Origin of the sequence: Microbacterium sp. RG1, from assembly GCF_005347485.1 — a bacterium.
GTDB classification, from domain to species: Bacteria; Actinomycetota; Actinomycetes; order Actinomycetales; family Microbacteriaceae; genus Microbacterium; species Microbacterium binotii_A.
Map to the genome: position 1 here is coordinate 230,269 of NZ_CP034121.1, position 55,658 is coordinate 285,926.

The window sequence follows — 55,658 nt, forward strand, 5'->3', positions numbered from 1 at the left end:
CCTTCGCCGCCATCCGCGAGGCCGCCAAGCGCACGCTCGGCCAGCGCCCCTACGACGTTCAGATCATGGGCGGTGCGGCGCTTCACCTCGGCAACATCGCCGAGATGAAGACCGGTGAGGGAAAGACCCTGACGGCGACCTTCGCGGCCTACCTCAACGCCATCGCGGGTGAGGGCGTCCACGTCATCACGGTCAACGACTTCCTCGCCAGCTATCAGGCCGAGCTGATGGGTCGCGTCTATCGCGCGCTGGGGATGACGACGGGCACGATCGTCTCCGGTCAGACGCCCGAGGTGCGCCGCGAGCAGTACAACGCCGACATCACCTACGGCACGAACAACGAGTTCGGCTTCGACTACCTGCGCGACAACATGGCGTGGCGCAAGGAGGACCTCGTCCAGCGCGGCCACTTCTTCGCGATCGTCGACGAGGTCGACTCGATCCTCATCGACGAGGCCCGCACGCCCCTCATCATCTCCGGGCCCTCCTCGGGTGAGGCCAACAGGTGGTTCGCGGAGTTCGCCAAGATCGCGCGCACGCTCGAAGCAGGTGTCGACTACGAGGTGGACGAGAAGAAGCGCACGATCGGTGTGCTCGAGCCGGGCATCGAGAAGGTCGAGGACTACCTCGGCATCGACAACCTGTACGAATCGGCCAACACGCCCCTCATCTCGTTCCTGAACAACTCGATCAAGGCTCTCGCGCTGTTCAAGCGCGACACCGACTACGTCGTGATGAACGACGAGGTCATGATCGTCGACGAGCACACCGGACGCATCCTCGTGGGGCGTCGCTACAACGAGGGCATCCACCAGGCGATCGAGGCGAAGGAGGGTGTCCCGGTCAAGGCCGAGAACCAGACCCTCGCCACGGTGACCCTGCAGAACTACTTCCGCCTGTACGACAAGCTCTCCGGCATGACAGGCACCGCCGAGACCGAGGCGGCCGAGTTCATGTCGACCTACAAGCTCGGTGTGGTCCCGATCCCCACGAACAAGCCGATGATCCGCAAGGACCAGCCCGATCTCGTCTACAAGAACGAGCAGGCGAAGTTCGCCCAGGTCGTGGAGGACATCGCTGCTCGCCACGAGAAGGGCCAGCCGGTGCTCGTGGGCACGGTGAGCGTCGAGAAGAGCGAGTACCTCTCCCGCCTGCTCGCCAAGAAGGGCGTCAAGCACGAGGTCCTCAACGCGAAGAACCACGCTCGTGAAGCCGAGATCGTCGCCCGAGCCGGACGCCTGGGCGCGGTCACGGTGGCGACCAACATGGCCGGTCGAGGCACCGACGTCATGCTCGGCGGAAACGCGGAGTTCCTCGCGGTGCAGGAGATGAAGAGCAAGGGCCTGGACCCGGTCGAGACTCCGGAAGAGTACGAGGCCGCGTGGGACGAGGTCTATCAGCAGGTGCGCGACACCGTCGCGGAGGAGGCCACGAAGGTGGTCGAGGCCGGCGGCCTGTACGTGCTCGGTACCGAGCGCCACGAATCGCGACGCATCGACAACCAGCTGCGCGGTCGTTCGGGTCGTCAGGGTGACCCGGGCGAGAGCCGCTTCTACCTGTCGTTGACCGATGACCTGATGCGGTTGTTCCAGTCGGGCGCCGCGGAAGCGATCCTCGCGCGCACCAACTTCCCCGATGACGTCGCGATCGAGTCCGGAATGGTCTCGCGTGCGATCAAGAGCGCGCAGGCGCAGGTCGAGGCGCGCAATGCCGAGATGCGCAAGAACGTCCTGAAGTACGACGACGTCCTCAACCGCCAGCGTGAGGCGATCTACACGGACCGCCGTCAGATCCTGCACGGCGACGACATCCAGGAGCGCGTCACGAAGTTCATCGAGGACGCGATCGACGCGATCGTCGACGACCACACCGGCAGCGGGCACACCGAGAGCTGGGACTTCGACGCGCTGTGGACCGAGCTCAAGACGGTCTACCCCGTAGGCGTGACCATCGACGAGGTCGTCGCCGAGGCGGGCGAGAAGGGTCGTGTGACCCCCGGTGGCCTCAAGCGGGAGCTGCGCAGCGACGCATCCATCGCGTATGCCGCCCGCGAGGAGCAGCTGGGCGAGCAGGCGATGCGTGAGCTCGAGCGTCGCGTGGTGCTCCAGGTGCTCGATCGCCGCTGGCGCGACCACCTGTACGAGATGGATTATCTGAAGGACGGCATCGGACTTCGGGCGATGGCCCAGCGCGATCCGCTCATCGAGTACCAGCGAGAGGGGTACGAGATGTTCCAGGCGATGATGGGGCAGATCAAGGAGGAGTCGGTCGGGTTCCTCTTCAACCTCGAAGTAGAGGTGCGCCGCCCGGACGGCGAGCGCACCGAGGTCGAGGCCAAGGGACTCGTCGCCCCCTCGGTCGAAGGCCAGCGGCTCGAGTACAGCGCTCCCACCGAGGACGGCGACGTCGAGGTCCGCAACGATCGCGGTCAGGTGCAGAAGGCGGCCACGGGCCGTGCGCGCCAGGCCGCTGCTCCGGCCGCCGCAGCGCCGCCGGCCACCGAGGCGCCGCGAGGTGCGTTCGGTCAGCGAACCGAGGCGCCCCAGCCCGAGGCGCAGAACCGCGCGCAGCGCAGAGCGAAGAAGAAGTGAGATCGGCGAGCGCCCCGCAGGATGCGGGGCGCTCGCTCGTTCAGGGCGTGCCCCAGTCGAACGACTGCTTGCGTACCTCGAGGTAGACGAACGTCTCCGAGGAGATGACGCCGGGGATCGTGCGGATACGGGCGTTCAGCAGCTCGGCGAGGTCTTGATCGGAGGCGCACACGACCTCGATGAGGATGTCGAAGCTGCCCGCCGTGAGCACGAGGTAGTCGACGGCGGAGATCTGCTCGAGCTCAGCCGCCACGGCACGGCTGTCGCCGCTGACGCGCAGCCCCACGAGTGCCTGGCGGTGGAAGCCGAGTCGCATGGGGTCGGTGACGGCGACCACCTGCATGATCCCCGAGTCCGTCAACCGCTGCACCCGCTGTCGTACGGCCGCCTCGCTGAGTCCGACGGCTTTGCCGATCTCGGCGTAGGAGCGGCGCCCGTTCTCCTGAAGCTGTTCAATGATGCGTTTGGAGGTGTCGTCGAGATGATCGCGTGCGGCCATGGGGAGTCCTTCGGGTAAGGGGTGTTACCCCTTCACCGTATCGGCGGCGATTATGTGAGAACCGCCGAATGACGTGCCGGAACCGCCAGTCGTGCCAGGGGATGCGGATTGGCCCGGCCGTGCCAGGACTATCCTGATCGGATGAGTTCGCTGCGCCCCCTCGACCAGTCCCGGAAGCTGAAGGATGTCCTCTACGAGATCCGCGGCGAGGCCCTGGTGGAGGCCGACCGGCTCGAGGCCGAGGGGCACACGATCCTCAAGCTCAACACCGGCAACCCGGCGGTCTTCGGCTTCGACGCGCCGTTCCAGATCGTGCGCGACATGATCGATGCGATTCCTTCCGCGCACGGCTACAGCGAGAGCAAGGGCATCATGTCCGCGCGCCGCGCCGTCGTGTACCGGTACGAGCAGGAGCCGGGCTTCCCTCCCTTCACGCCCGATGACGTGTACCTCGGCAACGGTGTCTCCGAGCTGATCACGATGACGATGCAGGCGCTGCTGGACGAGGGCGACGAGGTCCTCATCCCCGCGCCGGACTACCCGCTGTGGACGGCGATGACGAGCCTCGGCGGCGGTACGCCCGTGCATTACGTCTGCGATGAGCAGAACGGCTGGCAGCCCGACATCGAAGACATCCGTTCCAAGATCACCGATCGCACCAAGGCGATCGTCGTCATCAACCCGAACAACCCCACCGGTGCCGTCTACACGCGCGAGGTGCTGACCCAGATCGTGGAACTCGCCCGCGAGCACTCGCTCCTCCTGCTGGCCGACGAGATCTACGACCGCATCCTGTTCGACGACGCCCGCCACATCCCGCTCGCGACACTCGCACCCGATCTGCTCTGCCTCACCTTCAACGGGCTGTCCAAGACATACCGCGTCGCCGGGTACCGCAGCGGCTGGATGGTCATCACCGGGCCCCGCCACCACGCGCGGGGCTTCCTGGAGGGCATCAATCTGCTCGCGTCCACGAGGCTGTGTCCGAACGTCCCCGCGCAGCATGCGGTTCAGGCGGCGCTGTCGGGCGTCCAGTCGATCGACGCGTTGATCGCCCCGACCGGGCGTCTGCACGAGCAGCGGGATGCGGCGTGGGAGGGCCTGGAGGCCATTCCGGGTGTGTCCTGCGTCAAGCCCGCCGGCGCCCTGTACGCGTTCCCGCGGTTGGACCCCGAGGTGCACGAGATCCGTGACGATGCGAAGCTCGTGCACGACCTCCTCGTGGCCGAGCACATCCTTCTCGTCCCGGGGACGGGCTTCAACTGGCCGACCCCCGACCACCTGCGGATCGTGACGCTTCCCGAGGCCCGCGTGATCGCGGAGGCCATCGAGCGCCTCGGCAACTTCCTCTCGTCCTACCGCCAGTAGGCGAGGTCGCCCGGCGGCCGCGGGCGATGAGAGCATTCTCACAGGAGGGCGAGCGAGGTGGCCCGCCAGCGGCGGTCCATGCCCTCCAGGCGGATGGCCACGGCGCGGGTGCGCGCGGGGCCGGCGACGACCACGACGGCCTCGACGACGCCGTCGGCGGGCTCCGAGTGGTGCACGCTGAGGATCGAGTGCACGGGGCGCGCGGCGGCGACGCCACGGGCGCTGCGGGCGCGGGTGGCGAGGTTGACGCGTGTCAGGAGCGCGCGGTAGGTGTCTTCGGTCATCCACCGTGCGAGCTGATCGATGTCGCGGACCCCCGCGAGGGCCTCGAGCACGCCGTTGGTGAGGTTGCGCACCAGCGGTACGGGATCGGGCAGCTCGGACGAGGACGTCGGCTGCGGCGCGAAGAAGTCTGCGGACAAGCGCATGAAGCTGCGTTCGGGGCGCGTCGCGCCGGTGGCGATCTGAACCATCTGGGCCTCACATGAACGGGGATCCTGAGCGGGATCAGTAGAGCAGTTCGGCCAGGTCGGAAACGGTTTGTGGAAAACTTCTCATGATTGCGGGGGTATCGGTCTAATCTCGCGGCGTGCGCTGGGAACGCTTCTTCGAGGACCTGCAGGGGCAGTTCGATGCCGAGTGGGAAGCGGAGCGCGCGGTCCTGGACACGGAGGCCGAACGGCTGCGGCTGTCACGCGTGACGCTGCGCGAGCGGCTTCTGGTCCTCGCTCGCACGGATGAGACGCAACGCGCCGACCTCGCCGTCGATCTGGTGGCGGCGGACGCGCTCATCGGCGTCCTGACCGCGGTCGGCGCCGATTGGATGGGGCTCGAGGCGCAGCGTCGCAGTGTGCTCGTCCCGGTCGCGGCGGTTGCTTCGGTGGGCGTGGGGGAAGGTGAACTCCTGCGCGCCGCGCGTCCGCATCCTGCGCCGCGGGTGGGTGTGTCGGAACGTATGGGGATCGGCTTCGTCCTGCGCGACCTCGCGCGTCGACGTGTCCCGGTCACGATGCAGGTGGGAACGCGCGCCGTGTCGGGGACGATCGACCGTGCCGGGGCTGACCACCTCGATCTCGCGCTGCACGACATCGACGAGCCGCGTCGTTCCGCGAGCGTCCGCGGCTACCGTTTGGTCCCGTTCACCGCGCTCTCCTGGGTGCGCTGGGAGGGCGCCGACGTCCTCTGAGGCCTTCAGTCGGGGTTGCGCACCCGGCCATGCCCCCACAGCTCCGGGAAGCTGGCGGCGTTGGACTGCCGCCACAGCGCCATCCGACGGGCGTCCTCGGCTTCATCGTCGAGGTAGTCCGACACGCTGGCCTCTTCGATGCGCCACTGGCGGCTCTCACCGATCCGGATGCCGCGCAGTCGTCCTTCCATGACGAGTGCGATGACCTCGTCGACCGACACCGACAGTGCCTCGGCGACGGACGCCGGGGCGAGGAGGCGGCCCTCGGGCGGGGTCGTGTCGGGCATGCCCTCAATTATGCGGTGCCGTTCCGACACCTCGGCGCGGTGGCGCGCCATGTGGATAAGAGCGCTGTGGATAAGATCCGACGGTTCGACCGGGCCTCGGTCAGCATGTAGGCCATGACAGCTCAGGCCACGCCCCGCCAGCGTCCCCGCGCGTTGTGGGCGGACGCACGTTTCGTGATCGGCGTCGTGCTCGTCCTCGTCTCGATCGCCGGCGTGTGGTTCGTCGTCGCATCGGCGCGGCAGACGGTTCCTGTCTACGCGGCGACGCGGACGCTCGTGCCGGGCGAGAGCATCGCACCGTCGGAGTTGCGCGTCGTCGACGTCGCGCTGGGCTCGCTCGAGGCTGCCTACGCGTCGGGCGACACGCTGCCCCCCGACGCCGTGGCGACGCGCACCATCCCCGCCGGCGAACTCATCCCCGCCGCATCCGTGGGTTCCGCCTCCGAGGTGCGCACCACCACGATCGTCGTTCCCAGCAGCACCGCCATTCCCGCCTCCGTCGAGGTCGGGACGCCGGTGGAGGTGTGGGCCGCGCCGCTCGACGGCGAGGGTGTCCGCCAGGCTCCCCGCATCCTGGTCGCCGATGCGGCGGTCGCCGCCCTTCCGAGCAGCGACTCGGTGATGGCGATCACGGCGCCCTCTGTCGAGCTCATCGTCCCCCGAGAGTCCGTGGCGGATGTGCTCGCGGCGCTGGCAGGTGAGGCGACACTGTCGGTGGTCCCCGCGCAGGGGGTCTCGTGATCTCCCGCGCGATCCTCGTCCTCCCAAAGCCTGTGGCCCTCGCCCTACGGGAGCAACTTCTGCTGGAGGGCGCCGTCGAGGTGGCGATCTATCCTCCGGAGAGATTCACGGCCACTGTGGCGTCCGGTCACGGACCGGATGCGGAACTGGACGCGCTCCTCGCCTCCGCCGACACTCTGGTGCTCGCCGCGCGCGTCGATCAGCTGACGGCCCGCACGGTCGCTCTCGCAGACGCCCGTGGTGTGCGTGTCCTGCCACTCGGCGATGACGCGGCCGCCGCTCGTCTGGCCGCGGCCTTCGGGCTCTCGTCACCCGTATCGGCGACCGGCTCGGCGAGGGATGCGGCGGCCGCTCTCACCGCCGCCTCCGCGTCGCCTGTGACCACCCGACCCGCCGCCGCCGGTCCGCGACTCGTCGTCGTCTGGGGCCCGCACGGCGCCCCCGGGAGATCCACGATCGCCGTGGGACTCGCCGCCGAACTCGCCCGGGGTGGCCGTCACGTCGCGCTCGTCGATGCAGACGCCCACGCGCCCTCGCTCGCCATGGCACTCGGCCTTCCGGACGAGGGGCCCGGATTCGCGGTCGCCTGCCGCCAAGCCGAGTTGGAAGCGCTGGACGACGTCGAGCTCCAGCGCATCTCGGTGGCTCTCGGAGGCGCCGATGTGGACGTGCTCACCGGAATCAACCGCCCGTCGAGGTGGCCGGAGCTCAGCGAGAAGCGCGTGCGCGCAGCACTCGCCGCCTGCGCCGGATGGGCCGAGCACACCGTGGTGGACGTCGCCGCATCCCTGGAGCGGGACGAGGAGATCGTCAGCGACGTGATCGCCGGCCCCCGCCGGAACGCCGCGACACTGGCCGCGCTCGCGGCCGCGGATCACATCGTGGCGGTTCTCGCCGCCGACCCCGTCTCCGTCGCGCGTTTCCTGCGATCGGTGGGGGAGCTGCGAGCGATCGTCGGATCGACGCCGCTGACGGTCGTCGTGAACCGGTTCCGTCGCGGCGGTATTGGCATCGATGCACGCGGACAGCTCCGCCGCACGCTGGAGCGCTACGCGGACATCCGCGAGATGTGGTTCGTTCCTGAGGACCGCAGAGCGGTGGATGCGGCGATGCTGGCCGCGCGGCCCGCCGCCGAGGTGGCAGCCAGATCGGCGATGGTCTCGGCCATCCGACGCATCGTCGGGGAGGCGCTGCTGCCGCCGATGCCGGTCGCGACCACTCGACGCGAACGCCGCGGCGATCGGAGTCCGCACGAGCGACTGGCCGCCTCCGCTTAGGGTGGAGTGGTGTCGACCCTCAGCGATCTCGTCTACGCGCACGGCTTCTCCGATCCCGCCGATGTGGAGTGGCTGCACCGGCTCGCCGGGGACGGACAGCTCCTCGCGGATCTCGCCTTCGCGGACATCGTGCTGTGGGTGCCCACTGAGGACGACTCGTTCATCGCTGTCGCGCACACGCGTCCCTCCGGCGCGGCGACCCTCTTCTACCGCGACATCGTAGGCGACCGTGTCCGCCCGCAGTGGCGCGCCCAGGTGCGCGAGGCCTTCACGACCGGCCGCATCGTGGATTCCGCGTCGCCGGACTGGTTCGAGGAGACCCCGACGCGCGTGCGCGCCGTGCCCGTCGTCCGCGCTCGGGCGGGAGCGGACTCCCACGCCCGCGTCCTCGGCGTCCTGACGCGCCACACGAACCTCGGGGAGGCCCGCACGCCGTCGCGTCAGCAGATCACCTTCAACGACTGCGCCGACGACCTGTTCGGGATGGTCGCGACGGGCGAGTTCCCCGACGTCGCCGCCCCCGCGTCGCCGCGCCGCGGCGCTCCCCGCGCGTCCGACGGCCTCATCCGGATCGACGTGGACGGACTCACCACGTTCGCGAGCCCCAACGCGCTCTCTGCGTTCTACCGGATGGGCTTCGAGGACGAGCTCGAGGGCGAGCCGCTCGTGGAGGTCATCACGCAGATCCTCCCCGAGAAGCGTCAGTTCGACGAGTCGCTGCCTGTCGTCGCGACCGGCCGCGCGCCATGGCGCGTGGACATCGAAGCCAGGGGCGTCACCGTGGCCCTGCGCGCCATCCCGCTGCGCGACCACGGCAATCGCATCGGTGCGATCGTGCTGTGCCGGGACGTCACAGAGCTCCGCCACCGCGATCAGGAGCTGATCACCAAGGACGCGACGATCCGCGAGATCCACCACCGGGTCAAGAACAACCTGCAGACCGTTGCCTCGCTGCTGCGGATCCAGGCGCGCCGCACGCACTCGGATGAGGCCAGGGATGCGCTCACGCACGCCACGCGGCGCGTGTCGGCGATCGCCGTGGTGCACGACACGCTCTCGGAGGGTCTCACGCAGAACGTCGACTTCGATGAGGTCTTCTCGCGGGTGCTGAAGCTCGTGGCCGAGGTGGCGGCCGCACCCACGACGCGGGCGCGGACCCGCAAGACCGGCTCCTTCGGAACGCTGCCGAGCGAGTACGCGACCCCGCTGGCGCTCGCTCTGACCGAGCTCGTGACGAACGCCGTCGAGCACGGTCTCGCCGGGCAGGAGGGCGAGGTGGAGATCGCCGCGGAGCGCTCGGAGGACAACCTGGAGGTCCGGGTCCGCGACACGGGGGTCGGTCTTCCCGAAGGTCAGGTGGGTCGCGGCCTGGGTACGCAGATCGTGCGCACGTTGATCCAGGGCGAGCTGGGCGGCACGATCGACTGGCACACGATCATGGGTCGGGGCACCGAAGTCACGATCGACATCCCACTGCGCTACATCGACCGCGGCGAGGTCTGAGAACGACGCATCCGCCGCGCCTGGCGCCCGTGGGCGCAGGAACGGCGGATGCGGAGTCTGTGGAACGTGCTGTGCTCAGGAGGCGCGACGAGCACGCGCGGCGCGGCGCTTGAGAGCGCGGCGCTCGTCCTCGGAGAGGCCTCCCCAGACGCCCGAGTCCTGGCCGGTCTCGAGGGCGTACTGCAGGCAGATCTCAGTGACGGTGCAACGAGCGCACACGGACTTGGCCTTCTCGATCTGGTCGACCGCCGGACCGGTGTTGCCGACCGGGAAGAACAGCTCCGGGTCTACGGTCAGGCAGGCTGATTTGTCGCGCCAATCCATGTGATGTTGCTCCTCAGGCGTCGGAAAAAGGTCAGAACGGGTGGGTTGTGAAAGAGCCCGGATCGGGGTCCGGTACCCTGTGTGATGTGCGAGCTTCTGCTCGCCCCACGCCGCTGTGGGAGCACACGACGTCGTCAATCGTTCCACAGTGACCAGGGTGAATCAAGGGTTCACCGGTTGTTTTGTGTCTCGTCACCAACTTCATGCGGCCGAATACTGTCCGATCCCACAACCCCGGAGATGTCATGCGCAACGACCTGCTGAGCCTGGTCGCGGGCGGACTCGTCGTTCTGGAGGGCGTCGCACTCGCGGGGCTCGCGATCTGGCAGCTCATCGCGCTGGCGCAAGGTGACACCGCATCCGAGGCGACGGCGATCGCCCTGATCGTGCTGACGCTTCTCGGCGCCGCGCTCGTCGTCGGGTTCGGCATCTCGGCGGCACGGGGCAGGTCGGCCGGACGCTCGGGCGGCATCGTGGTCCAACTGCTGGTGCTCGCCGTCGCGATCGGCGCAGTGACCGGGACGTACGGGCATCCGCTCAACGGTCTTCAACTGGGCGTTCCCGCGTTGATCGTGCTCGTCCTGCTGATCTCGGCGGCGCGCCGGGCGGCTCAGAGCGCCCGGCGCGAGGACTGACCCTCAGCCGTCGACACCGAGGAGCTTGCGAAGCCGAGCGACGTGGCCGGTGGCCTTGACGTTGTAGAGAGCGTGCTCGATGCGGCCGTCAGCGTCGATCACGAACGTCGAACGGAGCACGCCTTCCACGGTCTTTCCGTAGTTCGTCTTCTCACCCCACGCGCCGTAGGCATCGTGCGCCGCGCGGTCGGGGTCGGACAGCAGCGGGAAGGTGAGGCCGTCGCGCTCGCGGAACGTCGCGAGCTTCTCGGACGAGTCCCTTGAGACGCCGAGCACGGTGTACCCGGCGGCCGTGAGCGAGGAGAGGCTGTCGCGGAAGTCGCACGCCTGGGTCGTGCACCCCGGCGTCATCGCCGCGGGGTAGAAGTAGAGGATGACGGGCCGGCCACGGAACTCCTCGAGCGAGACGGGGTTGCCGTCCTGGTCGTGGAGCGTGAAATCGGGTGCGGTGTCGCCGGGCTGCAGCTGAGTCATGATTCCAGCGTAGGCGCTCAGCGGCCCCCGAACGTGGTGAGCAGCCGCTGCAAGGAGTCCAAGCGTGCCGGACCGCTCGGGCCCAGCTTCCCCTCGGCGACCGCCGCGATGATGGCGCAGTCCGGGGCGTCGGGCAGGTGGGTGCAGCCTCGGGGGCAGTCCTCGGCGACAAGGGCCAGGTCGGTGAAGGCGCGCAGGATGTTCGCCGGGTCCACGTGGCCGAGGCCGAAGGAACGCACGCCCGGAGTATCGATGACCCAGCCCGAGCCTCCCTCGCCCCGGTACCGCAGCGACACCGTCGAGCTCGAGGTGTGGCGCCCGCGGCCGGTGACCTCGTTCACGTGGCCGGTCGCACGCCCCGCGCCCGGTACGAGCGCATTCACCAGCGTCGACTTGCCCACGCCGGAATGGCCGACGAACACCGTGGAGTGTCCGATCAGCGCCGCGCCGATGCGCTCGACGGGCATCTCGCCGCGCGCGCTCGTGAAGACCTCGATGTCGATGCCGTCGAAGTGGGACAGGAATGGCGCCGGGTCGGCGAGGTCGGTCTTGGTCACCACGAGAAGCGGCCGGATCCCGGCGTCGAGCGCGGCGATCAGATAGCGATCGACCAGGCGCGCACGAGGCTCGGGGTCGGCGGCGGCCACGACGACGAGCATCTGGTCGGCGTTGGCGACGACGACCCGTTCCACCTGGTCGGTGTCGTCGGCGCTGCGTCGGAGGAGGGTGGTGCGATCCTCGATGCCCACGATGCGCGAGAGCGTCCCCTCGGTGCCGCTCACATCCCCGACCACTCGTGCACGATCGCCCGTCACGATCGGGGTGCGCCGCAGTTCCCGCGCACGAGTCGCCACGATCTCGCGTTCGGTGGGCTCGTCCTCGTCGACGAGCACCTGGTAACGTCCCCGGTCCACGCCGAGGACGCGCGCGATGCGTGCGTCGGCGTGGGCCGGTCTGCGCTTCGTGCGCGGCCTGTTCGCTTTGGGGTTCGGCCGTGCGCGGAAGGCGGATTCGTCGTAGGCGAGGTCGTCCTCGTCGTCGTCCGGGGGCAGCCAGCTCACCCGGCGGACTCCGTGTCCGCGAGCATGCGCAGCCACAGTTCGGGGAACTCCGGCATGGTCTTGGCCGTCGTACCGATGTCGTCGACGACGACTCCCGGAACGGCCAGCCCGATCAATGCGCCGGTGGTGGCCATGCGGTGATCGTGGAACGCGCGCCAGAGCCCTCCGGAGAGGGGCCGGGGCGCGACGCGGATGCCGTCTTCGAGCTCTTCGGCCTCGCCGCCCAGAGCGCGGACGTTGTGCACGAGCGCCGCGAGGCGGTCGGTCTCGTGGCCGCGCAGGTGGCCGATGCCCACGAAGCTGGATGGGGCATCAGCCAGCAAGGCGAGTCCCACCAGCGTGGGTGCGAGCTCTCCTACGGCCGAGAGATCGAGATCGACACCGGTGATGGTGTCACCCCCGGTGACCGTCAGGTCTCCGTGACGGCGGCTGCTTCGTGCCCCGAACGCGGCCAGCAGCTCGGGCAGCTGAGCGCCCGGCTGCGTCGAATGCGCGGGCCAGCCGCCGACGGTGACCTCGCCGCCGGTGATCAGTGCGGCCGCGAGGAACGGGGCTGCGTTGGAGAGGTCCGGCTCGATCGCGATGTCCTTCGCGCGGATCGGTCCGGGCGGGACGATCCACTCGCCTGGAGCCGGGCGCTCCACGTGCACGCCGCGATGTGCGAGGGACTCCACGGTCATGTCGATGTGGGGGATCGAGGGCAGACGCGCCCCCTCATGGCGCAGGTGGAGTCCCACGTCGAAGCGCGCCGCCGACAGCAGCAGGCCGGAGACGAACTGGCTCGACGCGCTCGCGTCGATCGTCACCTCGCCGCCGCGCACATGCCCGCGCCCACGGACGAGGAAGGGGAGGGACCACGTACCGGCGTCGTCGATGTCGACACCGACCTCGCGAAGTGTCCGGATCATCTCGCCCATCGGGCGATGCAACGCGCTCTCGTGGGCCGTGACGGTCACGTCGCCCCGGGCGAAGCCGGCCATCGGCGTCACGAAGCGCATGACGGTGCCGGCCTGCCCGCAGTCCACGACGACGTCGGCGGGGGCGGCGGTCGCGGGCGTGATCCTCAGGTCGTCGCCGAAGGGACCCGACCCCTCGATCCGCTCGATACCCACACCGAGGGCCGTGAGGGCGTCCAACATCCGCGCCGAGTCGTCGGAGTGCAACGGTGCGCGCAGGATGCCGGGGCCGTCCGCCAGTGCTGCGAGAACCAGTTCGCGGTTGGTCAGCGACTTGGAGCCGGGCACGTGGACGACCGCCCGCACCGCCGCGGACGCGCTCGGTGCGGCCCAGCCGGCGAGATCGGGGGAATAGCGCTCGTCGCTCATCGGTTCCACCCTACTGAACCGTTCCGATCGACGGTGAAGGAAGGACGCGTATGAACGCCGTGCTCGAGCGCCCGAAGGTCGCCGGTGGGCAACGCGTAGGATTGCCCACGATGGACGACACCAGCTCTGCCGTGGACACCCGCTCTCAGTTCGAGGAGCAGGCGTTGCCGTTCATGGATCAGCTGTACGCGGCGGCGATGCGCATGACGCGCAACCCATCTGACGCAGCGGATCTCGTGCAGGAGACCTTCGTCAAGGCGTTCTCCTCGTGGGCGACCTTCACGCAGGGCACGAACCTCAAGGCGTGGCTCTACCGCATCCTGACGAACACGTACATCAACGTGTATCGCAAGAAGCAGCGCGAGCCCTATCAGGGCGCCATCGACGACCTCGAGGACTGGCAGCTCGGCGGCGCGGAGTCGACCACCGCCACCAGCACCCGCTCCGCCGAGGCGGAGGCGATCGATCACATGCCCGCGTCGATCGTGAAGGAAGCGCTGCAATCGATCCCCGAGGACTTCCGGCTGGCGGTTTACCTCGCGGACGTCGAAGGCTTCGCCTACCAGGAGATCGCCGACATCATGAAGACCCCCATCGGCACGGTCATGAGCCGCCTGCACCGAGGCCGGCGCATGCTTCGTGACCTGCTCGCCGACTACGCGAAGGAACGGGGCATCGCCCCGTCTGCACCCAGGAGCAAGAAATGACCGACTGCGGCTGCGAGAAGGCCCGGCGCGATCTCGAGGAGTACCTCCGCAACGAGATGTGCCACGTCGAGCACAGCGATATCCGTGAGCACCTCGAGACCTGCGCGGAATGCCGGGACGAGGCGCTCGTCGCCACCACCCTCACCGAGGTCGTGGCGCGCGCGTGCAAGGAGACGGCACCCGACAAGCTCCGCGATCAGGTGCTGGAGCGGCTCCGCGCCGCACAGGCGACTCATCACTGACGCACAGAGTTCCACCCCCGCGCACCATTCCCGGTCGATAGGGTGACGGCGGCACTCTGAGTCCGTGGGAGGTCGCGTGTCACAAGCGGACTCGTCGCGCCCCCGGCGCCACGTGATCACGACGACGCAGCTGCGTCGATACGCCGTGCACCATCCGGTGAGCCTCGTCCTGGCCGCGCTCGTCCTGGCCTCCTCCGTCGCGAGCGGCTCTCTGTGGGGCGCGGACGCGACGGCGTTCGGCAGCGGCGCGGCGGCGCTCGCCGACGGCCGATGGTGGTCGGTCGTCACCGCTCTCGTCGTGCCCGACTCGACGATCGAGGTCTTGCTCAGCGTCCTCCTCGCTCTGACGGCGTTCGCCTATGCGGAGTCCTTGCTGGGCCACCTCCGATCGGCGATCGTCTTCGTGTGCGGCGGCGTCCTGTCGATCCTTCTCGGCACGCTCGCGCACGCCGCGCTGTGGGGTCTCGACGACCTGCGCCCCCTGGAATCCAACGACCCCGTTCTGGATCCCTCGATGGGGGTCTTCGCGGCCGTGCTGGCCGCATCCGCTCTCTCCTCGGCGCTCTGGAGACGTCGGATCAGGCTCGTCGCGCTCGCCACGGCCGTCATGTTCGCCCTCTACGCCGGTGACGCCGACTCCTGGTACCGGCTGATCGCGGCCCTGCTGGGCCTCGCCGCGGGCTCGCTCATGGCCAGGCGGAGGCCTCGTCTGGACTGGCATCGCTCCTCTTCACGCGAGGTGCGCGCGCTGATGGCTGTGCTCGTCGCGATCACGGGTCTCGGTCCGCTCGCTGCGGTGATCGCCGGCGGTGGCCGGGGTCCGTTCTCCCTGGTCGCCTCGTCCTTCCTCGCCTTCGACGAGCACCTCGTCGATCGGTGCGAGGTGAGCTACCGGCCCGTGTGCGACCACGAGTTCGCGCTCGTGCTCACCCGCGGGGTCGGACCCGTGCTGCTGGCCCTCGTGCCGCTGGCGCTGCTGATCGTGGCCGCACTGGGTCTTCGGCGTGGACGCCGCGCCGGCCTCGTGCTGGCCGTCTGCGTCCAGGGTGTGCTGGCGGTGCTCGCCCTCTACGCGCTGCTCAGCGGCGAGCTCGCCATCGAGCCGTGGGCGGACGGATCGGGGCTCGAGTACGTGCTGTGGGCCGTCGCCTCGATCGGTGTGCCCGTCGCGAGCGCCTCGGCGTTGATCGTGGTGCGCCGACGGTTCCCCGTCCGCGCGACCCCCCACGCAGCCCGCACCTTCGCGGCGACGGTCGTGGTCGCCTTCCTCGCCTGTGGCGCTGTCTTCGTGGCGAGCGAGACCCTGCTGCGGCACTCGTTCGATGTGACTCCGACGCTCACGGACATCGTCGTCGAGTCGTGGCGTCGGTTCGTCCCTCCTTCCTTCCTCCAGGGAATCGGCCAGCCGCCGTTCCCGCGTCACGGCGCGGCCCTCTGGATCTACCAGTGGGTCGGCGTCGTGTTCTGGGCGATCGTCGTCGTCGCGCTGGTGCGCCTCTACCGGAGCGTGCGTCGTCCCGAGGATGCGGATGCGCGCCTCTATCGTGATCTGCTGCGTCGCGGCGGCGGGACCCTCTCGTTCCTGGGAACGTGGCGCGGCACCAGCTACTGGTACAGCGCTGACCGCGCCTGTGCCGTCGCATACCGTCTCGTCGGCGACGTCGCTCTCGCCGTCGGAGACCCGCTGGCGCCGATCGGAGAACAGGAGCGGGCCATCAGGGGCTTCGTCGACTTCTGCGCCGAGTCGGGCTGGACGGCGGCGTTCTACAGCATCCACGACGACGCTCTGCCGGTCTTCGACGGCATGGGGTGGAAGTACCTCTCCGTGGGGGAGGAGACGGTGCTGGCCGCCTCCGAGGTGACCCTCGAGGGCAAGCAGTGGCAGAAGGTGCGTCAGCCGGTCACCCGCGCAGAACGCGAGGGCATCACGGCCGTCTGGACACGGTGGGCCGACCTCAACGCTGCCGAGCGATCGCAGATCCGCGAGATCGACGAGCAATGGGTCGCCGACAAGGCGCTGCCCGAGATGGGGTTCACCCTGGGCACGCTGGAGGAGATCATCGACCCGGAAGTGGCGCTGCTGCTCGCGGTCGACGACGCCGGCCGCATCCAGGTCGTCACGAGCTGGATGCCCTCCTGGCGCGATGGCGTGCCGAGCGGATGGACACTCGATTTCATGCGACGTCGCGCCGACGGGCCCAACGGGCTGATGGAGTTCGCGATCGCGCGTGCGGCGCAGCAGGCCGCCGCGGACGGTGTGGCGGAGCTCAGCCTCTCCGGGGCTCCGATGGCGGTCAAACCCGACGTCGAGGCTCCCGGTGACGCGACGATCCTCTCGGGGGTGCTGGGCTGGTTGGCCCAGACGCTCGAGCCCGCGTACGGCTTCGATTCCCTCTTCCGGTTCAAGCGGAAGTTCCATCCCCGGTATCGCACGATCTGGCTCGCGTACGGCGACCCGGTCGATCTGCCGCGGATCGGGACCGCGATCGGTCGGGCTTACCTGCCCGACGCGACCGTGCGTGATGTGCTGGGGCTGCTGCGCACGGCTCGAGGGGGAGACAGATGATCCAGTGGCTGCTCACCCTCGAACTCATCAACAGCCCCGTGCGCTGGGTGATCTGGGCCCTCGTCGTCGTTCTCGCCGCGACGGTGTTCGTCGTCCCCCCTCGACGCATCCGGCGGCTGCTGATCGCCGCGGCCGTGGGTGGGATCGTCGGGTACGGGGGTGCCTTGCTGCTCGAGGCGGCGGACGTCTTCCAGGGTCCGCTGCCGGGGCACGCCGCGCTGTGGATCGCGGTGGGGATCGCGGCGATCGCGGTGGGGGCGGTCGCCCTCGGGCTATATCCATGGTGGCGGCGGGTGCTCGCGGTACTTCTCATCCTCACCGGCGCGCTCGGCATCGGCGCCGGCGTCAACGCCGAGTACGGGTTGACCGGCAATCTGGCGGCGATCCTCGGTATCCAGGCACTCGACAGCGCACCGCTGCCTCAGGCGACGTCTGACCGCAGCGACCCCGCCACGCTCTACCAGACGTGGGATCCGCCGTCGGACATGCCGTCCAAGGGACGGGTGAGCGCTCTGTCGGGTGAGCAGAAGATCCCGGCGACCGGGTTCGTCGCGCGCGACGCCGCGTTGTATCTGCCTCCGGCTGCTCTCGTCGCCGACCCGCCGCGGCTGCCTCTCCTGGTCTTCATGATGGGACAGCCCGGTACCCCTGACCCCACGGTGCTCGCCAAGAGCCTCGATGCGTTCGCCGCAGCCCACGACGGCCTCGCCCCGATCGCGATCGTCGCCGACCAGCTGGGATCCGTCAACGTCGACCCGGCCTGCGCCGATTCGACGAAGTACGGCAAGGTGTCGACCTACCTCAATGTCGACGTTCCGGCCTACGCCCAGAAGCACCTGAACATCATCCAGGACCCGGACTACTGGGTCATCGGCGGATACTCCAACGGCGGTGCCTGCGCGCTGACCTACGGAGCGGAGAACCCACAGACGTGGGGCAACCTCATGGACATCTCGGGCAACGAGTATCCGGGTTCGGAGCACGTCGAGAAGACCGTGGCCGAGGTGTTCGGCGGTGATCGCGCCGCCTTCGACGCCGCGAGTCCCGCATCCCTGCTCGCGGCCCATCCCGGTGCCTACGCGGGCCACGTGGCCGTCTTCACGCATGGGGGGCAGGACACGCAGTTCGGCCCCGGTCAGGTGAAGAACGCGCAGCGCGCGCAGGCGGCCGGTTTCACTGTGCTGACCGAGACCATCCCGGGGGAGGGCCATACGGGTCCCGTCCTCCAGAAAGGGCTGGACTACGCGATCGGCGCGCTGGCACCCCGACTCGGCCTGGCGGCGCCCTCCGCCGGGTGACGCCGGGAACATGTGAAGGCGGGCCCCGGAATCCCGGGGCCCGCCTTCACGGTGTGTGACTCAGAACGTGAGTGCGCGGCGCAGCAGCTCCGCCTGCTCGATCTGATGCATCTTCGCCGAGCCGGCCGCCGGGGAGGCGGATGCGGCCCGGGAGACCACGCGGATCGTGCGGTCGTGCAGATGCTTGACGACCTCGAGGGCGATGAACGGCCACGCGCCCTGGTTCTCGGGCTCTTCCTGGACCCACACGAGTTCCGCGTTCGGGTAGCGGTCGATGACCGCGTTCAGCTCGTCGATCGGCGCGGGGTAGTACTGCTCGAGGCGCACCAGCGCCACGCGGTCATCGGGGTTCTTGTCGAGCTCCGAGCGCAGGTCCCAGTGGATCTTGCCGGCGTGCAACAGCACCCGCGTGACGGCGTTCTTGTCGACGCCGCGCTCGTCGTCCAGCACCGGCTCGAACTTGCCCTGCGTGAACGCCTCGACGGGGCTCACCGCGTCACGAAGACGCAGCATCGCCTTCGGGGTGAACACGACGAGCGGTCGGCGCGGCTGCGCGTAAGCCTGGCGGCGCAGCAGGTGGAAGTAGGAGGCGGGTGTCGACGGGCGCGCGACGGTCATGTTCTCCTGCGCGCACATCTGCAGGAAGCGCTCGATGCGAGCGGAGGAGTGGTCGGGACCGGCGCCCTCGTATCCGTGAGGCAGCAACAGCACGACGCTCGACTGCTGGCCCCACTTCTGGTCGGCCGACGAGAGGTAGGTGTCGATCACAGTCTGTGCGCCGTTGGCGAAGTCGCCGAACTGCGCCTCCCACAGCACAAGCGCGTCCGGGCGCTCGACCGAGTAGCCGTACTCGAACGCGACGGCCGCATACTCACTGAGCAGCGAGTCGTAGACGAAGAAGCGTCCCTGGCCCTCGCTGAGATTCGTCAGCGGCAGCCATTCCTGACCGTTGTTGCGATCGTGGAACACGGCGTGGCGCTGCACGAACGTTCCACGACGGGAGTCCTGGCCCGCCAGGCGCACGGGAGTCCCCTCGACGAGGAGCGAGCCGAACGCGAGCAACTCGCCGAAAGCCCAATCGATGCCGCCCGAGCGGCTCATGGTGTGCCGCTTGTCGAGCAGTTGCTGGAGCTTGGCGTGCACCGTGAAGCCGTCGGGCTTGTTCACGAAGGCGTCGCCGATCAGCTGCACGACGTCGGTCGACACGCCTGTCGTCTCCGGCTCGCCGACGGCCCGCTCGACCTCGACGCTCTCGGCGACGACGGGGTGCGTGCCGGTCTCGGCCTCGTGCGTCTCGGCGAACGCCACCTCGAGGCGATCCTGGAAGTCGCGCTTGGCCTGCTCGTACTCTTCCTCGGTGATGTCGCCGCGACCCACTAGCGACTCCGTGTAGAGGCGGCGCACGGAGCGCTTCGCCTCGACGAGGTTCGTCATGAGCGGCTGCGTCATCGACGGGTCGTCGCCCTCGTTGTGACCGCGGCGGCGGTAGCTGACGAGGTCGATGACGATGTCGCGGTGGAACTCCTGGCGGTACCGGAAGGCGAGTTCGGCCGCGCGCACGACGGCCTCGGGGTCGTCGCCGTTCACGTGGAGGATGGGAGCCTGGATGGTCTTGGCCACATCCGTCGCGTAGACCGAGGTGCGTCCGTCGACGGGCAGCGTCGTGAAGCCGAGCTGGTTGTTGATCACGACGTGCACGGTGCCGCCGGTGCGGTACCCGCGCAGCTGCGACATCTGGAGCGTCTCGACGACGACGCCCTGGCCCGCGAAGGCCGCGTCGCCGTGGACGAGGATGGGAAGCCAGGCGAAGGTGCCGATCGGCTTGCGGTCCTGCTTGGCGCGGACGATGCCCTCGAGCACGCCGTCGACGGTCTCGAGGTGCGAGGGGTTGGCGGCGAGGATCACCGGAAGCTCCGTGCCCGCATCCGACTGGAACGTGCCCTCGGTGCCCAGATGGTACTTCACATCGCCCGAGCCGCGCTTGTTGCCGGGGAGGCTGGTGCCCTCGAACTCGCGGAAGACCTGGCCGTAGGTCTTGCCGGCGACGTTGGTCAGGACGTTCAGGCGGCCGCGGTGCGCCATACCGATGGCGGCGCCGTCGAGACCCGCCGAGGCCGCGCCCTGCAGGATCTCATCGAGCAGGGGGATGACCGATTCGCTGCCCTCCAGGCTGAAGCGCTTCTGGCCGACGTACTTGGTCTGCAGGAACGTCTCGAAGGCCTCTGCCTGGTTGAGCTTGGAAAGGATGCGCAGCTGCTCGTCATGGCCGGGCTTCTGGTACTTCACCTCGACGTTGTCCTGGAACCACTTGCGCTGCACCGGGTCCTGGATGTGCATGTACTCGATGCCGAGGGTGCGGCAGTAGGAGTCACGCAGCACGCCGAGGATGTCGCGGAGCTTCATCTGACGCTTGCCGCCGAAGCCGCCGACGATGAACTCGCGGTCGAGGTCCCAGAAGGTCAGCCCGTGGCTCTCGATCTCGAGGTCGGGGTGCGTGCGCTGCACGTACTCAAGCGGATCGATGTCCGCCATCAGGTGCCCGCGGACGCGGAACGAGTTGATGAGCTCCTGCACGCGCGCACCCTTGTCGATGCGCTCCGCGAGGTCGACGTTGATGTCGCTGCCCCAGCGGATGGGGGCGTAGGGGATCCGCAGCGCCGCGAAGATGCCCTCGTAGAAGTCGCGCTGCCCGATCAGCAGCTCGTGGACCTTCTTCAGGAACTCGCCGGAGCCGGCGCCCTGGATCACGCGGTGGTCGTAGGTGCTCGTGAGCGTGATCGTCTTGCCGATGCCGAGCTCGACGAGCGTCTTCTCGCTCGAGCCCTGGAACTCGGCCGGGTACTCGAGGGCGCCCGCGCCGATGATGCAGCCCTGCCCCTTCATGAGACGGGGTACCGAGTGCACGGTGCCGATGCCGCCCGGATTCGTGAGCGAGAGCGTGGTGCCCTGGAAGTCGGCCGCCGTCAGCTTGTTGGTGCGGGCGCGCTTGACCAGGTCTTCGTAGGAGGCCAGGAACTCGTTGAACGTCAGCGACTCCGCGCGCTTGATGCTCGGCACCATGAGCGCGCGCGTGCCGTCGGGCTTGGGGAGATCGATCGCGATGCCCAGGTTGATGTGCGCGGGAGCGACGACCGAGGGCTTGCCGTCGACCTCGGCGTAGAAGACGTTCTGGCTCGGGAACTCCTTGAGCGCCTGGATGAGCGCCCACCCGATCAGGTGCGTGAAGCTCACCTTGCCGCCACGGGTCCGCGCCATGTGGTTGTTGATGACGATGCGGTTGTCGATCATCAGCTTGGCGGGGACGGTGCGAACGCTCGTCGCGGTGGGCACCGTCAGCGACTCGTCCATGTTGGCGGCGAGGGTCTTCGTCATCCCCTTGAGGGTCGTGACGACGTCCTCCTGCACCTCGCCCGCCGGGTCGGAGGGCTGGGCCTTGGGGGCCTGCGCCGGGATCGGCTGCGGCTTGGCCGGCTTGCCGGTCGTGCGGGCCACGGGCTGCGAGCCGATCACGGGGATCGGCGCGGTCACCGGGTGGGGCTCGGATGCGGCGGGTGCTGCCTTGGCGGCACCGCCCGATCCCGCCTGGGAGTGGTAGGCCTCCAGGACCGGCCACCAAGACTTGTCGACCGAGTTACGGTCGACAAGGAACTGTTCGTAGAGTTCCTCGACGAGCCACTCATTGGCTCCGAACTCTCCTTCGTTCGATACTCCGACGCCCGTCACCTGGCTCGACACTCTCGATCGCCCGCTTTCGTGAGATTCATCCGCAATGCGGGGCCGTCGTGGGCCCACACGCACGACACGCAAGCCTAGTCGAGTATTCCGGCGTTCGCTCCCGGCGCGTCGCGGTTGACAGGCCCGGCGGAGTATGGGCGGCGTACGCTCTGCAGACATGGAGTTCTACGGCGCGCAACCCGAGACAGACCTCACCTACTCCGACGTGTTCCTGGTGCCTCGGCGCTCCGGGATCACGAGTCGTCTGGATGTGGATCTGTCGCCGCGCGACGGCACCGCGATGCGGATTCCGCTGGTCTCCGCCAACATGAACTCCGTCACCGGCGCGCGCCTCGCGGCGACGCTCGCTCGACGCGGCGGACTCGGCGTGCTTCCGCAGGACATGCCGCTGCAGGAGCTCGATGCCGCCATCCGGTGGGTCAAGCGTCAGCCGGTGCCCTGGGACACCCCGATCGTGCTGCCTCCGACGGCGACCGCGGCGGACGCCGCCAAGCTCCTGCCCGCCACAGAGGGGTACGGCATCGTCGTGGCCGATCCTTCGGCCGCCTCCCTCGACCTCGCCGACGTCGTCGGCGTCGTACCCGCCACGCGCCTCGCGACCGCGCTGCCTGACGCGACCCTGGGTGATCTCGTGCGCGCCCGGCCGCTCGCGATCGATGCGGACGACGTCACGGATGCCCGTCATGCATTCGATCTGCTCGTCGCGGCGGATGCGGAGACGGTGTGCGTCGTCGAACGCGGCCACCTCGTCGGCACGCTCTCGCGGCGCAGCGCGCTGCGATCGACGCTGTACAGCCCGGCGGTCGACGCCGACGGGCGCCTGATCGTCGCGGCGGCCGTCGGCATCAACGGGGACGTCGCGGCCAAGGCACGTGCCCTGGCCGCGGCCGGCGTCGACGTGCTCGTGCTCGACACGGCCCACGGCCACCAGGAGGGCATGCTCCGCGCTCTGCGCGCGGTTGCGGATCTGGGCCTCGGCCTGCCGCTCGTGGCGGGCAACATCGTCACCGCGGACGGCGTCGACGACCTGGTCGCCGCGGGCGCTTCGATCTTGAAGGTCGGGGTGGGTCCCGGGGCCATGTGCACCACGCGCATGATGACCGCCGTGGGGCGGCCGCAGTTCTCGGCCGTGCTGGAGACCGCGTCGGCGGCACGCGAGCTGGGCGCGCACGTGTGGGCGGACGGCGGCGTGCGCTACCCGCGGGATGTGGCGCTCGCGCTGGCGGCGGGTGCCGCATCCGTCATGGTCGGTTCCTGGTTCGCCGGGACGATCGAGGCGCCCGGCGAGCTGTTCACGGACGCGCAGGGGCGGGTCTACAAGGAGTCGTGGGGCATGGCCTCGACGAAGGCGGTGCACGCGCGGTTCGGCGGGCTCGACGCCTACGAACTCGCCCGCAAGGAGCTGTTCGCCGAGGGGATCTCGTCGTCGAAGATCTACCTCGATCCGCTGCGGCCGGGGCTCGAGGACCTCCTCGACATGATCACGTCGGGCGTGCGGTCCTCTTTCACGTACGCGGGCGCGGCGACCGTCCCCGAGTTCCACGAGAGAGCACTGGTGGGACTGCAGTCGGCCGCCGGTTACGAAGAAGGCAAGGCCCTTCCCGTCAGCTGGTGATCCCGTCCGGGCCGGCCTCCGGGTGCCCGAGTTGCGTCGCATCTGCGCAGATGCGCCACTTTTCCGCATCCGCCACAGTCATCCACAGGCGCCGTTGCGCATAAGTGTGGCGCCAACGGGCTAGCCCAGCGGACGCGGACAAGATGTCGGGAGACCGGCCCCGCGGAGGATGTCGTACAGACGTCGCGGGTCGTCGAGATCGCCGGCGCGCCACCGCGAGAACCCGCTGACGAGACGCCGCAGCGCGTCCTCTCGATCCTTCTCCGCTGCGAGGGCCTGCACGGGCGTGCGTCCGGTCTCGCGGGCGAGGGCGAAGTACTTGCCGAGGCCGTCGAACTCTCCGATGTGGTCGTGGCGCGGCCAGAAGAAGTCGGCGATGTACAGCGCGCCGTCGGCGAGACGGATGCGGTGCTGGATCTCCGGCTCCGGAAACCCGAGCTCCACGATCAGCACTCTGCTCTGGCTCTCCCGGACGTTGGCCGCGCCGACGCGCGCGAAGGCGAGAGCCCGGTGGATGCGGGCGAGCCCCCGCCGCGGTCGCGCGGCCACACGTTCTCGCACCTGCGCCGGGGTGGTGAGTGCTCCGCCGGGGCGTCCGCTCCAGATCGCCTGGTCGATCGCGGCGACTCCCTGCACAAACGGACCGGATGCGGCGAGATCGACCGCGGTCTGGGCCGGACTCGTGACGAAGTAGTCGCCCCACGGCAGGAGCTCCGCGTCCGCCATCGCGCGCGTGTGCCGACGCATCAGCCCGGTGGAGCGCCCACCCGCATCCGCCTCGACGGAGACGTCCAGCCGTGCCGGCCACTCGCCGAGCGTGTCGATACCGTGCAGGGCGGCCGCGGCGTGGTGGCTGAAGACGGTACCCGGGGCGACGCGGATCGATGCCTCCCAGACGCGTTGCGCGTGGCGGGCCATGGGGGTGAGGGTGCGCCAGCGGATGCCGTCGACGAAGACCCCGGGTGCGGCGCGCACGACGATCCCCGCGTCGAGCTCGCGACGCAGCCGTCGCTCGTCGAGTCGGTCGAAGGGCTCGTCACGCCGTCGGCGAAGCCCGGTGAGCGGGGGAGCGTCGCGCCAGGTCATGCGGCCATCGTGCGGCGCAGTCGGCGAGGGCGCGACGCCGCGTCGGTTTCCGTGGGAGGACGCGCCGGATCTGTCGTCCTGGGGAGGAGCGAGCACTGCGTGCGCGCCGCCACCGGCCGCCCGGCCGTGGCGCCACAGTTATGCGCAACTGCGACAGGAATGATCTGCCGCGACTGCGCATAACTGTGGCGACTGCGCATATGCGACGCAACTCGGGCAATGGCGGGCCGTGGCGCCGAGCGGGCGGCGCCGAGCGGGCGGCGCTGACGCAGTGCACAGGAACGGGACGCAGGCGCCGGGGCTCCCGTAGACTGTCCGGCACGATGGACGACCCTCCCAGTTGCAGACGATGGCCCCACCGACCAGCCTTCCCCGGGGGAGGTGACGTGTGATGGATTACGTCATGCTGGGCGTGGGGCTCTTGCTCACGATCGGGACCGGTCTGTTCGTCGCCAGCGAGTTCGCTCTGGTGAACCTCGACCGCGCAGACCTCGAGGCGCGCCGGGATGCGGGTGAGTCGCGACTCGCGATGACCATCAGCGCGCTGCGCATCACGTCGACCCATCTGTCGAGCGCGCAGCTGGGCATCACGCTCACGACGCTGCTGACCGGTTACACGATGGAGCCGGCGATCTCGAATCTCCTGCGTCCCGTGCTCGCCGGTTGGGGCGTGCCGGAGGCGATCGTGGTGGGGCTCGCGGCCACGATCGGCATCGCCGTCGCGACCGTCTTCTCCATGATCCTGGGCGAGCTCGTCCCCAAGAACTTCGCCCTCGCGATCCCGCGGCAGACCGCGAAGCTGGTCATGCCGTTCCAGGTCGCGTTCACGACCGTGTTCCGTCCGGCGGTCTCCGTGCTCAACGGCAGTGCGAACGGCATCCTGCGCTCCATCGGCATCGAGCCGAAGGAGGAGCTGTCCGGAGCCCGCACCGCGGAGGAGCTCTCCAGCCTCGTGCGCCGATCCGCGAGCGCCGGCGTGCTGGAAGAGGACACGGCGTCGCTGCTGGATCGCAGCCTCACCTTCGCGCGTCTGACCGCCGACGACGTGATGACCCCGCGTCCGCGTGTCCACGCGGTCGCCGCATCCGACTCGGCGAACGACGTCATCCAGCTCGCCCGCAAGACCGGGCACAGCCGCTTCCCGGTCTTCGGCGAGTCCATGGACGACATCGTCGGCATCGTTCATCTGAAGGCCGCCGTCGGTGTTCCGCGGGATCGGCGCACGGATGTGCCCGCCGCCGCCCTCGCCACCGAACCGCTGCGCGTGCCCGAGACCGTGCACCTCGATCAGCTCGTCGCGGAGCTTCGCGCCCGCGGCTATCAGATGGCCGTCGTGCTCGACGAGTACGGCGGGACGGCCGGCGTGGTCACCCTCGAGGACCTCGTCGAGGAGATCGTGGGCGAGGTGCTCGACGAGCACGACCGCCGCCGGGCCGAGATCGTTCGCGGGGTGGACTCGCTGACCGTGTCGGCGGCGCTGCGTCCGGACGAGGTGCTCGATCGCACCGGCATCCGTGTTCCCGAGGGCGAGGTCTACGACACGCTCGGCGGCTTCCTGATGGCCGAGCTCGGCCGCATCCCCTCCGTCGGCGACGAGGTCGAGATCGAAGACGGCACGCTCGCCGTCGTGCGCATGGACGGTCGCCGCGTCGACCGCGTGCGTTTCACCCCCAGACCCGTCCCGGAGGGTGCGGACATCGACGAGCAGGAGCGGACCCGATGAGCGACTGGGCGGGAATCCTCTGGCTGGTCGTGCTGCTGGTGTTCAACGCGTTCTTCGTCGGCGCGGAGTTCGCCGTGATCTCCGCGCGGCGCTCGCAGATCGAGCCGCTCGCGGAGAAGGGCTCGCGCTCCGCGAAGACGGCGCTGTGGGCGATGGAGCACGCGACGCTCATGCTCGCGACGTGTCAGCTCGGCATCACGATCTGCTCGCTGCTGATCCTGAACGTCTCGGAGCCGGCGATCCACCACCTGCTGGCCGTGCCCCTCGAGCTGACCGGCTGGGGCGAGACGGCGGTTGACGTCATCGCGTTCATCGTCGCGCTCGTGCTGGTGTCGTACCTGCACGTCGTGTTCGGCGAGATGGTGCCGAAGAACCTGGCCTTCTCCGTGCCCGACCGCGCGGTGCTCATGCTGGCACCGCCGCTCGTCGGGGTCTCGCGGGTGTTCCACCCCGTCATCGTCACGCTCAACTGGATCGCGAACCACGTCGTGCGGTTGTTCCGCGTCGAGCCGAAGGACGAGGCGGCGTCGACCTTCACGCTCGAGGAAGTGGCCACGATCGTCAACCAGTCGCGCATCGAGGGCGTCCTGGAGGATGCGGCCGGAACGGTGTCGGCGGTCGTCGAGTTCACCGACAAGGATGCGGGCGACGTGGCCGTCCCGCTCGAAGATCTGGTGACGCTGCCGCAGCTGACCACCCCGGACGAGATCGAGCGAGCGGTCGCCCGCCACGGCTTCTCGCGATACGTGATCGTCGACGACGAGGGCATGCCGGTCGGCTACGTGCACCTGAAGGATGTGCTGCGCGTGGCCGAGGACGGCGTCGACCCCTCGGTCGATCGTCCGATCCCGGCCAAGCGGATCCACCACATGGTGCAGGTGCAGGAGACGACCGACCTCGAGGATGCGCTGGCGGCCATGCGCAGGGCGGGACGTCACCTGGCCCAGGTGCGCGACGCCCAGGGCAACACGACCGCCGTCCTCTTCCTGGAGGACGTCATCGAGGAGCTGATCGGCGAAGTGCAGGACGCGACCAGGCGCGGTCGCTGAGACGCCCTCAGCGGCGGCGCGCGGCGCGCTCGTACTGCGGCGGCCAGGGACCGACGACGCCGAGCTCATCGGCGGCGCGGAGTGCGAAGTGCGGATCGCGAAGCCATTCGCGGGCAGCCATGATCGCGTCCGCGTCGCCGTCCTGCAGCACCTGCTCGGCCTGGGCCCCGGTCTCGATGAGTCCGACGGCGCTGACGGCGAGCCCCTCGTCGCGCACGCGCCGGGCGAGCGGCACCTGGTAGCCGGGGCCGACGGTGATGTCCTGGTGGGCGACGAGTCCGCCGGAGGAGATGTCGAAGAATTCGGCACCGGCCTCCGCCGCCCAGACGGCGACCTGCGCGGTCTCCTCGATGTCCCAGCCGCCCTCTGCCCAGTCGGTGCCGGAGAAGCGGACGAACACGGGCAGCTCGCCGGCCGCTTCGCGCACCGCGGCGACGACCCGCAGCAGCAGGCGCGCGCGATTGACAAGCGGGCCGCCGAACTCGTCGGTGCGGTGATTCGACAGCGGCGAGAGGAACTCGTGCAGCAGATAGCCGTGTGCGGCGTGCACCTCGAGGACGTCGAAGCCCGCCTCGACGGCGCGGCGTGCGGCGGAGGCGAAGGAGGCGACGAGCGCATCGATCTCGTCGAGGGTGAGCTCGCGCGGGGTGGCGTAGCCCTCGAAGGCGATCGGGGACGGGGCGACCGCCTCCCATCCGCCGGCCTCCGCAGGCACGGTGCCGCGGTACCCGGAGAAGGGCGAGTACGTCGACGCCTTGCGCCCGGCGTGGGCGAGCTGGATGCCGGCGGCCGCGCCCCGGGCGTGGATCGCGGCGACGATGGGCGACCATGCGTCGCGCTGCTCGTCGGAGTAGATGCCCGTGTCCTCGGGTGAGATGCGGCCCTCGGGTGACACCGCGGTCGCCTCGCTGATGACCAGCCCCGCGCCGCCGGACGCGAACTGGGCCAGGTGCACGTGGTGCCACTCGCCGGGGAATCCGTCCTGCGCGCTGTACTGGCACATGGGTGCAACCCACAGTCGGTTGCGGAACTCGACGCCTCGAATCGTGTAGGGGCTGAACAGCGCGGTCACGGTACTCCTTCGCGGATAGGGTGGCGCCATGACGGCGATCGAGCAGGATGCCACGCGTACCGCGCGCATCCTTCGCATGCCAACAGCGGACGATGACAAGTATTCCCGCGGGGTCGTGGGCCTGCGCACCGGTTCGGCGGATTATCCGGGCGCGGCGGTGCTGGGAGTGAGCGCCGCCTGGCGCACGGGATGCGGCATGGTCCGCTACATCGGGCCCTCGCGTGCCGCCGACATGGTGCTGGCGCACCGGCCCGAGACGGTCACCGCGCCGGGGCGCGTCCAGGCCTGGGTGATCGGTTCCGGCACGGATGCCGCGTCCCGCGACGCGTCCGAGACCGAGGCGCTGCGTGAGGTGCTCGCCGGCCGCGAGCCCGTCGTCGTCGACGCGGGCGCTCTCGATCTGGCGCCCGACGCCACGGCGCCGATGATCCTCACCCCTCACGGCCGGGAGTTCGCGCGGCTCCGTGACGCCCTCGGGCTCGCACCGATCGGTGACAGGGAGGCGGAGACAGCCCAGACCGCCCGCGAGATGGGGGCCGTCGTCCTGTTGAAGGGTGCCGTGACGCTTGTCGCGGATCCCGACGGCGGCCTTCGCCGCATCCGGTCCGGCGTCCCGTGGCTCGCCACCGCCGGAACGGGGGATGTTCTCGCCGGTGCGCTCGGTGCGGTCGTCGCGGGGGCGGTCGTCGCGGGCGAGCCCTCGCCGGCGCGTCTCGCGGATGCGGCGGCCGCGGCCGCGTGGCTGCACGGGCACGCCGGCGCACTGGCCGCCGGGCGTCGGGGCAGCCGGGGCGGTCCGATCACGGCGGGCGACGTCGCCGAGCACCTGCCGTGGGCGGTCGGGGAGACGCTCGCGGCCCACCGCTGATCAGGAAGCTCCACAGCGTGCCCCGTAGGATGAGGCCCGTGTCGAGACGGGCTCTGTTGTGGATCGCTTTCCTCGTCGTCCATATCGGGGTCTCCGTTCTCGGATGGGTCATGCCCAACGAACCCATGGGCGACGTCTATCGGGTGTACGAGCCGTGGTCGGGGGCGTACCTCAACGGCGGATGGTGGCCGCAGACCGATACGGCGACGGGTCAGGAAGTCAGCGCCTACTACGGCTTCGTCGGGCTCACCGACGCCTGGGTCTACCCGCAGCTCGCGATGCTCCCCATGCTCGCCACGTGGCTGTTCGCCTGGGCGGTGTCCTACACGCCGGCGTGGGCGATCATGGTGGGCCTCGTCGATGCCGCGGCGTTCGCCGTCCTCGTGGGGCGCGGGCGCTCCCGCGGACGTGTCACGGCGGCCTGGTTCTGGCTCGCGTTCATCGCGCTGATGGGCCCGGTCGCGCTCTACCGACTGGATGCGGTGACGGTGCCCCTCGGCATCATGGGAGCGTTGTGGCTGGTCGGCCGACCGTGGCTCGGAGCCGCCCTTCTCGCGGTCGCGACATGGATCAAGGTGTGGCCGGCGGCCATCCTGGCGGCCGCGGTCATCGCTGTTCGCCGCCGTCTCGCCGTGGTCGGTGCGGCCGCCGCCGTCAGCGGAGTGACGCTGGGAGCGGTCGTACTCCTGGGCGGCGCGGCCTACGCGTTCGGGTTCGTCAGCGACCAGACCGGTCGTGGGCTGCAGGTGGAATCACCGGTCAGCACGTTCTACCTGTGGGACGCGATGCTCGGCGGACCGTCGCAGATCTTCTACGACCCCGACCTGCTGACCTTCGAGGTGTCGGGCCCCGCCGTCAACCCGGTGATCGCGGTGATGACGCCGCTGTTGGCCGTCGGGGTGCTGGGCATCGCGGCGCTGGGTGCGTACAAGATGTGGCGGGGTGCGCACTTCAGTGCTGTCTTCCCGACGCTCTCGCTCGCGCTCGTCGCTGCATTCATCGCCCTGAACAAGGTCGGCTCGCCCCAGTACATGGTGTGGCTGAGCGTGCCGCTCGTGATCGCGCTGGTCCTGGACCGCAGGCGCTGGTTCGGTCCGGCCGTCCTCGTGCTGGCGATCGCAGGCGCGACGCAGATCATCTATCCGATGGTCTACTTCGACCTTCTCGTGGCACTGCCGTTCCCGGTCGTGGTGATCACGGTCCGCAACATCCTGCTCGTCGTGATCGCCGCGTGGGCGGTGGTCAAGCTCGCTCGGGTGCGCACGCGCTCGAGCTTCGCCCGCAAGCCCGGCGTCCTCGCCGCCTGACGTAAGGATCGGAATGCTCGTCGCTTTCTCCGTCGCCCCCAGCGGAACCGGCCGCGCAGACGGCTCCGTGCACGACGCGGTGGCCGCCGCCGTGAAGGTCGTGCGCGATTCGGGGCTCCCGCACCGCACGAGTTCGATGTTCACCGAGATCGAAGGGGAGTGGGACGAGGTGTTCGCCGTCGTGAAGGCGGCCACCGACGCCGTGCTGCCGTTCGGCTCGCGTGTCTCGCTGGTGCTGAAGGCCGACATCCGCCCCGGGTACGCCGGCGAGCTGGACGCCAAGATCGAGCGACTCGAGCGGGCGATCGAGGATGCGGCATCGGACGACGCGCCTTCGACCTGACGATCCGGCGGGCGAAACGATTCGGCGGCCTCGGCCGGCGTGACTAACATGATGCGGTGACCTCTTCGACCCAGACGAAGGGGGCGGCGATGTGGGCGCTCCTCTCTCTCGCCATCGGCAGCTTCGGCATCGGGATGACCGAGTTCACGGTCATGGGTTTGCTGCCCGACATCGCGGGGGCGCTGCTGCCGGCCCAGTCGGCGGCGGACCCGGATGCGGCGATCGCTCAGGCCGGCTGGCTGATCAGCCTCTACGCGCTCGGCGTCGTCGTCGGCGCGCCGACCATCGCGGGGCTCGTCGCGCGGTTCCCGCGCCACCGGGTGATGGTCGCCCTCGCCCTGGCGCTGACCGTCTTCAACGCTCTCACCGTGATCGCGCCGAACTTCGAGCTGGTCGCGGTCTCACGGTTCCTGGCGGGGCTCCCGCACGGCGCGTACTTCGGGATCGGGGCGCTCGTGGCGGCGGACGTGCTTGGGCCGGGGCGGCGTGCGCAGGGTGTCGCCTTCGTGCTGACCGGACTCACCGTCGCGAATGTGGTCGGGGTCCCTGCCGGCACCTACCTCGGACAGCAGTTCGGGTGGCGCGTCGCGTTCGGCGTGGTCGCCGCGATCTTCGCGCTCGCCACCATCTGCATCGCCCTCTTCGTGCCGCGCGCTCCCGGGCAGCCGGGGCGCACGCTGCGGGCGGAGCTGGGCGTGTTCCGCATCCCTCAGGTGTGGTTCACCCTGGGCATCGGCTCGATCGGGTTCGGCGGATTCTTCGCGGTGTACAGCTACGTGGCGCCGCTGGTGACGGAGGTGGCCGACGCGCCGCAGGCGGTCGTGCCGCTCGTGCTCGTCGGTATGGGACTCGGTATGACGGTCGGCAACCTGCTGGGCGGGCACCTCTCCGATGTCAATCTGCGCCGGACGCTGCTGCTCGGCCTCGGGGTGCTGGCGGTGTCGCTGGCCGTTCTCGCCCTGACCGCCGCCTGGATCTGGGCGCTCGCGATCATGGTGTTCGTCGTGGGTGCCGTCGCATCGGCGCTCAGCCCCGCGATCCAGACGCGGCTCATGGATGTGGCGGGCGACAACCAGTCGATCGCCGCCGCGCTCAACCACTCCGCCCTCAACATCGGCAACAGCCTCGGCGCCGCTCTCGGCGGTGCGGTCATCGCCGCGGGCTGGGGCTTCGTCGCTCCGTCCTGGGTCGGCGCGGCCCTCGCCGCCGCGGGACTCGCGATCGCGCTCGCCGCATACGGTCTCGAACGCCGCCGCGGCGTTCCGATCGTCTACGCGCACTCCTCGACGTCCGCCTCGTGAGGGCGGCTGCTACGCGTCGAGGAGCCGGCCCAGGTGGTGGGCGACCGCATCCGTCTCGATGAGGAAGCCGTCGTGGCCGTAGTCGCTCGTGATGACGGCTGCCTTGTCGCCGTCGAGCGTGTCGCGGATGCCGTGGGCGATGCGGTGCTGCCCCTCGACGGGGAAGAGGCGGTCGCTGTCGATACCGAGCACGAGGGTGCGCGCGGTGATGCGCCCCAGGGCGTCTTCGACGCCGCCGCGCTCGCGGCCGACATCGTGCGAGTTCATCGCCTCGACGAGGGTGAGGTAGCTGTTGGCGTCGAAGCGGCGCGTGAACTTGTTGCCGTGGAAGTCGAGGTAGGACTCGACCGCGAATCGGCCGCCGCGCCCCAGCGGGCTCACCTCGGACTGCCAGGAGCGCTGGAAGCGCAGGTTCAGTTCGGTGGGGCTCCGGTAGTTCAGCAGCGCCATGCGCCGAGCCAGCGCGAGACCGCGGTGCGGGCCCTCGCCCGCGGGTGCGTCGTAGTAGTCGCCGCCGGCGTAGCCCGGGTCGATGCGGATGGCTTCGAGCTGCACCGAGTTCAGGGCGATCTGGTCGGCCGTGGTCAGCGGCGGTGCGGCCAGCACCGCCAGACGCTCCACGCGCTCGGGGTAGGTCGCTCCCCACTCGAGCGCGTGCATGCCGCCCATGGAGCCGCCGATGACGGCGCGCCAGCTGCCGATGCCGAGCTCGTCCGCCAGCAGGGCCTGGGCCGCGATCTGGTCACGGATCGTGAGGTACGGGAAGCGCGCACCCCACTCGGTGCCGTCGGGAGCGATGGTGGCGGGACCGGTCGAGCCCTGGCAGCCGCCGAGCATGTTGGGGGCGACGACGAACCAGCGGTCGGTGTCGATCGCGGCACCCGGTCCGACGATCTCGTCCCACCATCCGTCGGTGGGGTGGGCTCTGCCGGCCTCGCCGCGCACATGGCTGTCACCGGTCAGCGCGTGCAGGATGAGGATCGCGTTGTCGCCGGCTGGGGAGAGCTCGCCCCAGCTCTCATACGCCAGGCGTGCGACGGGGAGTACGGCCCCGTTCTCGGTGCGGAAGCCGCGGAAGGCCGCGAACCGGCGGTCGCCGGCGGGATCCCCGTCGCGCCACGCACCGCTCGCCGGCGGCCGGCCGCGGGCGAGCCGGGCGTCCGCCTCCGTGACGGGCGCGCTCGGCACCGTGTCCTCGGAGGTCTGCCAGTCCACGATTTAACTACCCTTCGGTGTGGTCGCCGCGAGAGGGCTCGCGAAGCTCCAAAGTATCGCGCGGGTTGATCGTTCCGTGTCGGTGTTACGGCGCCGTGCTCGCTATATAGTTCGTGCGCAAGGAGCCTTGCGCGCGTCAATTTGCCTGGTCGGCGCAGGTTTCCACGTGCCATATGGTCGTCGTTAGGGGAGGCAAATGGCCGCCCAGAAGAAGGAAGACATGACGACAATCGGATCTCTCGCGGCGTCTCACGGCTGGGCAGCGGTGGAGTTTGAGATGTGGGGGTGGGCGGCGATGCTGGACGCCGAGACGCGCCGGACGGTGGAGCTGGCGCTTGCAGCGCGGGGCCCCCTTGGCGTCGAGACGCTCGTGGCGTCCGGTCCGGCGCTTGGCGGCCTGGATGCGGCACAGCTCGCCGAGATGGTCGCGGGCGTTGAGGTCGCGCTCGGCGTCGCGGCGGTGGCTGCATGATGTGCCAGCCTGTCGGCCAGCTCCACTCCGGCTACCAGCTCGACGGCACCCCCGCCGCCCTGGAGGAGTGGCGCATCACGACCGGCGACCCCGAGGTGGCCGACCGCGTCCACGAGCTGTACAAGGGCGAGGCTCCCGAGGAGTGGGAGACCAAGTCGGAACGCAACCTCCAGGTCTTCACGGACGCCACGAGCATCGACGTGATCCTGGCCGACGCCAACGCCATCCGCCAGCGCATGATCCTGTGGGGCAACGACCGCAAGCCGGTCTACGTCTCCGATGGCAAGATCGGTCTTGGTGGCGCCAACCCGACCTTCCAGGAGTGGAGGGACAAGAAGGCCTACGGCGCGAACCTCTCCGCGGAGCTGACGTTCCGCCTGGCCGACGACCCGGACCTGGGCATCTTCGTGCTCAAGTCGAACTCCTGGGGCCTGGCGCACTTCCTCGCCGCCGAGGACATCGAAGGTCAGGTTGCCGCCGTGGGCGGTCCGGCGCTCGTGCGCCTCAAGCTCGTGCCGGTCTCCTTCAAGGCCAAGTCCGGCCCGCGCAAGGGCGCCGTGCTTCGTTGGGTCTCGACTGAGATTGAAGTCCTGGGAAGCGTGCCGACTTGAGCGAGCGAACCGAACATGTCGAAGATGCTCGGTTCGCTCTCACATCAGGCTAGCGACTCGCGTGGGGTGCCTGAACACCGAAAGGCCCCCGGTTTGCTCACGTTGAGCGGGCCGGGGGCCTTGTGATGTGCGAGGCGTTACTTGGTCTCGAAGTCGTGGGCGTCGCGCCACTGGTCGATGGTGACGATGTCCGCTCCCTGTACCTCGTACTGGGAGGCGCCGGGAACATCTGGGTTCTCGCGGATATTGCGGATGCGCCACCTGGTGCCGTCGGTCTTGTCTGTGACGACGTCGCTGCGGCTGCGGCCCTGCGGGTCGGTGAACGGTTCGGTCATTTGGTCTCCTCCGTGCGGGTGTCGGGCATGGCCGCCTCCTGAGGAGGTGGGCAGCCCGCCAGCATAACGCCGACTACGACGGATGGCCCAGCCGTCCGTCGCGATGATGCAAGACAGGCGTCGTCTTGCGCCCATGGCGTGGCTACGCCGCGTGCTGGAGATGGCGCGCAGCCACTACAAGCTCCTGCTCGGCGGTGAGACCCATGCTGGAGTTGTTCGTGTAGTTGAGCGTCACGGACTTGCCCGTGCCCACAGTGGCGAGATGGCGCCCGAGCGCCCCGCCGTCGCCCGTGTCGATGGCGGTCGCAACGCCTCGACCGGAGTCCATCATGAGCGACACTCCACTGACGGCGTCTTCGGCGGCGGTGGCGAGCCCCATGGTCGCCTTGCTGACGTCTCCTTCCATCGAGCTGATGCCGATGGCTAGGCCCTGGCCGAGGTTGACGCCGTAACCCTGGAAGAGACGGCTCGGGCTGTGGATACCGAGGAAGCTCAGGAAGTCCTTGATGGCTCCCTTGGCGATGTCTAGGAGGGCGGACCCGACCTTGCCCGCGGCGTCCCATAGGCCCTTCACCAGTCCGCCGATGAGATTGACGCCCGCAGTGATGAGGGTGGGGACCAGGCTGATGAGCGTCTCCACCATGATGGGCGCGAGCGAGATCAGCGAGTTGATGAGCGCGGGGATGATCTGCGGCAGTGCCTTGACGATGCCGAGGAACAGTTCCACAGCCCCGTTGATGAGCGCCGGGAGCATCGAGATCACCGACGACAGCAGCGTGGGCAACAGGTCCACGATGGACTTGATGAGCGGCGGGATGATCTTGGGGACTGCCTGGACCAGCGCCAGGAACAGGTCGATAGCGCCCTGGAGGAGCTTCGGCAACATGCTGATGACGCTGGAAAGGATCGACGGCAGGATGCCGACGATGGTCTGGAGGAGGCCCGGGAGCACCTTGGGGATGGAGTCCGCCAGAGCCGTGAACAGCTCCACGGCGGTGTCGAGCACCTGCGGCAGCATCGACATGATGGAGCCGACGAGGCTGGGCAGCATGCCGACGACGGCATCCAGCAGGGCGGGCAGCATGACGGGAACCGCACGCGCGAGGCCCATGAGTAGCTGAGTGCCCGCGTCGATGATCGTCCCGACCGCGCCAATCAGGGCGGTGGCGATGCCGGGGATCACCGTGACCACTGCCCCGACAATCGGCGGCAGTAGCAGCGGGATAGCCGACGCGAGGGTGGTCAGGACATCCCGGAAGCCGCCGACGAGGATGGGCAGGTTCTCGGCGAGCCGCTGCGCCATCATCGGCAGCGCGGAGGCGGCCACAGCGACCAGCGAGTTGAGCATCTCGCCGATGAGGCCCGTGATGGTGTCAACGCCGGTCGCGAGCTGCGCCGGAGCGACAGCGAACATGGCGATGAGGGCACCCGCGGCGAGGCCGACAGGCCCAGTGAGCCCGGCGAACGCGGCACCCAGGATCGGGATTTGGGTAAGGAGCGGCCCAAGGAGACCGCCGAGTAGCCCGAGGACTGGCAGCATTGCGCCAAGCGTGCCGGTCAGGGTTCCGGCGTCAGCGGAGAGGAACGCCGCCCAGCGCTCCACGAGCGGCGTGAGCACTGTTCCGAAGCCGTCCAGGACTCCTGTGGCGGCGCCCAGCGCGGATGTCAAGACGGGCAGCGCGGGCTGGATGAACAGCGCGCCAAGGCGGGATAGCGCGGCCTGGACGTTGCCGAGGCTGCCCATGAAGCTGCCGCCCATGACGCCCGCGACGCCCTCGACGGCGGGGCCCAGGGCGTTGTAGAACATCTCCGCCGTGACCTGGCCGGTCTCGATCATCTTGCGGAGTTCGGTGTTGTTCACTCCGATGCTCTCGCCCAGGTATACCCAGATCGGGACGCCTCGGTCGGCGAGCTGGTTCATCTCCTCCGTGGTGACCTTGCCGTTGGCTGCCACCTTGTTGAAGATCGAGCCCATCTCGTCCATCGAGACGCCCGCGAGAGCCGCGGTGTTGCCGATGGTCGTGAGGACGCCCGTGAGCTGCTGACCGGGCTGGATGCCTGCGGCGAGGAGGCCAACCGCGGAGTTCACCGCGGAGTCCAGGCCGTAGGCGGTGCCCTTCACAGAGGCCAGAGCGGACTCCGTGATGGCCTTGGACTGCTCCGTCGTGTAGTTCAGGGCGGTCAGCTTGGTGCGGGCCTCATCGAGCTTGAGCGCTCGGGAGAAACCTCCCGCGGCGGCCATGCCGACGAGGGCTGCGCCGATAGTGCTCGCGGCGCCGAGAGCGGCGGTGACGGAGCGCGCCAAGCCGTCGGTGAGGCCGGAGTACAGGGCGTTGCCGCCCGAGCGTCCGGCGCTGTTCATCGCTGGGCTCACCTGGGAGGAGAGGTTCTTCCCGAAGTCCTTGGCGGCGGGGATGATGTTCAAAGTGGCATACCCGACGTTTGCGGACATGGCGACTCCTTCCGGGTGGTCGGGGAACGCAAAAGCCCCGCTCGCTCGCGCCATGGACGGCGTGAGGGCGGGGCTTTGCGGCGAAGGTTTAGCGGCGTTTCGCGCGGCGCGGGGAGCGTCTCGGGGCGGGGCGCTTGCGACGCTCAGAGGTGCTCGGCGTGTGCCGACCGATCGGGCGGTGCAATCGCACCCCTGGGCGCGCGAGGAGCGCGACGTGGAGGGCTTCGAGGAACTCGTATGCGTCGGCGAGCGTGATGATCCCGAGAGACTTACGCTCGTCGCGAGCGGGGAGCAACTGGCGGACGGCCTTGAAGGTGTCTGCGGTAGCGGTCGCTTCTCGGATCGCGGCGCGTGATAGCTGGACCGGTTGGTCTCGGTAGCTGACGACGACTGTGTCGGCGGTGTCCGCGGCGTCGTAGGGGTGGGTCGGCGAGAGGGTTGTCAAGACGGCCTTTCGGAGGTGCACAGGGCTGAGGAGGGAGTGACGAAGGGGTGGCTGAGTGGTTAGTGACTCTCAGGAGGCTTTCGGCTGGCGAACCCTGGGACCCGCGCGCACAGCGAGACGCTATGCCCCTCCGGGCGGGAGCGAGGGGGCGGAGGGGAGGTGCCCCCCAGGAGGCATCCGGATGCTTCCGTTCCGGCAGTCTTGCTTGGCGGCTACAGCTCCGGCAACACCGCGGCGAGGCTGTCTTCGATAGGAAGCTTGTAACGCGCCGCGATGATCGCGGCTTGCAGTCCTACCCCGGCTCGCAGCTCCCCGAGGGCCTGCGCAAAATGCCAGTCGTGGTTGCTGTAGCCAGGGCGTCGATACAAGAGCCTCGACCCGGAGCCATGAGGAAGATCACTCTCCGAGAAATCGACGGTTGTTAGGAAGGTCCGGCAGTAGCCGCGCGCCACCCGTATAGGTTCTTCCAGGTTCTGTCCGATGCCGCCGTCGGCGAGCACGCCGGTAAGGAACTGGCGTATCTCTACGACGGATTTGACGCACGCATCGGGCATCTCCCAGTTGGCGTCGTTGAACAGGACACGACGGTCCTCCAGGACAGTCAGAACGCGGCGGGCGACGTTTCGGTCTACAGTCGGCGGCGTCCACGATAGGCCTCCGATAGGCGTGCTGATACTCGTGAGACGCGCGGCAAGCTCGGCTGGCTTCATGGTCGCGAGCGTACGCCGACGCTGTACAGCTTGGGCACATCTCAGGCGGTGAGATGTTCTCACCTCAAGCCGGTGCCGCTGTCACGCTGGGGGAGCCCCTACACGAACGCGTCGGATGGTGGCGGTCGTCGGGAAGTACGCGATCATGCCCGCCTGCGCGAGAAGCGCAACACCGGCGGCAGGGATGTGGTGAGCTGCCGCGACCTCGGCGACTTCATCCAGATTGCCAAGCACGGCCTCCGCGGCAAGTGCGTGGGCCAGCGGAGCAAGGAGCGCCGGGTCTGCTGAGGCGAAGAAGCCGAGGGCGTCGGCATCGTGGATGAGAGAGACAGCGCGCTCCGCGCGTGTGTCGTTCGTGGAGGGCATGAAGAGTCCTTGTGGTCGTTGAAGTGAAGAAGGGCGGCAGCCCCGACGCATGGCACAACGCCGGGACTGCCGTGGATTGGGTGAGATTTATGCCGAGGTGACGCGGACCGCGCCGCCGTGCTCCAGGAGCGTCACGCTGCCGTCCTCGTTGTCCACGGGCAGCGGCATCGCGGCGACGGCGACGAAGCTGGAGACAAGCGAGCGGTCGGCGGCCACGTTGCTGTCGTAGTCGTTGATGACGCGAACGGCGAAGGCAAGGCCGCGTTCGTTGCCGTCCTGGACGGGGGTGGTGATGGACGCACCTTGAGCGGCGCCATGGGGCACCATCGGCGCGCGAGCGACGAGCGAGAAGGCTGTGGGGATGAAGAAGACGCCGTCGCGCGAGGAGAGGCGGGTGGACTCGATCACCTCGAAGCCGCGCACCTTGCCGTCCGCGTCGAACCCCTTACCCGTCGGCGCGTCCAGGAGGTCCGCGTAGATGTCCGCGCCGACGGCTGCGCGAAGCGGAGCCGACGAGGGAACGCCGTTGCTGCGCAGGCGACGGCGCGCGGCGGTGAAGGCGAGTGCCGGGGCCGCGGCGTCGTAGCTGATGGCAGCGGCGACGGGCGTCGCGGCCAGCGCCTCGGCTGTCAAAGCCTCAACTCGGGCAGCGATGGCGCGTGCCTGGGGCGCGAGGACGTTCTGGGCGTAGTCCTTGAGTTCCAAGCTCAGATCGGCCTCGCTCAGCACTGCCAGGTTGTACAGGTGGTCCTTGATCTGGACGTTGATGAACTGTTCCGTCAGCGTGTCGGACACGAGCGCCGTGGTCGTGTCGTGGATGCCCTTCGTGCGGGTCGGGATTGCGGCGGGCACGCGCACGCGGATTGTGTCGCCTGTTCCCTGGGCGAAGTCTGCCGCCACATCCGAAGAGATGAGCGAGGCGAGGTTGAAGTCTCGACCTGCGAGCTTGGCTGTGAGGGTGGCCACGTCCGAGAGGTCGTGCATGAAGGTGTGAGGCATGGGGGAGTTCTTTCGGGAGTCGTGCGCCGGAGTGGCGCGAGCATGGAGTGGGCCCGCTCTCAGCGGTGGGCAGCGCGTCGCCTTGGACGGATGCCTGGACGGCTCTGTGCGGCGCGCTGGCGTGGCCAGGGGCGCAGAGCAGGGGGCGGCTTCGTGAGGCCGGGAGAACGGCTCTCAGCGCGTGGGCCTTGCCATGCGCGAGCGGTCCGGGGGATGACGCCGGAGCGTCGGAAGAGGGCGTCCGTGGTTTCCACATGAGGAGCGACCTCGGCGGGACCTGCGGGCAGGGAGCACAGCGCCGCGGTCCGGAGACGATGCGGCGGAGTACCCGGATGTGCTTACGGGTTCAAAAGTGCGATGGTGCGCCGGAGTGCGGCAGTGAGCGCTGCTGGATCACCGCGCCGGAGCGCGGCTTGTGCGTGGGCGACTGCTGCGGCGCGCACGGCTGCCAGGCGCGCGGCATTGCGCGCGTGGCGAGCCTTGGACCGGCAGCCGTCGCCGCAGTAGATAGCGGGGCGGTTGGTCATCGCGGTGGTGCCGCATTGGGAGCAGCGTGTGATGAAGGACATGCGAGCCTCCCAGGTCGGCTTAGGCGCCGTGCGGCACGGATGGGGAGAGCTGTTACTCCCTTACATGTAGGAGGTGTGCCTGGCTGCCCAGAGCGCTCCGCGGAGAAGCGCTGAACAACTGCGGCTGCGCCGCCGCGGTACACGCGATGTCCCTCTGGGAGGCTGAGAGGGGGCGGGAGGGAAGTGCCCCCGGGCTGGATGGAGGAGCCGTCGCAGGGGGGTGACGAAGTGACGGAAGTTTCGTCATTTCCCTATCCGCTCTTGAGAGAGAGCGCGCCTCTACATAGAAGGGGAAATGACGAAACGAACGTCATTTCGTCACAGGCGGCCCCGCCACCACCCCGGCGTAGGGAGGAAGGAGCCGGTGCTTCCGTAGCAGCGGGGTCTGACGGCGGCCGTGCGAGCGGCCGCTATGCGTAGGTGGGGTGGTCGTCTGGCGAGGGGTGCCAGTAGAACGCGACTCGGTCATAGTTCACGCGGCGGCCTGTAGGGGCGTCGTTCGGCGCGACGGTGACATGGTCGAGGGCGCGGGTGAGTGCATGGCGACGATCGGCGATGGTGTCCGCGGCTTCCCACGCTTCGCCCATCGTGCGGCCCGTGAAACGGACTTCAGTTGACACTTCGATAGGGACGGAGCGGAGCGCGTCAGCTCGAGCGTCGAGTTCGTCTAGCTTCTCCATGAGCTGCAATCGGTCGCCGCCGCGCGCGGTCCGCATGTCGACCATGAGGGCGTCGATGGCGACCTCGATGTCAGCGATGGCGGCGGCTGTGGTGTTGTCGGCCGTCTCGATGGTCTCGACCTCGGGCCAGTCGCCAGCGATGGCGAGGTAGCGGTCCTCGACGTGGGCCTCCAGCGCCTCGGCTCGCATGAACGCGGGACGTGAGCATCCTCGGCCAGGGCAGCGGTAGACGGGCACGCCGTTGCGCACCTCACCCGCCCACAGGCGGTTGTCGCACGACGCACAGTACGCAACGCCGGAGAGGAGCCGGTCGGCGCGTCGCGGGGCCACCGGGCGCGACGCGGGCGCAAGGTGCTTCCGGATGAGGTCGAGTGTCCCGGCGTCGAGCACCGGCTCCCAGAAGGTCACGGGGAGGCCGTCGTCGCCGGTAACGGGCTTACCCTTCTCTGTCACGCGGCCCGCGATGCGATCGGATGTCAGGAGGCGGCGAACGGTCGTCGCGTCCCACACGCCGCGGTACGGTGCGAGCTTCGCGTCCGCACGGCGCTTACCGCGCTGGCGGCGTTCTGCCTCGGTTGGCTCGGCGTAGTCGGCGGCGTCGATGTCGATGCCCTCAATGCGGTCGAGACGGGCATCGCTCTTGGGAGTCGGTACGTTTGCGCGTGCAAGCTCGCGCGCGAGGCCAGAGACGCCGACGACGCCTCGAAGGAGACGATCTGCCATGTCGCGCACCATTGCGGCCTCGTCGGGGTCGATGACAAGCACCTTGCCGCCGTCTGGCGCGTCCACGGCTCGATAGCCCAGAGGAGCTGGCCCACCTGTGTGCTTGCCGACGCTGCGGCGGTAGGCAACGGCCTGGCGCATGCGGGCCGCGGTGCGGTCGCGCTCCGCTCGTGCGAGGTCGGCGCTGATCGAGAGTCGGAGGTCGAAACCATCCTCCGAGCCGTCGCCATCGACGCCCTCGCGGATCGCGACGAACCGCGCCGGACGGCCCGACTCTCGACGGAGGCGGAGAGCGCGCAAGAGGTCGGCGAGGAACTCGACGCCCTGGCGCGACCACCGATCGTAGGCGTAGACGCCCAGAAGGTCGATGCGCCCATCGGCAAGCATCGCGAGAGCCTCGGCAGCGTTCTCGCGTTGCTTGCCGCCCGAGACGCCATCATCCTCGAACGCCGAGATGATGTCCCATCCCTCGTTGGCGGCGCGGGCGCGAAGCTCGGCATCCTGACCGGCGAGGGAGGCCGAGGACGCGTCCGTGACGCTGATGCGCGTGTAGACGGCAGCGCGGATGGGTGCGACAGGTTTGGGCATGAAGCAAAGGTAGCGGTTAATCGGCCTCGGAGGTCTGCCAGTCCATCCCTCCATTGTCCCGGCGTCCTCGCGCCTCCGCGTCCGTGTTACGTCACAGCCGCCGCACCCGGACGAACGAACGCCCCGGATGCAGCATCCGGGGCGTTCGTGTCAGGCGGTTCAGGCGCGCGCGGCCTCCGAGGCGCGGCGGGCGGCGGCGAGTGCGCTCTCGAGGTCGGCCTTGAGGTCGGCGACGTTCTCGAGGCCGACCGACAGGCGGACGAGGCCCGGGGTCACGCCGGCCGTGAGCTGCTGCTCCGGGGTCAGCTGCGAGTGCGTCGTGGATGCGGGGTGGATCACCAGCGAGCGCACGTCACCGATGTTGGCGAGGTGGCTGAAAAGGGTGAGGTTGTCGACGAAGGCGCGCCCGGCGCCCACGCCGCCCTTGAGCTCGAACGAGAGCACCGCGCCGACGCCCTTCGGGGCGTACTGGTTGGCGGCGGCGTACCAGGGCGAGGTCGGAAGACCCGAGTAGTTCACCGAAGCGACGTCATCCTGGTTCTCGAGCCACTCCGCGATCTCCTGCGCGTTCTGCACGTGGCGCTCGACGCGCAGCGAAAGGGTCTCGATGCCCTGCAGCAGCAGCCAGGCGCTGATCGGGGCGATCGCGGCGCCGAGGTCGCGCAGCAGCTGCACGCGGGCCTTGGTGACGTAGGCGACACCGTCGCCGAGCGCACCGGTGTAGCTGAGGCCGTGGTACGAGGGGTCGGGCTCGGTGAGCTCCGGAAAGCGGTCGACGTGCTGCGACCAGGGGAAGCGGCCGCCGTCGACGATGACGCCGCCGATGGTGGTGCCGTGTCCACCCAGGAACTTCGTCGCGGAGTGCACGACGATGTCGGCACCGAACTCGAACGGGCGGATGAGGTACGGGGTCGCGATGGTGTTGTCGACGATGAGGGGCACGCCGGCCTCGTGTGCGACGTCGGACACCGTGCGGATGTCGAGGACGTTGATCTTCGGGTTGCCGACGGTCTCGGCGAAGAACAGCTTGGTGTTGGGGCGGACCGCGCGGCGCCACTCCTCCGGGTCGTCCTGGTTCTCGACGAAGGTGGTCGTGATGCCGAGCTTGGCGAGCGTGTACTTGAACAGGTTGTACGTGCCGCCGTAGATCGAGCTGGAGGAGACGATGTGGTCTCCGGCCCCGGCGATGTTGAGCACCGCGAAGGTCTCGGCCGCCTGCCCCGAGGCGACGAGCAGCGCTGCCGTGCCTCCCTCGAGCGCCGCGACGCGCTCCTCGACCACGCTCTGCGTGGGGTTGATGATGCGGGTGTAGACGTTGCCGGGCTCGGCGAGGGAGAACAGGTTCGCCGCGTGGTCGGAGTTGTCGAACACGTACGACGTGGTCTGGTAGATCGGGGTCGCGCGCGCCTTGGTGGTGGGATCCGGTGCGGCTCCGGAGTGGATCTGCTTGGTCTCGAAGAGCCAGTTCTCGGGTGCGGACATCACGTGCTCCTAGGTCTGCGGGTGCCGCGGCGGCTGTCGCGAACATGACGAGGCTAGAGGGGTGCGCTGTCGGCGACAACGTCCGAGAAACGCGGGGTAACAAGGGCTCGGCGGCCGCCGTGTAACACCGGGTTCACCGCGAGGCCCTAGCGTGAGTGCATGGCGAACAGACGAGCAGTGGTGACGGGTGCGAGCACGGGGATCGGCGAGGCGAGCGCACGCCGACTCCGTGCCGACGGGTGGGAGGTCGTCGCGGTCGCGCGCCGCGCCGAGCGGCTGGCCGCGCTTGAGGCCGAGACCGGTGCGGTGGCGTACGCGGCCGATCTGACCGTCGAGGCCGATGTGCAGGCGCTCGCCGACTGGCTCGCCGCATCCGGTGCCGTGCACGCCCTCGTGCAGGTCGCGGGCGGCGCGCGGGGTGTCGACGACGTCGCCGACGGCGATCCCGACGACTGGCGATGGATGTACGAGGCCAACGTGCTGTCGACCCAGCGTCTCGTGGCGCTGCTGCTTCCGCAGCTGCGGCGGGCGGCCGCATCCGACGGTCATGCCGACACCCTCTTCGTGACCTCGACGGCCGCCCAGGTCGCCTACCAGGGCGGCGGCGGATACAACGCTGCGAAGGCTGCGGAAAGCATGCTCGTCAAGGCGCTGCGACTCGAACTCAACGGCGAGCCCATCCGCGTGAGCGAGGTGGCTCCGGGAATGGTCTACACCGAGGAGTTCTCCTTGAACCGGCTCGGCGGCGACCAGGATGCGGCAGACGCCGTCTACCGCGGCGTCGAGAACCCCCTGACTCCCGACGACGTCGCCGACGTCATCGCGTACGCGCTGGGCGCGCCCGGCCACGTCAACCTCGACCTCGTGACGGTGCGCCCCGTCGCGCAGTCCGCGCAGCACCTCGTTGCCCGAGAGCCGCTGCGCGTGCGCGAGGGCTGAGCGCGTGAGCGCAGCGGGTGCGCCGGTTCTCGTCGTCGATGGGCTGACCGCGAGGCCGGGCACTCGCGAGCTCCGACGGTTCTGGCGAGCGTTCGTTGCCGAGCATCCGCAGGTGCGCGCTCCCCGCTCCCGCACTCGTGTCGCCGTCCTCCTGATCGCCGCGGTGCTGAGCGGCCTCGGTGCGCTTGTCGCCGCGCTCGGGATGGTGTCGCTGCTGACCCGCGAACAGGGAGCGACACCGGGCGAGATTCTCACGGCGGCGGTTGTCGCGTTGCTCTTCTCCTGCGCGCTGGTGATCCTGGGCCGTGCCGCGGTGCACACCGGGCGACGTCGGATGTGGCCTCGTCAGCACTGGGCACTCGCCCGCTTCGGGGCGGACAACGGCTTCACCTACCGCCCCGGACCGTTTCTTGCCGGGCTGCCGACGCGGAGCTATCGCGGTCGGCTCGTCCAGACGCGCGCCCTGCGGTGGGCGACGCCCGCGGGACGTCTCATCGAGTGGTCGGACTTCGAGCAGGACTGGGGGACGAGCGCGTATCGCCACACCCAGTTCGGCGGGTGGATCCGCATCGGTCTCAGCCATCCGCTGCCCCGCATCGTGCTTCCGCCGGCGAAGGGCGACGCACGGGCCCTGATCACCGAAAACGGTCCCGCACAGCGCGAGCCTCTCGAGGAGGACAACCTTTCGTTCGCCCCGGCCCTCCTGGCCGAGATGAAAGGGTGGCACGTCGAGATCATCGACGATGTACTGCTCATGACGCGCTCTCGGGACGTCGTGACGACGGACCCCGCGGAGTGGTCGGAGACCCTCCGCGTCACGGCCGCCGTGGTCGACAGGCTCGAGGAGCGGGAGCGTCGCCGCGCGGACTGATCCTCGGCCTCAGCGCGCGGTCGTCCCTCCCGAGGCGGCGGCGTGCGCCGTGGCCTCCGTGTCGGTGTCGGCGAACGCCACCTTGGGCACCACGAGAAGCACCGCGGCGGCCGCGAAACCGCCGGCGGCGCACACGATCCACACGGTGATGTAGCCGCCCAGAGATGCGGCGGTCGAGCTCGCGACAGCGCCCGCGCCGACAGCGAGTACGACGCCGAACACGGCGGAGGCGAAGGTGCCGCCGATCGTCTTGGTCGTGTTCGTCAGCGCGGAGGCGATGCCGGTCTGGCCGCGCGGCGCGGCCGCCGCGGCGGCCGCGGGCAGTGCGGCCACGAGCGCGCCGGAGCCCAGGCCCGCGATCGACAGGTTCATCAGGACCTGCCACAGCTCGCGATGCAGCGGAAGGAACATCAGATAGCCGATGCCCACGAGCAGAGCAGCCCCGATGAGCACGACGCGCGGGCTCGCACGGCGCGAGGTGATCGAGAAGATGACGGCGCCGACGATCAGAGAGACGAGATACACGCCGATCACGTTGGAGCGACCGGTGGCATCCAGGCCCAGCCCGTAGCCGAGCGAGGAGTCGGTGCCGGCGTAGGTCGACAGCGGCCCCTGCGCCCCGAGCAGGCTGATGCCCACCAGAGCCGCCGTGGCCTGCACGGGCCACATCTCGGGCCGGCGGAGCACCCGGATGTCGACGGCGGGGTCCTCCTGGCGAAGCTCGAAACGCACGAACCACACGAAAGCGGCGAGACCTGCCGCCAGCAGCAACCAGGTCCACACGAAGCCGGGTCCGTTGATGCGGAGGAAGGTGAGGGCTCCGGTGACGAGCAGGAGCGCGACCGCGAGGATGACGAAGCCGCCCGCGTCCAGTCTCCGACCGGCGACAGGCTCGGACTCCGGGACACCGAGCCAGATGACGACGCCGATCAGCGTCACGGCGACCGCCGGCAGCATGAGGGTCAGCGAGAGGTTCTCTGCCGTCGCCGCGAACAGTCGACCGGCCGCCAGCGCGCCCACGATGGCCCCCGCCTGGAGACCGACGACGAGAAGACCGGCCGCGCGGCGGGTGGCGGAGACGCCACGGCCCTGCCGGCGTCCGCGTTCGAAGATCAGCGCGATCTCGAGCGGCAGCCAGACGACGTAGAAGCCCTGCAGCGCCCAGGCGATCAGGAAGCTCCAGAAGGTACCCGCGAACGCGATCCACCACGTTGCCCCGGCCGTGAGGATCGTGGCGATCAGCAGGATGCGCTTGTGCCCGTACATGTCGCCGAGCTTGGCCATCACCGGGACGACGAGGGCGGACAGCAGCAGCTGCGCGGCCTCGAACCAGTTGACGTCGGCGTCGTGGACGCCCAGGTGCACCACGATGTCGCTGAGCAGGGGCACGTAATAGCCCTGCAGGATGCCGCTGACGATCTCGACGAGGATGAACCAGCCGATCAGGCCCGCCGTGATGCCGAGCGCCGATCGACCGGGCGCGCGGGTGCCGGTCATGGCGAAACGCTACACCGCGCCGCGCTCTAGGCTGGGACGGTGACGAACGAGGAGAGCGCCGTGGCGCCCGAACGCGAAACTCTGACCTGGGACCTGTTCGGTGAAGCGAGCCGTGACATCGCCCGTGAGGTGATCGCCGCCGACTTCGTGCCCGAGGTGGTCGTCGCGATCGCCCGCGGCGGGCTGCTGCCGGCCGGAGCGATCGCTTACGGACTCGGCGTGAAGAACTGCGGCGCGATCAACGTCGAGTTCTACACCGGCATCGGCACGGTGCTCGACGCTCCGGAGCTGCTTCCCCCCGAGCTCGACATGACATATCTGAACGGGCGTCGTGTGCTTCTCGTCGACGACGTCGCCGACAGCGGTCGCACGCTCGATCTCGCCGTGCGCCTGCTCGTCGAGCGGGGCGCCGACGTGCGCTCCGCCGTGATCTACACGAAGCCGACGACGATCATCCAGCCGGACTTCAGCTGGAAGAACACCGATCTGTGGATCGACTTCCCGTGGTCCTGGCAGGGCTCGGTCCTCGAAGAGGACCAGGGTCTTCCCGGCTCCGCCTGACCCATGGCCAAGACGCTGCCCGAGCTCGCCGCGGCGGGCCTCATGGATACGGGCTGGGCCGAGGCCCTCGCCCCGGTCGCCGACGACATCGCCGCGCTGGGGGAGCGCCTGCGCCGGGAGACCGCCGCGGGGCGCGCCTACCTGCCCGCCGGGGATCGCGTCCTGCGCGCCTTCCAGCGGCCGCTCGCCGACGTCAAGGTGCTCATCGTGGGGCAGGACCCCTATCCGACACCCGGGCACCCCATCGGTCTCTCGTTCGCCGTCGACGCGCACGTGCGCCCCATCCCGCGCAGCCTCGCCAACATCTATCGCGAACTCGACGACGACCTGGGCATCCCGCCGACTGTGCACGGCGATCTCTCCGCGTGGAGCGAGCAGGGCGTGATGCTGCTGAACCGGGTCCTGACCGTTGCGCCGGGATCCCCCGCATCCCACCGCGGATGGGGATGGGAGAAGGTCACCGAGCACGCGATCCGCGTCCTCGCCGAGCGCGGCGGCCCTCTCGTCGCGGTGCTGTGGGGGAGGGATGCGTCGGGTCTCACGCCGATTCTCGGCGACGTGCCGAGCATCCAGTCGCCGCATCCGTCACCGCTGTCGGCCAGCAGGGGATTCTTCGGTTCCCGTCCGTTCTCCCGCGTCAACGAACTACTGATCGCACAGGGCGGGACGGGGATCGACTGGCGGCTTCCCGCGTAGGCTGGGCGCCATGCTCGAAGAGGAATACCAGCGTCGTCGGCGGCTTCCGCGACACCTGCGTCGCCAGGCTCCGCCCGAGCGCGGCTTCGAGTTCCGCATCCGCGAGGCGACGACGGCGGACATCCCCGACATCCGCGAGATCTACAACTACTACGTCACCAACTCCGTCGTGACCTTCGACGAGAAGAAGTGGTCTCTGACGAAGTGGCGGGAGAAGTTCGATCACCTGCGCAAGCTCGAGCTCCCCTTCCTGGTGGCGGAGAGCCCCTCCGGGCAGATCCTCGGATACGCGCTCGTGCAGCCCTGGGCGGGAAAATCCGCCTACCGCTACACGGTCGAGGACTCGATCTACCTCGGACAGGCGGCATCGGGCAAGGGCCTGGGAACGGCGCTGCTGGCCGCGCTCATCGAGGCCTGCGAGCAGAAGGGCATCCGCGAGCTCGTCGCGGTCATCAGCGACAAGGGTGCCGAGGGCTCGATCCGGCTCCATGAGAAGCTCGGCTTCACCGAGGTCGGGCGCATGGGCCGTGTCGGTTTCAAGTTCGGGCGTTGGCTCGGCACGGTCTATCTTCAGAAGTCGCTCAAGCCGAAGAAGAAGCGCGGTCTGTTCTCGCGCTGAGGCCCTCAGGCCCCCGGGAGCGTCGGCACAGCGGCCAGCAGCCGCTGCGTGTAGGGCGCGCTCGGATGCCGCAGCACACGTGAGGTCGGTCCCTCCTCGACCATGCGGCCGTCCTTCAGCACGATCACGCGGTCGCAGAGCGCCTGTACGACGCCGATGTCGTGCGAGACCATCAGGAGACTGAGCCCGTCACGGCTGCGCAGGCGGTCGATGAGGCCGATGATCTGAGCGCGCACCGTCACGTCGAGCGCCGACAGCGGTTCGTCGCCGACCAGCAGGCGCGGGCGGTGCACGAGGGCGCGGGCGAGGGCGATCCGCTGGCGCTGTCCGCCCGAGAACTCGTGCGGATAGCGTCCGGCGGCGTCGGCGGGAAGATCCACATCCGCGAGCACCTCGGCCACGCGCGCCTCGCGGTCGCCCGGGATGCGGAGGGCCCACAGCGGCTCGGCCACGATGCGGCCCACCCGCATCCGCGGATCGAGCGACGCGTACGGGTCCTGGAAGACGATGCCGGTCTGACGCCTGAGCCAGTGCAGCCGGCGCGCGGAGGCGGTCGGATCGATCTGGCGGCCCTCGAAGCTGATGGTGCCGGCGGTGGGCACGTCGAGTGCGAGGAGGAGACGGATGAGTGTCGACTTGCCCGAGCCGGATTCGCCGATGGTGCCCAGAGACTCGCCCTCGTGAACATCGAGGTCGACCCCGTCGAGCGCGTGCGTGAGTGACCGCGGCGCGAGATGTGCGGTGCGCGGCGCCCGATAGGTGCGCGAGAGACCGCGGCCGGAGAGCAGCACCGTCATCGCTCCTCCTTCTCGTCGGGGCGCCACAGCGTCGCCCGTGCGTCCCGGAGGAGTCCTCGCGTCGCGGGCGAACGCGGAGCCGTGAGCAGCGTCGCCACCGGACCCTCCTCGACGATGCGTCCGCTCTCCATCACGACCGCGTGCGTCGCGATCTGCGCGAGCACCGCCAGGTCGTGCGTGATGAACACGAGCGACATCCCCGCATCCGCGACCAGTGTGCGCAGCAGATCGAGGATCTCGGCCTGGATCGTCACGTCGAGCGCCGTCGTCGGCTCGTCCGCGATGAGCAGCCCGGGATCCAGCGCGAGAGCCATGGCGATCGCGACGCGTTGACGCTGGCCGCCCGAGAGCTGATGCGGATATCGGTCGACGATGCGCTCCGGCTCGGGAAGTCCCACACGCCGGGCGCCGGCGACGGCGACCTCGCGCCGTGCCGCTCGGCTCAGCCCCCGGTGGATGCGCGGCGCCTCGGCGATCTGGCGGCCCACCGTGCGGATCGGGTTCAGGGCCGTCTGCGGCTCCTGGAACACGATGCCCACCTCGGCGCCGCGGATGCGGGCGAGCTCGCGCTCGGTGGCGCCGATCACCTCGCGGCCGTTCAGCCGGATGCTGCCGCTCGCCGCGGCGCCTTCGGGGAGCAGCCCCAGGATGGCGAGCGCCGTGAGCGATTTGCCCGATCCGGACTCGCCGATGATCCCGAGCCGCTCGCCGTCCGCCACCCGGAAGCTGAGCCGGTCGACGACGCGGACACCGTCGATCTCGATGACGAGGTCGGTCACCTCGAGGCTCATGCGACGACCTCCGGCAGATGGGTGCGCGCCCGGCGGGCCGAGCCGCTCCGCGTGCGCAGCGTCGGGTCCGTGGCGTCGCGGAGCCCATCGCCCAGCAGATTGAACCCGAGCACGGTGGCCGTGATGGCGAGGCCCGGCCAGAGGACCGAGAGCGGGTAGACGGTGAGGTACTGCTGAAGCTGCGACAGCAGCACCCCCCAGGACGGCTCCGTCACGGGGGCACCGAAGCCCAGATAGCTGAGCCCGGCCTCGGCGAGCACCGCGACGGCCATCGACCAGGACAGCTGCACGATGAACACGGGAGCCACATTGGGCAGCAGATGCCGGGTGAGGTTCTGCCAGCCGGAGAGCCCCGAGGCGCGTGCCGCCACGACGAAGTCGCTGTGCAGCACGCGACGCAGCTCGGGACGGCTCACCCTGGCGATGTTGACACCGAAGCCGATGCCCACGGACCACACGACGACGGCCAGCGATCCGCCCCACACCGCCGAGATCATCATGGCGATCAGCAGCACCGGGAAGGCGACGAGCATGTCGACGAGGACCGCCACCGACTCCCGCACCCAGCGGTGGGTGAGAGCGCCGAGAGCGGCCAGGGTGAGGCCCACGATCGTCGCGATGACACCCGCGCCGGCGGCCACCGCGACCGTCGTGCGCGAGCCCGCCATGAGGATGCTGAGGATGTCGCGACCGGTGGCGTCGGTGCCCAGCAGATGGGCGGGGCCCGGCCCCGCCCATCTGCCCGCCACATCCGCGGCTTGAGGGTCGTAGGGAGTCCAGAACGTCGCGAGGGAGGCGACGGCCAGCAGCGCGAGGACGATGACCACGCCGGTGGCGCCGGCGGGCTCCGAGAACAGCCGGCGCCACCACGCGGCGCGCGACGCCCTCATGCCGCCGACTCCCTCTGGCGCGGATCGATCAGGCGGTGCACGAGATCGACGATGAAGCCGACCAGCAGGACGAAGGCCGTGAGAGCGAGAAGCTCCCCCTGCACCATGGGCAGATCACGTGCCGACACGTCGCGTACCAGCATCCGTCCGATGCCGGGCAGTGAGAACAGCTGCTCGATCACCACGGCGCCCACGACGATGCCGGCCACCTGCAGCCCGAGCACCGTCACCACAGACAGTCCCACGTTGGGCAGCCCGTGCCGGATGAGTGCTCGGGTGCGAGTGAGACCCTGCGAGGCGGCGGTGCGCACGTAATCCTGTCCCATGGCCTGCAGCGTGGCGCTGCGCACGAAGCGCAACAGCATCGCGCCTTCCACGACGCCGATCGTCAGCGCCGGCAGAACGAGCGAACGAAGCGCCGCGCCCGGGTCGCTCCACCCGTCGCGCGGGAAGCCCTGTGCCGGGAGCACTCCCCACCAGACGGCGAACACGACCACGAGCATCATGCCGGCCCAGACGACGGGAACCGCTGCGAGCGTCTGCGCGCCCACACCGATGACGGTGCCGCCCAGTCGTGCCCGCCGGAGCGCGGACACGACGCCGAGGGGACCTGCGAACAGCAGGGCGATGGTGAGCGAGAGCGCGCCCAGCGGAAGGGTGATCTGTGCCTTCTGGGCGAGCTCGGTGGCCACCGGGGTCCCGGTCAGCAGCGAGGCGCCGAGATCTCCGCGCAGCACCCCGCCGATCCAATCGAGGTACTGCGCCGCGAGAGGCGCGTCCAGATCGAGCCGGTCACGGATGGCGGCGATCTGTTCGGGGGTGGAGTTCGTGCCGCCGATCAGCTGCGCGACGTCGCCGGGCAGGATGCGCAGGGTGAAGAAGATGATCACGCTGGCGACGACCAGCCCCGCGGCGAGCAGGGCCAGTCGCATCAGCGTGTATCGGATCACCCGTCGCTCTTGCCGAGTTCGGTCACGTTGAGCCGCTCGTTGACGTTCACCGAGGGGAAGCCCGAGACGTTCGTGCCGACGGCGACGACGCTGGCTCCGTTGTACAGCCAGTCCGCGGCCGCATCGTCCGAGACGATACGGGCGGCCTGGGCGAGGAGCTTCGCCGCCTCCTCATCGGTCGTGGCTGCGCGCGCCTGCGTGTAGAGCTGGGTCACCTGCGGGTTGTCGTACGTGAAGTAGTACGCCGGGTTCGTCCAGTTGGCGAAGTCCCGCGCCTCGGTGTGCAGCACGAAGCTCAGCTCGTAGTCGTGGTTCGTGTAGACGTTCGTGAGCCAGGTCGGGAAGTCCACCGAGTCGACCTTGAGGGTGATCCCGACGGCGTTCAGGTCCGAGACGAGCAGCTGCGAGATCGTCGCCGGGTAGAAGGAGGGGATGGTGAGCGTCAGCGTCGTGTCCGAGGCGCCGGCATCCGCGAGGAGCTTCTTGGCGGCGTCGGGATCGTAGGGCGCGACCTCAGAGAGGTCCTCGTAGCCCGGGTCGAGGGACGGGATCGGGCCGTACATGGTCTTGCCCGCGCCCAGCGCCTCCACGAAGGCGTCGTGATCGATCGCCTGCCGGATGGCCTGACGCACACGCTTGTCCGCGAGGGGTCCCGAGGTCTGGTTGAAGGCGAGGGTGCCCTTATCGGTGGAATCGCCGACGACGAGCGCGAAGTCGCCGTTCGCCTCGATCTGCGTCTTCAGGTTCGCGTCGAAGCCCGTCACCACGTCGACCTCGCCCGCCAGGGCGGCGTTGAGTGCGGCCTGGTTGTCGGGGATGTAGTCGAAGACGACCTCCGCCGCCTTGGCCGGCGTGCCCCAGTAGGCGGGGTTGCGGGCGAACGTGATGTTGTCGCCGCGTGTCCAGCGCTCGAGCGTGAAGGGGCCGGTGCCGTTGGCCGCCGTCTGGTAGTCGACGCCGTCGCCCTCCTTCAGGATGATGCCCGCGCGGCCGCTGAGGTTCCACAGGAGCTGCGAGTCGGGCTGGGAGAGGGTGAGCGTGATCTTCTGTCCGTCGGCCGTCACGCCCGTGACGTTCGCGAGGGTTGCGGCGTCGACCCATCCGGCGTTGTCGCGGTGCTGGGTGAGTGAGAAGACGACGTCCTCCGGGGTCAGCGACTGACCGTCGTGGAAGGTGACGCCCTCCCGCAGCGTGAAGGTGTAGGTCAGTCGGTCGTCCGAGACGGTCCAATCGCTCGCCAGCGCCGGCACGATCTCCTGCTCGGGCGTGCGCGCGACGAGACCCTGGTACAGGTTGTCGATGAGGATCTGATCGAGCGCTGAGCCCGAGGTCTGGCGGATGTCGAGGTTCGTGGGCTCGAGTGCGAGCCGGACGACGACGGAGGAGTCCGCATCCGGGGAGCCCGACGGCGTCGGCGACGTCGAAGGCGCGCAGGCGGAGAGGGAGAGAACGGCGGCGGCCACGAGCGCTGCGAGGGCGAGGGGCGTTCGGCGGTGCATGGGGGGTCCTTTCCGCGGACGCGGGGGCATGGAGGGAGGACGAGGGTCGGTGCGGTGTACCAGCCTAGATCGCCGCCGCGGCTGCAGGAGTCTGCGTCACGTCACAATTCGACAGCGTCATCCGGCCTCGACGATCCGACCCAGCAGAGTCGCGAGGCGTGCCGGGATCTGCTCGTGCACGTTGTGGTGCGCGGGCACGACGATCACGTCGGCATCCGGGCGGCGCCGGCGGAACTGGTCCGCATCCGCTTCCGTCACATATCCGGCGTCGCCGCGCACGAGCGTGATCGGCGCGCGCACGGCGGCGAGGTCGTCCCACCCGCTCGCCGCGAGAAGCTCTCGCATGGCGTCCGGTGCGGAAGCTTCGGCATCGGATGCGGCGGCCGCTGCCGCGAGGTGGGCGAAGTGGTGCTTCCACTCCACGCGCCCGTCGGGGCGCACCCGCGAGTTCAGGTACACGCCGCGGGTGGCCGCTTCGCGCGAGCCGCCCAGCCCGAACGACAGCGCCCGATCCACCAGCTCCTCCCGATCGGCCCAGTCCGTCGGGCCGGCGAAGAACGCGCGCATCTGTGCCGGACCCGCGGTGGGATCCACCCCGGGAGTCAAGTCGATGAGCACGAGGCTGCGCACCAGGTCGCCCCGCGACGCCGCCACGGCGGTCGCGGTGAGTGCGCCGAGGGAATGCCCGACGAGCACTTGCGGGCCCTCGGTCCACGTCTCGAGAGCGGGCACCACATCCTCGGCGAGTGTGCGTGCGACGTAGCGCGCGTCGTCTCGCCAGGAGGAGTCGCCGTGCCCCGCGAGGTCGATCGACAGGGCGGGCAGTCCGAGCGCGAGGATCGTGGTGTCCCAGGTGTGTGCGTTCAAGCCCGCGCCGTGGAGGAACGTCACGACCGGCGCCTCGTCGCCGTAGCGGAGGGCGGACAAGGTCCTGCCGTCCGCCAGGGTCAGATCGCGTCGCTCGGTCGCGGGCAACCGCGCCGTGAGCCCGAGGCTCTCGGCCTGGGCGGGCAGGAAGGAGAACTCGTCGAAAACACCGTCGGTCACCCCCGAATGCTACGGCGCGCGAACGGCCCCCGGTCGCCGTTGCGTCTCATTGCGCAACCGCCCCGTGTCGTCCCGGGCATGGGTAGGGTGGGCCGCATGGGTGAGGAGCGGCGTGTGCACCTGTCGAAGGCGGCACCGGAGGTCTATCAGGCGATTCACGCGATGGCGAAGACGGTGGGCACGCTCGCCGCGGATGCCGGTGTCGAGTTGCGGCTGAAGGAACTCGTCCAGCTGCACGCGTCGCAGCTCAACGGCTGCGCCTACTGCGTGCGTGTGCACCTCGACAGCGGAATGAAGGCCGGGTTGGACATCGACACGGTCGCGCAGCTGCCTGCCTGGCGCGAGTCGGGCGTCTTCACGGAGCGCGAACGCGCGGCGCTGGAGCTCACCGAGTCCCTCACCTTCATCCACGAGGAGGGTGTCTCCGACGATGTCTACGATCGGGTCGGCTCCGTCCTCTCCGAGGCCGAGTACGTCGCGGTGAGCTGGATCGTGATCTCGATCAACGCGTTCAACCGCGTGGCCATCGCGGGACGGTACCCGGTGCCGCCCCGCACCGCGCCGACGCCGTGAGCGAGGCCGGCGGTCTCGTCGCCGGAGCCGTGAACTTCCGCGATATCGGCGGGCTGCCCGCGGGTCGGCGGGTGACCCGCAGCGGTGTGCTGTTCCGC

53 protein-coding genes (2 of these 53 only partly in view) are annotated in these 55,658 nt (G+C 69.5%); 28 read left to right on the forward strand and 25 right to left on the reverse strand.

The features are described from left to right. Window positions 1–2,591, forward strand: the 3' portion of a protein-coding gene (gene secA / locus EHF32_RS01025; protein ID WP_137416393.1) for a preprotein translocase subunit SecA. 196 nt of this gene lie to the left of the window's left edge; 2,591 of the gene's 2,787 nt are visible here — the last part of the coding sequence; its start codon lies off the left edge, out of view; its stop codon occupies window positions 2,589–2,591. A gap of 40 nt (window positions 2,592–2,631) precedes the next feature. Here secA and EHF32_RS01030 read toward each other — a convergent pair whose 3' ends face one another. Next, a complete protein-coding gene (locus EHF32_RS01030; protein WP_137416394.1) occupies window positions 2,632–3,090 on the reverse strand; it encodes an Lrp/AsnC family transcriptional regulator in 459 nt (152 codons plus the stop codon). Between the two features lie 141 nt (window positions 3,091–3,231). On the opposite strand from EHF32_RS01030, the gene EHF32_RS01035 reads away from it, so the two are divergent. Next, window positions 3,232–4,458: a pyridoxal phosphate-dependent aminotransferase gene (locus tag EHF32_RS01035; RefSeq protein WP_137416395.1), complete on the forward strand. Its 1,227-nt coding sequence runs from the start codon at window positions 3,232–3,234 to the stop codon at window positions 4,456–4,458. A gap of 38 nt (window positions 4,459–4,496) precedes the next feature. Here the strand turns inward: EHF32_RS01035 and EHF32_RS01040 are convergent, their stop codons facing one another. Continuing rightward, a complete protein-coding gene (locus EHF32_RS01040; protein WP_137416396.1) occupies window positions 4,497–4,931 on the reverse strand; it encodes an Rv3235 family protein in 435 nt (144 codons plus the stop codon). Window positions 4,932–5,047: 116 nt separating this feature from the next. Between EHF32_RS01040 and EHF32_RS01045 the strand changes: the two genes are divergently transcribed. After that, on the forward strand, window positions 5,048–5,644 hold the full coding sequence (locus EHF32_RS01045; RefSeq protein ID WP_137416397.1) for a hypothetical protein: 597 nt from the start codon (window positions 5,048–5,050) through the stop codon (window positions 5,642–5,644). Window positions 5,645–5,649: 5 nt separating this feature from the next. On the opposite strand, the gene EHF32_RS01050 is transcribed toward EHF32_RS01045, so the two are convergent. Continuing rightward, window positions 5,650–5,931: a helix-turn-helix domain-containing protein gene (locus EHF32_RS01050; protein WP_137416398.1), complete on the reverse strand. Its 282-nt coding sequence runs from the start codon at window positions 5,929–5,931 to the stop codon at window positions 5,650–5,652. A gap of 114 nt (window positions 5,932–6,045) precedes the next feature. Here EHF32_RS01050 and EHF32_RS01055 point away from each other — a divergent pair, with 114 nt between their 5' ends. Genes EHF32_RS01055 through EHF32_RS01065 form a run of 3 tightly spaced genes read left to right on the forward strand, consistent with a single transcriptional unit; the run spans window position 6,046 to window position 9,452 of the window. Next, the gene (locus EHF32_RS01055) at window positions 6,046–6,672 is read left to right on the forward strand and encodes an SAF domain-containing protein (protein WP_137416399.1); all 627 of its coding nucleotides are present in this window, start codon (window positions 6,046–6,048) and stop codon (window positions 6,670–6,672) included. Then, window positions 6,669–7,949, forward strand: a complete 1,281-nt coding sequence (locus EHF32_RS01060) for an AAA family ATPase (RefSeq protein ID WP_137416400.1) — start codon at window positions 6,669–6,671, stop codon at window positions 7,947–7,949. The genes EHF32_RS01055 and EHF32_RS01060 overlap by 4 nt, the downstream gene beginning before the upstream one ends. A gap of 9 nt (window positions 7,950–7,958) precedes the next feature. Beyond that, window positions 7,959–9,452, forward strand: coding sequence for a sensor histidine kinase (locus tag EHF32_RS01065; protein ID WP_137416401.1), 1,494 nt, complete (start codon window positions 7,959–7,961; stop codon window positions 9,450–9,452). 75 nt (window positions 9,453–9,527) lie between these two features. Here EHF32_RS01065 and EHF32_RS01070 read toward each other — a convergent pair whose 3' ends face one another. Next, the gene (locus EHF32_RS01070; RefSeq protein ID WP_121060093.1) at window positions 9,528–9,776 is read right to left on the reverse strand and encodes a WhiB family transcriptional regulator; all 249 of its coding nucleotides are present in this window, start codon (window positions 9,774–9,776) and stop codon (window positions 9,528–9,530) included. Between the two features lie 245 nt (window positions 9,777–10,021). Here EHF32_RS01070 and EHF32_RS01075 point away from each other — a divergent pair, with 245 nt between their 5' ends. Further along, window positions 10,022–10,411, forward strand: a complete 390-nt coding sequence (locus EHF32_RS01075) for a histidine kinase (protein WP_137416402.1) — start codon at window positions 10,022–10,024, stop codon at window positions 10,409–10,411. Window positions 10,412–10,414: 3 nt separating this feature from the next. On the opposite strand, the gene bcp is transcribed toward EHF32_RS01075, so the two are convergent. From bcp to aroA, 3 genes are read right to left on the reverse strand one after another with little or no spacing between them, the layout of a single operon-like run. Continuing rightward, a complete protein-coding gene (gene bcp / locus EHF32_RS01080; RefSeq protein ID WP_137416403.1) occupies window positions 10,415–10,885 on the reverse strand; it encodes a thioredoxin-dependent thiol peroxidase in 471 nt (156 codons plus the stop codon). Window positions 10,886–10,902: 17 nt separating this feature from the next. Beyond that, entirely contained in the window at window positions 10,903–11,946 is a 1,044-nt protein-coding gene (gene rsgA / locus EHF32_RS01085) for a ribosome small subunit-dependent GTPase A (protein ID WP_137416404.1), read from the reverse strand. Beyond that, window positions 11,943–13,271, reverse strand: coding sequence for a 3-phosphoshikimate 1-carboxyvinyltransferase (aroA, locus tag EHF32_RS01090; RefSeq protein ID WP_137416405.1), 1,329 nt, complete (start codon window positions 13,269–13,271; stop codon window positions 11,943–11,945). The genes rsgA and aroA overlap by 4 nt, the downstream gene beginning before the upstream one ends. A gap of 110 nt (window positions 13,272–13,381) precedes the next feature. Here aroA and EHF32_RS01095 point away from each other — a divergent pair, with 110 nt between their 5' ends. The 4 genes from EHF32_RS01095 (at window position 13,382) to EHF32_RS01110 (ending at window position 18,084) form a co-directional block, all read left to right on the forward strand. Then, window positions 13,382–13,978 carry a sigma-70 family RNA polymerase sigma factor gene (locus EHF32_RS01095; protein WP_192900669.1) on the forward strand — a complete coding sequence of 199 codons (597 nt, stop codon included), beginning with the start codon at window positions 13,382–13,384 and terminating at the stop codon, window positions 13,976–13,978. Further along, window positions 13,975–14,220, forward strand: coding sequence for a zf-HC2 domain-containing protein (locus EHF32_RS01100; protein ID WP_137416407.1), 246 nt, complete (start codon window positions 13,975–13,977; stop codon window positions 14,218–14,220). Before EHF32_RS01095 ends, EHF32_RS01100 begins: the two co-directional genes overlap by 4 nt. A gap of 76 nt (window positions 14,221–14,296) precedes the next feature. Then, window positions 14,297–16,786, forward strand: a complete 2,490-nt coding sequence (locus EHF32_RS01105; protein ID WP_137416408.1) for a bifunctional lysylphosphatidylglycerol flippase/synthetase MprF — start codon at window positions 14,297–14,299, stop codon at window positions 16,784–16,786. Further along, complete coding sequence (locus EHF32_RS01110; RefSeq protein WP_137416409.1) at window positions 16,783–18,084, forward strand: alpha/beta hydrolase; 1,302 nt, start codon at window positions 16,783–16,785, stop codon at window positions 18,082–18,084. Before EHF32_RS01105 ends, EHF32_RS01110 begins: the two co-directional genes overlap by 4 nt. A 60-nt stretch (window positions 18,085–18,144) precedes the next feature. Here EHF32_RS01110 and EHF32_RS01115 read toward each other — a convergent pair whose 3' ends face one another. Beyond that, a complete protein-coding gene (locus EHF32_RS01115) occupies window positions 18,145–21,819 on the reverse strand; it encodes a multifunctional oxoglutarate decarboxylase/oxoglutarate dehydrogenase thiamine pyrophosphate-binding subunit/dihydrolipoyllysine-residue succinyltransferase subunit (RefSeq protein ID WP_137416410.1) in 3,675 nt (1,224 codons plus the stop codon). A gap of 157 nt (window positions 21,820–21,976) precedes the next feature. On the opposite strand from EHF32_RS01115, the gene EHF32_RS01120 reads away from it, so the two are divergent. Next, on the forward strand, window positions 21,977–23,434 hold the full coding sequence (locus tag EHF32_RS01120; protein WP_137416411.1) for a GuaB1 family IMP dehydrogenase-related protein: 1,458 nt from the start codon (window positions 21,977–21,979) through the stop codon (window positions 23,432–23,434). Between the two features lie 120 nt (window positions 23,435–23,554). On the opposite strand, the gene EHF32_RS01125 is transcribed toward EHF32_RS01120, so the two are convergent. Continuing rightward, a complete protein-coding gene (locus EHF32_RS01125) occupies window positions 23,555–24,520 on the reverse strand; it encodes a hypothetical protein (protein WP_137416412.1) in 966 nt (321 codons plus the stop codon). Between the two features lie 391 nt (window positions 24,521–24,911). On the opposite strand from EHF32_RS01125, the gene EHF32_RS01130 reads away from it, so the two are divergent. Beyond that, complete coding sequence (locus EHF32_RS01130) at window positions 24,912–26,243, forward strand: hemolysin family protein (RefSeq protein ID WP_137416413.1); 1,332 nt, start codon at window positions 24,912–24,914, stop codon at window positions 26,241–26,243. Continuing rightward, a complete protein-coding gene (locus tag EHF32_RS01135; RefSeq protein WP_137416414.1) occupies window positions 26,240–27,292 on the forward strand; it encodes a hemolysin family protein in 1,053 nt (350 codons plus the stop codon). The genes EHF32_RS01130 and EHF32_RS01135 overlap by 4 nt, the downstream gene beginning before the upstream one ends. A 7-nt stretch (window positions 27,293–27,299) precedes the next feature. On the opposite strand, the gene EHF32_RS01140 is transcribed toward EHF32_RS01135, so the two are convergent. Further along, window positions 27,300–28,364: an NADH:flavin oxidoreductase/NADH oxidase gene (locus tag EHF32_RS01140; protein ID WP_238343757.1), complete on the reverse strand. Its 1,065-nt coding sequence runs from the start codon at window positions 28,362–28,364 to the stop codon at window positions 27,300–27,302. Window positions 28,365–28,392: 28 nt separating this feature from the next. On the opposite strand from EHF32_RS01140, the gene EHF32_RS01145 reads away from it, so the two are divergent. The 4 genes from EHF32_RS01145 (at window position 28,393) to EHF32_RS01160 (ending at window position 32,183) form a co-directional block, all read left to right on the forward strand. Continuing rightward, the gene (locus EHF32_RS01145; RefSeq protein WP_137416416.1) at window positions 28,393–29,232 is read left to right on the forward strand and encodes an NAD(P)H-hydrate dehydratase; all 840 of its coding nucleotides are present in this window, start codon (window positions 28,393–28,395) and stop codon (window positions 29,230–29,232) included. A 110-nt stretch (window positions 29,233–29,342) separates the two neighbouring features. After that, a complete protein-coding gene (locus EHF32_RS01150; protein ID WP_238343758.1) occupies window positions 29,343–30,539 on the forward strand; it encodes a hypothetical protein in 1,197 nt (398 codons plus the stop codon). A gap of 13 nt (window positions 30,540–30,552) precedes the next feature. After that, window positions 30,553–30,882, forward strand: coding sequence for a thiamine-binding protein (locus EHF32_RS01155; protein WP_137416418.1), 330 nt, complete (start codon window positions 30,553–30,555; stop codon window positions 30,880–30,882). Between the two features lie 89 nt (window positions 30,883–30,971). Continuing rightward, window positions 30,972–32,183 (forward strand): MFS transporter, encoded by a 1,212-nt coding sequence (locus EHF32_RS01160; RefSeq protein ID WP_192900711.1) that lies wholly within the window; start codon window positions 30,972–30,974, stop codon window positions 32,181–32,183. Window positions 32,184–32,192: 9 nt separating this feature from the next. Here the strand turns inward: EHF32_RS01160 and metX are convergent, their stop codons facing one another. Then, on the reverse strand, window positions 32,193–33,398 hold the full coding sequence (metX, locus tag EHF32_RS01165; protein WP_137416420.1) for a homoserine O-acetyltransferase MetX: 1,206 nt from the start codon (window positions 33,396–33,398) through the stop codon (window positions 32,193–32,195). 196 nt (window positions 33,399–33,594) lie between these two features. On the opposite strand from metX, the gene EHF32_RS01170 reads away from it, so the two are divergent. Together EHF32_RS01170 and EHF32_RS01175 are read left to right on the forward strand one after the other, a co-directional pair. Beyond that, on the forward strand, window positions 33,595–33,870 hold the full coding sequence (locus tag EHF32_RS01170; protein WP_137416421.1) for a hypothetical protein: 276 nt from the start codon (window positions 33,595–33,597) through the stop codon (window positions 33,868–33,870). After that, the gene (locus tag EHF32_RS01175) at window positions 33,867–34,481 is read left to right on the forward strand and encodes a recombination directionality factor (RefSeq protein ID WP_137416422.1); all 615 of its coding nucleotides are present in this window, start codon (window positions 33,867–33,869) and stop codon (window positions 34,479–34,481) included. Before EHF32_RS01170 ends, EHF32_RS01175 begins: the two co-directional genes overlap by 4 nt. A 137-nt stretch (window positions 34,482–34,618) precedes the next feature. Here the strand turns inward: EHF32_RS01175 and EHF32_RS01180 are convergent, their stop codons facing one another. Together EHF32_RS01180 and EHF32_RS01185 are read right to left on the reverse strand one after the other, a co-directional pair. Then, on the reverse strand, window positions 34,619–34,816 hold the full coding sequence (locus tag EHF32_RS01180) for a hypothetical protein (protein ID WP_137416423.1): 198 nt from the start codon (window positions 34,814–34,816) through the stop codon (window positions 34,619–34,621). 142 nt (window positions 34,817–34,958) lie between these two features. Beyond that, complete coding sequence (locus EHF32_RS01185) at window positions 34,959–37,268, reverse strand: tape measure protein (RefSeq protein WP_161594044.1); 2,310 nt, start codon at window positions 37,266–37,268, stop codon at window positions 34,959–34,961. 214 nt (window positions 37,269–37,482) lie between these two features. On the opposite strand from EHF32_RS01185, the gene EHF32_RS15700 reads away from it, so the two are divergent. Then, the gene (locus EHF32_RS15700) at window positions 37,483–37,623 is read left to right on the forward strand and encodes a hypothetical protein (protein ID WP_161594045.1); all 141 of its coding nucleotides are present in this window, start codon (window positions 37,483–37,485) and stop codon (window positions 37,621–37,623) included. Window positions 37,624–37,925: 302 nt separating this feature from the next. Here the strand turns inward: EHF32_RS15700 and EHF32_RS01190 are convergent, their stop codons facing one another. From EHF32_RS01190 to EHF32_RS01210, 5 genes are all read right to left on the reverse strand, one after another. After that, on the reverse strand, window positions 37,926–38,423 hold the full coding sequence (locus EHF32_RS01190; protein ID WP_137416425.1) for a DUF6650 family protein: 498 nt from the start codon (window positions 38,421–38,423) through the stop codon (window positions 37,926–37,928). 81 nt (window positions 38,424–38,504) lie between these two features. Next, a complete protein-coding gene (locus EHF32_RS01195; RefSeq protein ID WP_137416426.1) occupies window positions 38,505–38,789 on the reverse strand; it encodes a hypothetical protein in 285 nt (94 codons plus the stop codon). An 87-nt stretch (window positions 38,790–38,876) separates the two neighbouring features. Beyond that, entirely contained in the window at window positions 38,877–39,788 is a 912-nt protein-coding gene (locus EHF32_RS01200; RefSeq protein WP_137416427.1) for a hypothetical protein, read from the reverse strand. A 979-nt stretch (window positions 39,789–40,767) separates the two neighbouring features. Next, complete coding sequence (locus EHF32_RS01205; RefSeq protein WP_161594046.1) at window positions 40,768–42,348, reverse strand: recombinase family protein; 1,581 nt, start codon at window positions 42,346–42,348, stop codon at window positions 40,768–40,770. Between the two features lie 159 nt (window positions 42,349–42,507). Then, window positions 42,508–43,830: a bifunctional o-acetylhomoserine/o-acetylserine sulfhydrylase gene (locus tag EHF32_RS01210; protein ID WP_137416429.1), complete on the reverse strand. Its 1,323-nt coding sequence runs from the start codon at window positions 43,828–43,830 to the stop codon at window positions 42,508–42,510. A 159-nt stretch (window positions 43,831–43,989) separates the two neighbouring features. Between EHF32_RS01210 and EHF32_RS01215 the strand changes: the two genes are divergently transcribed. Both EHF32_RS01215 and EHF32_RS01220 read left to right on the forward strand, forming a co-directional pair. Continuing rightward, on the forward strand, window positions 43,990–44,769 hold the full coding sequence (locus tag EHF32_RS01215; protein ID WP_192900670.1) for an SDR family oxidoreductase: 780 nt from the start codon (window positions 43,990–43,992) through the stop codon (window positions 44,767–44,769). Window positions 44,770–44,773: 4 nt separating this feature from the next. Next, window positions 44,774–45,640, forward strand: a complete 867-nt coding sequence (locus EHF32_RS01220; RefSeq protein WP_137416430.1) for a hypothetical protein — start codon at window positions 44,774–44,776, stop codon at window positions 45,638–45,640. Between the two features lie 9 nt (window positions 45,641–45,649). Here EHF32_RS01220 and EHF32_RS01225 read toward each other — a convergent pair whose 3' ends face one another. Beyond that, entirely contained in the window at window positions 45,650–47,137 is a 1,488-nt protein-coding gene (locus EHF32_RS01225) for an MFS transporter (RefSeq protein WP_137416431.1), read from the reverse strand. 60 nt (window positions 47,138–47,197) lie between these two features. Between EHF32_RS01225 and EHF32_RS01230 the strand changes: the two genes are divergently transcribed. The 3 genes from EHF32_RS01230 to EHF32_RS01240 are packed head-to-tail and all read left to right on the forward strand — an operon-like array spanning window position 47,198 to window position 49,013. Beyond that, window positions 47,198–47,698, forward strand: coding sequence for a phosphoribosyltransferase (locus EHF32_RS01230; protein WP_137419066.1), 501 nt, complete (start codon window positions 47,198–47,200; stop codon window positions 47,696–47,698). A 3-nt stretch (window positions 47,699–47,701) separates the two neighbouring features. Further along, window positions 47,702–48,394 (forward strand): uracil-DNA glycosylase, encoded by a 693-nt coding sequence (locus tag EHF32_RS01235; RefSeq protein WP_137416432.1) that lies wholly within the window; start codon window positions 47,702–47,704, stop codon window positions 48,392–48,394. Window positions 48,395–48,404: 10 nt separating this feature from the next. Next, complete coding sequence (locus tag EHF32_RS01240) at window positions 48,405–49,013, forward strand: GNAT family N-acetyltransferase (RefSeq protein ID WP_137416433.1); 609 nt, start codon at window positions 48,405–48,407, stop codon at window positions 49,011–49,013. A gap of 5 nt (window positions 49,014–49,018) precedes the next feature. On the opposite strand, the gene EHF32_RS01245 is transcribed toward EHF32_RS01240, so the two are convergent. From EHF32_RS01245 to EHF32_RS01270, 6 genes are all read right to left on the reverse strand, one after another. After that, window positions 49,019–49,810, reverse strand: coding sequence for an ABC transporter ATP-binding protein (locus EHF32_RS01245; protein ID WP_137416434.1), 792 nt, complete (start codon window positions 49,808–49,810; stop codon window positions 49,019–49,021). After that, window positions 49,807–50,601, reverse strand: coding sequence for an ABC transporter ATP-binding protein (locus tag EHF32_RS01250; RefSeq protein ID WP_137416435.1), 795 nt, complete (start codon window positions 50,599–50,601; stop codon window positions 49,807–49,809). The genes EHF32_RS01245 and EHF32_RS01250 overlap by 4 nt, the downstream gene beginning before the upstream one ends. Next, entirely contained in the window at window positions 50,598–51,491 is an 894-nt protein-coding gene (locus tag EHF32_RS01255) for an ABC transporter permease (protein ID WP_137416436.1), read from the reverse strand. The genes EHF32_RS01250 and EHF32_RS01255 overlap by 4 nt, the downstream gene beginning before the upstream one ends. Further along, window positions 51,488–52,441 (reverse strand): ABC transporter permease, encoded by a 954-nt coding sequence (locus tag EHF32_RS01260; protein ID WP_137416437.1) that lies wholly within the window; start codon window positions 52,439–52,441, stop codon window positions 51,488–51,490. The genes EHF32_RS01255 and EHF32_RS01260 overlap by 4 nt, the downstream gene beginning before the upstream one ends. Beyond that, window positions 52,438–53,940, reverse strand: a complete 1,503-nt coding sequence (locus EHF32_RS01265; protein ID WP_137416438.1) for an ABC transporter substrate-binding protein — start codon at window positions 53,938–53,940, stop codon at window positions 52,438–52,440. The genes EHF32_RS01260 and EHF32_RS01265 overlap by 4 nt, the downstream gene beginning before the upstream one ends. 117 nt (window positions 53,941–54,057) lie before the next feature. Further along, window positions 54,058–54,987 (reverse strand): alpha/beta fold hydrolase, encoded by a 930-nt coding sequence (locus EHF32_RS01270; RefSeq protein ID WP_137416439.1) that lies wholly within the window; start codon window positions 54,985–54,987, stop codon window positions 54,058–54,060. Window positions 54,988–55,083: 96 nt separating this feature from the next. On the opposite strand from EHF32_RS01270, the gene EHF32_RS01275 reads away from it, so the two are divergent. After that, window positions 55,084–55,560, forward strand: a complete 477-nt coding sequence (locus EHF32_RS01275; RefSeq protein WP_137416440.1) for a carboxymuconolactone decarboxylase family protein — start codon at window positions 55,084–55,086, stop codon at window positions 55,558–55,560. Then, window positions 55,557–55,658: the start of a tyrosine-protein phosphatase gene (locus EHF32_RS01280; RefSeq protein WP_137416441.1), read on the forward strand. It continues 618 nt past the right edge of the window; 102 of the gene's 720 nt are visible here — the first part of the coding sequence; it begins with the start codon at window positions 55,557–55,559; the stop codon falls past the right edge of the window. Before EHF32_RS01275 ends, EHF32_RS01280 begins: the two co-directional genes overlap by 4 nt.

Excerpts from the sequence above, each read along its gene's own strand:
- EHF32_RS01030 (WP_137416394.1), bottom strand. The coding sequence starts at position 3,090 with ATGGCCGCACGCGATCATCTCGACGACACCTCCAAACGCATCATTGAA.
- EHF32_RS01035 (WP_137416395.1), top strand. The coding sequence starts at position 3,232 with ATGAGTTCGCTGCGCCCCCTCGACCAGTCCCGGAAGCTGAAGGATGTC.
- EHF32_RS01040 (WP_137416396.1), bottom strand. The coding sequence starts at position 4,931 with ATGGTTCAGATCGCCACCGGCGCGACGCGCCCCGAACGCAGCTTCATG.
- EHF32_RS01050 (WP_137416398.1), bottom strand. The coding sequence starts at position 5,931 with ATGCCCGACACGACCCCGCCCGAGGGCCGCCTCCTCGCCCCGGCGTCC.
- EHF32_RS01055 (WP_137416399.1), top strand. The coding sequence starts at position 6,046 with ATGACAGCTCAGGCCACGCCCCGCCAGCGTCCCCGCGCGTTGTGGGCG.
- EHF32_RS01070 (WP_121060093.1), bottom strand. The coding sequence starts at position 9,776 with ATGGATTGGCGCGACAAATCAGCCTGCCTGACCGTAGACCCGGAGCTG.
- EHF32_RS01075 (WP_137416402.1), top strand. The coding sequence starts at position 10,022 with ATGCGCAACGACCTGCTGAGCCTGGTCGCGGGCGGACTCGTCGTTCTG.
- bcp (WP_137416403.1), bottom strand. The coding sequence starts at position 10,885 with ATGACTCAGCTGCAGCCCGGCGACACCGCACCCGATTTCACGCTCCAC.
- aroA (WP_137416405.1), bottom strand. The coding sequence starts at position 13,271 with ATGAGCGACGAGCGCTATTCCCCCGATCTCGCCGGCTGGGCCGCACCG.
- EHF32_RS01095 (WP_192900669.1), top strand. The coding sequence starts at position 13,382 with ATGGACGACACCAGCTCTGCCGTGGACACCCGCTCTCAGTTCGAGGAG.
- EHF32_RS01100 (WP_137416407.1), top strand. The coding sequence starts at position 13,975 with ATGACCGACTGCGGCTGCGAGAAGGCCCGGCGCGATCTCGAGGAGTAC.
- EHF32_RS01110 (WP_137416409.1), top strand. The coding sequence starts at position 16,783 with ATGATCCAGTGGCTGCTCACCCTCGAACTCATCAACAGCCCCGTGCGC.
- EHF32_RS01120 (WP_137416411.1), top strand. The coding sequence starts at position 21,977 with ATGGAGTTCTACGGCGCGCAACCCGAGACAGACCTCACCTACTCCGAC.
- EHF32_RS01125 (WP_137416412.1), bottom strand. The coding sequence starts at position 24,520 with ATGACCTGGCGCGACGCTCCCCCGCTCACCGGGCTTCGCCGACGGCGT.
- EHF32_RS01130 (WP_137416413.1), top strand. The coding sequence starts at position 24,912 with ATGGATTACGTCATGCTGGGCGTGGGGCTCTTGCTCACGATCGGGACC.
- EHF32_RS01135 (WP_137416414.1), top strand. The coding sequence starts at position 26,240 with ATGAGCGACTGGGCGGGAATCCTCTGGCTGGTCGTGCTGCTGGTGTTC.
- EHF32_RS01145 (WP_137416416.1), top strand. The coding sequence starts at position 28,393 with ATGACGGCGATCGAGCAGGATGCCACGCGTACCGCGCGCATCCTTCGC.
- EHF32_RS01150 (WP_238343758.1), top strand. The coding sequence starts at position 29,343 with ATGCCCAACGAACCCATGGGCGACGTCTATCGGGTGTACGAGCCGTGG.
- EHF32_RS01155 (WP_137416418.1), top strand. The coding sequence starts at position 30,553 with ATGCTCGTCGCTTTCTCCGTCGCCCCCAGCGGAACCGGCCGCGCAGAC.
- EHF32_RS01160 (WP_192900711.1), top strand. The coding sequence starts at position 30,972 with ATGTGGGCGCTCCTCTCTCTCGCCATCGGCAGCTTCGGCATCGGGATG.
- EHF32_RS01170 (WP_137416421.1), top strand. The coding sequence starts at position 33,595 with ATGGCCGCCCAGAAGAAGGAAGACATGACGACAATCGGATCTCTCGCG.
- EHF32_RS01175 (WP_137416422.1), top strand. The coding sequence starts at position 33,867 with ATGATGTGCCAGCCTGTCGGCCAGCTCCACTCCGGCTACCAGCTCGAC.
- EHF32_RS01180 (WP_137416423.1), bottom strand. The coding sequence starts at position 34,816 with ATGACCGAACCGTTCACCGACCCGCAGGGCCGCAGCCGCAGCGACGTC.
- EHF32_RS01185 (WP_161594044.1), bottom strand. The coding sequence starts at position 37,268 with ATGTCCGCAAACGTCGGGTATGCCACTTTGAACATCATCCCCGCCGCC.
- EHF32_RS01190 (WP_137416425.1), bottom strand. The coding sequence starts at position 38,423 with ATGAAGCCAGCCGAGCTTGCCGCGCGTCTCACGAGTATCAGCACGCCT.
- EHF32_RS01195 (WP_137416426.1), bottom strand. The coding sequence starts at position 38,789 with ATGCCCTCCACGAACGACACACGCGCGGAGCGCGCTGTCTCTCTCATC.
- EHF32_RS01200 (WP_137416427.1), bottom strand. The coding sequence starts at position 39,788 with ATGCCTCACACCTTCATGCACGACCTCTCGGACGTGGCCACCCTCACA.
- EHF32_RS01205 (WP_161594046.1), bottom strand. The coding sequence starts at position 42,348 with ATGCCCAAACCTGTCGCACCCATCCGCGCTGCCGTCTACACGCGCATC.
- EHF32_RS01210 (WP_137416429.1), bottom strand. The coding sequence starts at position 43,830 with ATGTCCGCACCCGAGAACTGGCTCTTCGAGACCAAGCAGATCCACTCC.
- EHF32_RS01215 (WP_192900670.1), top strand. The coding sequence starts at position 43,990 with ATGGCGAACAGACGAGCAGTGGTGACGGGTGCGAGCACGGGGATCGGC.
- EHF32_RS01225 (WP_137416431.1), bottom strand. The coding sequence starts at position 47,137 with ATGACCGGCACCCGCGCGCCCGGTCGATCGGCGCTCGGCATCACGGCG.
- EHF32_RS01235 (WP_137416432.1), top strand. The coding sequence starts at position 47,702 with ATGGCCAAGACGCTGCCCGAGCTCGCCGCGGCGGGCCTCATGGATACG.
- EHF32_RS01240 (WP_137416433.1), top strand. The coding sequence starts at position 48,405 with ATGCTCGAAGAGGAATACCAGCGTCGTCGGCGGCTTCCGCGACACCTG.
- EHF32_RS01245 (WP_137416434.1), bottom strand. The coding sequence starts at position 49,810 with ATGACGGTGCTGCTCTCCGGCCGCGGTCTCTCGCGCACCTATCGGGCG.
- EHF32_RS01250 (WP_137416435.1), bottom strand. The coding sequence starts at position 50,601 with ATGAGCCTCGAGGTGACCGACCTCGTCATCGAGATCGACGGTGTCCGC.
- EHF32_RS01255 (WP_137416436.1), bottom strand. The coding sequence starts at position 51,491 with ATGAGGGCGTCGCGCGCCGCGTGGTGGCGCCGGCTGTTCTCGGAGCCC.
- EHF32_RS01265 (WP_137416438.1), bottom strand. The coding sequence starts at position 53,940 with ATGCACCGCCGAACGCCCCTCGCCCTCGCAGCGCTCGTGGCCGCCGCC.
- EHF32_RS01275 (WP_137416440.1), top strand. The coding sequence starts at position 55,084 with ATGGGTGAGGAGCGGCGTGTGCACCTGTCGAAGGCGGCACCGGAGGTC.